This is a genomic window from Mesorhizobium sp. M0571 (assembly GCF_040320985.1).
GTDB lineage: Bacteria > Pseudomonadota > Alphaproteobacteria > Rhizobiales > Rhizobiaceae > Mesorhizobium.
This window is the reverse complement of the sequence record NZ_JAMYQT010000009.1, coordinates 172,479-213,741: the sequence shown is the minus strand read 5'-3', so window position 1 is coordinate 213,741 and position 41,263 is coordinate 172,479. Positions and strand designations below refer to the sequence as shown.

37 protein-coding genes and 1 pseudogene (1 of these 38 running past the window's edge) are annotated in these 41,263 nt (G+C 61.2%); 12 read left to right on the top strand and 26 right to left on the bottom strand.

Annotation, left to right across the window (positions count from 1 at the left end):
* From NKI85_RS13915 to NKI85_RS13800, 23 genes are all read right to left on the bottom strand, one after another.
* Window positions 1-2,478, bottom strand: a 2,478-nt coding sequence (locus tag NKI85_RS13915; protein WP_352776828.1) for an ATP-binding protein, incomplete at its 3' end; no start/stop codon positions are given.
* Window positions 2,479-2,579: 101 nt separating this feature from the next.
* On the bottom strand, window positions 2,580-6,095 hold the full coding sequence (locus NKI85_RS13910; protein ID WP_352776824.1) for a PAS domain-containing sensor histidine kinase: 3,516 nt from the start codon (window positions 6,093-6,095) through the stop codon (window positions 2,580-2,582).
* 683 nt (window positions 6,096-6,778) lie between these two features.
* On the bottom strand, window positions 6,779-8,431 hold the full coding sequence (locus NKI85_RS13905) for a fatty acid--CoA ligase (protein WP_352527386.1): 1,653 nt from the start codon (window positions 8,429-8,431) through the stop codon (window positions 6,779-6,781).
* 75 nt (window positions 8,432-8,506) lie between these two features.
* A complete protein-coding gene (locus tag NKI85_RS13900) occupies window positions 8,507-9,487 on the bottom strand; it encodes a 3-hydroxyacyl-CoA dehydrogenase NAD-binding domain-containing protein (RefSeq protein ID WP_352527385.1) in 981 nt (326 codons plus the stop codon).
* A 2-nt stretch (window positions 9,488-9,489) separates the two neighbouring features.
* Window positions 9,490-10,434, bottom strand: coding sequence for a 3-hydroxyacyl-CoA dehydrogenase (locus tag NKI85_RS13895; protein WP_352527384.1), 945 nt, complete (start codon window positions 10,432-10,434; stop codon window positions 9,490-9,492).
* Window positions 10,435-10,510: 76 nt separating this feature from the next.
* A complete protein-coding gene (locus NKI85_RS13890; protein ID WP_352527397.1) occupies window positions 10,511-11,296 on the bottom strand; it encodes an enoyl-CoA hydratase in 786 nt (261 codons plus the stop codon).
* 54 nt (window positions 11,297-11,350) lie between these two features.
* Window positions 11,351-12,577, bottom strand: a complete 1,227-nt coding sequence (locus tag NKI85_RS13885; RefSeq protein WP_352527383.1) for a CaiB/BaiF CoA transferase family protein — start codon at window positions 12,575-12,577, stop codon at window positions 11,351-11,353.
* A 40-nt stretch (window positions 12,578-12,617) separates the two neighbouring features.
* Window positions 12,618-13,493 carry an enoyl-CoA hydratase-related protein gene (locus tag NKI85_RS13880; protein WP_502900659.1) on the bottom strand — a complete coding sequence of 292 codons (876 nt, stop codon included), beginning with the start codon at window positions 13,491-13,493 and terminating at the stop codon, window positions 12,618-12,620.
* Window positions 13,490-14,710, bottom strand: coding sequence for an acyl-CoA dehydrogenase family protein (locus NKI85_RS13875; RefSeq protein WP_352527382.1), 1,221 nt, complete (start codon window positions 14,708-14,710; stop codon window positions 13,490-13,492). Before NKI85_RS13875 ends, NKI85_RS13880 begins: the two co-directional genes overlap by 4 nt.
* A 323-nt stretch (window positions 14,711-15,033) precedes the next feature.
* Window positions 15,034-15,474: a hypothetical protein gene (locus NKI85_RS13870; protein WP_352527381.1), complete on the bottom strand. Its 441-nt coding sequence runs from the start codon at window positions 15,472-15,474 to the stop codon at window positions 15,034-15,036.
* A 302-nt stretch (window positions 15,475-15,776) separates the two neighbouring features.
* Window positions 15,777-17,132 carry an NAD(P)/FAD-dependent oxidoreductase gene (locus NKI85_RS13865; protein ID WP_352527380.1) on the bottom strand — a complete coding sequence of 452 codons (1,356 nt, stop codon included), beginning with the start codon at window positions 17,130-17,132 and terminating at the stop codon, window positions 15,777-15,779.
* A gap of 573 nt (window positions 17,133-17,705) precedes the next feature.
* Window positions 17,706-17,978 carry a hypothetical protein gene (locus tag NKI85_RS13855; RefSeq protein ID WP_352527398.1) on the bottom strand — a complete coding sequence of 91 codons (273 nt, stop codon included), beginning with the start codon at window positions 17,976-17,978 and terminating at the stop codon, window positions 17,706-17,708.
* Window positions 17,979-18,012: 34 nt separating this feature from the next.
* Window positions 18,013-18,774 (bottom strand): sensor histidine kinase, encoded by a 762-nt coding sequence (locus NKI85_RS13850; protein WP_352527379.1) that lies wholly within the window; start codon window positions 18,772-18,774, stop codon window positions 18,013-18,015.
* A 235-nt stretch (window positions 18,775-19,009) separates the two neighbouring features.
* Complete coding sequence (locus NKI85_RS13845) at window positions 19,010-19,252, bottom strand: NAD(P)-binding domain-containing protein (RefSeq protein ID WP_352527378.1); 243 nt, start codon at window positions 19,250-19,252, stop codon at window positions 19,010-19,012.
* Between the two features lie 37 nt (window positions 19,253-19,289).
* Window positions 19,290-19,775, bottom strand: a complete 486-nt coding sequence (locus NKI85_RS13840; protein WP_352527377.1) for a hypothetical protein — start codon at window positions 19,773-19,775, stop codon at window positions 19,290-19,292.
* Window positions 19,772-20,362 (bottom strand): DUF2135 domain-containing protein, encoded by a 591-nt coding sequence (locus tag NKI85_RS13835; RefSeq protein WP_352527376.1) that lies wholly within the window; start codon window positions 20,360-20,362, stop codon window positions 19,772-19,774. Before NKI85_RS13835 ends, NKI85_RS13840 begins: the two co-directional genes overlap by 4 nt.
* Window positions 20,355-20,936 carry a MotA/TolQ/ExbB proton channel family protein gene (locus NKI85_RS13830; protein WP_352527375.1) on the bottom strand — a complete coding sequence of 194 codons (582 nt, stop codon included), beginning with the start codon at window positions 20,934-20,936 and terminating at the stop codon, window positions 20,355-20,357. The genes NKI85_RS13835 and NKI85_RS13830 overlap by 8 nt, the downstream gene beginning before the upstream one ends.
* A gap of 31 nt (window positions 20,937-20,967) precedes the next feature.
* On the bottom strand, window positions 20,968-21,327 hold the full coding sequence (locus NKI85_RS13825) for a hypothetical protein (protein WP_352527374.1): 360 nt from the start codon (window positions 21,325-21,327) through the stop codon (window positions 20,968-20,970).
* Window positions 21,328-21,506: 179 nt separating this feature from the next.
* Window positions 21,507-23,021 (bottom strand): mechanosensitive ion channel domain-containing protein, encoded by a 1,515-nt coding sequence (locus NKI85_RS13820; protein ID WP_352776823.1) that lies wholly within the window; start codon window positions 23,019-23,021, stop codon window positions 21,507-21,509.
* 310 nt (window positions 23,022-23,331) lie between these two features.
* On the bottom strand, window positions 23,332-24,309 hold the full coding sequence (locus NKI85_RS13815) for an HlyD family secretion protein (protein WP_352527372.1): 978 nt from the start codon (window positions 24,307-24,309) through the stop codon (window positions 23,332-23,334).
* Complete coding sequence (locus NKI85_RS13810; protein ID WP_352776822.1) at window positions 24,299-26,638, bottom strand: ABC transporter permease; 2,340 nt, start codon at window positions 26,636-26,638, stop codon at window positions 24,299-24,301. The genes NKI85_RS13815 and NKI85_RS13810 overlap by 11 nt, the downstream gene beginning before the upstream one ends.
* The gene (locus tag NKI85_RS13805; RefSeq protein WP_352527370.1) at window positions 26,638-27,609 is read right to left on the bottom strand and encodes an HlyD family secretion protein; all 972 of its coding nucleotides are present in this window, start codon (window positions 27,607-27,609) and stop codon (window positions 26,638-26,640) included. The genes NKI85_RS13810 and NKI85_RS13805 overlap by 1 nt, the downstream gene beginning before the upstream one ends.
* A 277-nt stretch (window positions 27,610-27,886) precedes the next feature.
* Window positions 27,887-29,128, bottom strand: coding sequence for a patatin-like phospholipase family protein (locus NKI85_RS13800; protein ID WP_352527369.1), 1,242 nt, complete (start codon window positions 29,126-29,128; stop codon window positions 27,887-27,889).
* Between the two features lie 584 nt (window positions 29,129-29,712).
* On the opposite strand from NKI85_RS13800, the gene NKI85_RS13795 reads away from it, so the two are divergent.
* From NKI85_RS13795 to NKI85_RS13770, 6 genes and pseudogenes are all read left to right on the top strand, one after another.
* The gene (locus NKI85_RS13795) at window positions 29,713-30,360 is read left to right on the top strand and encodes a hydrolase (protein ID WP_352527368.1); all 648 of its coding nucleotides are present in this window, start codon (window positions 29,713-29,715) and stop codon (window positions 30,358-30,360) included.
* A 72-nt stretch (window positions 30,361-30,432) separates the two neighbouring features.
* The gene (locus tag NKI85_RS13790) at window positions 30,433-30,720 is read left to right on the top strand and encodes a XapX domain-containing protein (protein WP_352527367.1); all 288 of its coding nucleotides are present in this window, start codon (window positions 30,433-30,435) and stop codon (window positions 30,718-30,720) included.
* A gap of 26 nt (window positions 30,721-30,746) precedes the next feature.
* The gene (locus NKI85_RS13785; protein ID WP_352527366.1) at window positions 30,747-32,636 is read left to right on the top strand and encodes an amidohydrolase; all 1,890 of its coding nucleotides are present in this window, start codon (window positions 30,747-30,749) and stop codon (window positions 32,634-32,636) included.
* A gap of 15 nt (window positions 32,637-32,651) precedes the next feature.
* Window positions 32,652-33,100, top strand: a pseudogene (locus tag NKI85_RS13780) (DoxX family protein).
* A 185-nt stretch (window positions 33,101-33,285) separates the two neighbouring features.
* A complete protein-coding gene (locus NKI85_RS13775) occupies window positions 33,286-33,960 on the top strand; it encodes a YoaK family protein (protein ID WP_352527365.1) in 675 nt (224 codons plus the stop codon).
* Between the two features lie 113 nt (window positions 33,961-34,073).
* Window positions 34,074-34,592, top strand: a complete 519-nt coding sequence (locus NKI85_RS13770; RefSeq protein WP_352527364.1) for a Dps family protein — start codon at window positions 34,074-34,076, stop codon at window positions 34,590-34,592.
* Window positions 34,593-35,367: 775 nt separating this feature from the next.
* Here NKI85_RS13770 and NKI85_RS13765 read toward each other — a convergent pair.
* Window positions 35,368-36,387, bottom strand: coding sequence for an alcohol dehydrogenase catalytic domain-containing protein (locus tag NKI85_RS13765; RefSeq protein WP_352527363.1), 1,020 nt, complete (start codon window positions 36,385-36,387; stop codon window positions 35,368-35,370).
* A 12-nt stretch (window positions 36,388-36,399) separates the two neighbouring features.
* Window positions 36,400-37,329 carry a choline ABC transporter substrate-binding protein gene (gene choX, locus NKI85_RS13760; RefSeq protein ID WP_352527362.1) on the bottom strand — a complete coding sequence of 310 codons (930 nt, stop codon included), beginning with the start codon at window positions 37,327-37,329 and terminating at the stop codon, window positions 36,400-36,402.
* Between the two features lie 82 nt (window positions 37,330-37,411).
* Between choX and betI the strand changes: the two genes are divergently transcribed.
* From betI to NKI85_RS13730, 6 genes are all read left to right on the top strand, one after another.
* A complete protein-coding gene (gene betI / locus NKI85_RS13755; RefSeq protein ID WP_352776821.1) occupies window positions 37,412-38,098 on the top strand; it encodes a transcriptional regulator BetI in 687 nt (228 codons plus the stop codon).
* Window positions 38,099-38,349: 251 nt separating this feature from the next.
* Window positions 38,350-39,150 carry a tyrosine-type recombinase/integrase gene (locus tag NKI85_RS13750; RefSeq protein WP_352527360.1) on the top strand — a complete coding sequence of 267 codons (801 nt, stop codon included), beginning with the start codon at window positions 38,350-38,352 and terminating at the stop codon, window positions 39,148-39,150.
* 195 nt (window positions 39,151-39,345) lie between these two features.
* Window positions 39,346-39,696, top strand: coding sequence for an MbcA/ParS/Xre antitoxin family protein (locus tag NKI85_RS13745; protein ID WP_352527359.1), 351 nt, complete (start codon window positions 39,346-39,348; stop codon window positions 39,694-39,696).
* Window positions 39,697-39,704: 8 nt separating this feature from the next.
* Complete coding sequence (locus NKI85_RS13740; RefSeq protein WP_352527358.1) at window positions 39,705-40,202, top strand: RES family NAD+ phosphorylase; 498 nt, start codon at window positions 39,705-39,707, stop codon at window positions 40,200-40,202.
* A gap of 63 nt (window positions 40,203-40,265) precedes the next feature.
* Complete coding sequence (locus tag NKI85_RS13735) at window positions 40,266-40,520, top strand: hypothetical protein (RefSeq protein ID WP_352527357.1); 255 nt, start codon at window positions 40,266-40,268, stop codon at window positions 40,518-40,520.
* Entirely contained in the window at window positions 40,496-40,729 is a 234-nt protein-coding gene (locus NKI85_RS13730; protein ID WP_352527356.1) for a hypothetical protein, read from the top strand. The genes NKI85_RS13735 and NKI85_RS13730 overlap by 25 nt, the downstream gene beginning before the upstream one ends.
* A gap of 361 nt (window positions 40,730-41,090) precedes the next feature.
* Here the strand turns inward: NKI85_RS13730 and NKI85_RS13725 are convergent, their stop codons facing one another.
* A protein-coding gene (locus NKI85_RS13725) for an aldo/keto reductase (RefSeq protein ID WP_352527355.1) crosses the window boundary here: on the bottom strand, window positions 41,091-41,263 show its 3' end. The gene runs 655 nt beyond the window's last position; the window shows 173 of its 828 coding nt (coding positions 656-828); its start codon lies beyond the right edge, outside the window; it ends in the stop codon at window positions 41,091-41,093.

Below are 41,263 nucleotides of genomic sequence, written 5' to 3'. Positions count from 1 at the left end.
CCACAATCGGTCATAGGACTGGCGGACGTCTTCCGCCGTCGCGTGCCGCGACCACTGGGCGTCAACCCGCTGGAGATAGTCCAGGCCGACGGCCACGGCGCTGCCGCTCTGGTCCAAGTTCGTGTAGAGGTTGATACGCACACAGGTGACGGCAGCAGAGTCAACAGTTGTCCGTGCGCGCGTTGACACCACCGAGAGACGTTCTTCCGCTGAGGCCAACTCCCCGGATAGATACTCGCACTCAGCCCAGTTGAGTTCGAGGTCGAACGTGAGCCGGTAGCACCGTTCCCATTCGTCCTCCGCCACCAGAGCGCGGCCGGCGGCAAAATACTGCAGCGCTGAGGCATAGGCGGTTGCCGCCTTGGCACGTTTGCCCGCCATGAGGTTGAGCTCGGCGACCTGCTCGCGCTCCTCCGGCGCGGTAATCAGCGCCGCGCCGCGGTCGAACTGGTTGACGATGTCGAAGATGCTGTCTTCCAGCTCTTCCGACGTGGTCTGCGCCGCGAGCAATCGGCCAATCCGAAGATGCGCCATAGCACGCTCGCCTTCGGCGATGAGCGCATAAGCAGCCTCCTGGATACGGTCGTGGAGAAATGTGTAGGTGCTGCCCGATCGGAGGATGAGCCCGGCGCAGACGGCCTCCCAGAGCGCTGCGTGCATCGCCTCCTCCGTTTCCTCGTAAACCAGAGTCAGAGTGGCGACGTCGGCGACATTACCAACGCAGGCGAGCTGTTTCATCGCTTCCTGGGCGGGGACGGAGAGCCGCCTCATCTTTTCGATGAGCAGATCTGCGACGTTGTCGGTGTAACTCCTGGCGCGGATGCGATCGATGTCCCATCGCCAGGCTGGAGCGACGGGATCGAAAACGAGAAGCCCGTCTTCGTTCAGCGCCGTAAGGAACTGGATCGCGAAGAACGGATTGCCGCTGGTTTTCTTGTGCACCAGTTGCGCCAGGGGCCGCGCGCGCTCCGGCTCGCAATGCAAAGCGTCGGTGACGAGTCGCCCAATATCGTCCAGTCCAAGAGGGGTCAGCACGATCTCCTCGACTCTTGCTCCCGCCTCGCGTATCCCGCCGAGCGTTCGTATGAGCGGATGCGCCGGGCCGACTTCGTTGTCCCTGTAAGCCCCCACCAGCAGCAGATGCCGTACTTCCGTATGGGTGACCAGATGCTGGAGGAGGTCGAGCGTCGCGGCATCCAGCCATTGCAAATCATCGAGGAACAGCGCCAGTGGGTGCTCCGCCCGCGCGAACAGGCTGAGGAAGCGCCGGAAAACCATCTGGAAGCGGTTCTCTGCATCCTGTGGAGGCAAGTCCGCGACCGGCGGTTGTTTCCCGATCACGAGCTCCAATTCGGGAACGAGATTGACGATGAGCTGGCCGTTGGGGCCGAGCGCCTCGCTCAGGGAGTCTCGCCAACGGCCAAGCTCAGCTTCGCTCTCGCCCAGAACGGGCCGCACGAGGCTCCGGAAGGCTTGCGCCAGGGTGGCATACGGAATGTCTCGTTTGTACTGGTCGAACTTGCCCGACGCAAACAGGCCCCGCGGCGGGACGAGCGCCTTCTGGAGTTCGTTCACCACCGAAGACTTGCCGATGCCGGCGTACCCGGACACGAGCACGAGCTCTGTTGCGCCATTCGCCACGACCCGGTCGAAGGCGCCAAGCAGCGTCCCGAGCTCATGCTCCCGGCCGTAAAGCGTCTCCGGCGTCATCAGTCGGTCCGACACGTCGCAAATGCCGAGCGGAAACGGCTCTATGCGACGATGCGACTGCCATTCCGCCTGGCACTTGCGCAGATCGACCGAGAGCCCCGCGGCGGTCTGGTAGCGGTCTTCGGCCGTCTTGGCGAGAAGCTTCATCACCATCACCGAGACCGGCCCCGGGATGCCCGCGACCCGCTCGTCGGGCGGTGGCGGTTGGCGGGCAATGTGGCAGTGGATCCATTCCATGGGATCGGAGGCTGTGAACGGCAATGTCCCGGTGAGCATCTCGTAAAACGTGACGCCGAGCGAATAGAGATCGCTGCGAGCGTCGATCGAGCGGTTCATCCGGCCGGTCTGCTCGGGCGCCATGTAGGCGAGTGTGCCGGCGATCACCTCCGGCGGCGCGGGGGCCTGGCGCTCGCGTGGCAGACGCGAGGCGATGCCAAAGCCCATGAGCCATACCTGGCCGGTGACGGGATTCACCAGCATATTCGCCGGCTTGACGTCTTTATGGATGAGGCCGTGCTGGTGAAGCTGACCAAGCGCTGTAGCCGCGCCGATGGCGAGGCGTAGAAACGCTGTAATCTCCCAGGGCCGCTCTAGGAGCCGCAACAGATGCTCGCCGCCGGGGTCCTCGCTGAAGAGCGTAAGCCGCCCCTGGTGAAGCTCCAGCCTCAAGGGTCGGGCCGCCCAGACAGGGTCGAGCTCATCCCTCAGCGCATAGGCGTGCTGCAGCCGCGCAAGGGTTTCTGGCGAGGGCTGCGCCGATGAGGGCATGGCTGCGAGGAGCGGCAAGGATTCGCCATCCCACAGGCCACGGGACAGGACGAACTCCCCGTCCTCCCAAACGGTCTCAGGTGCATGTCCGGACGGAGTCGTCACGTCGCGGGCCTCTTTGATGTCGCCATCACGGCGTCTTCGTGAGGCTCTCCAGTCTGGGCGGCCGAGCGACGAGAATTCGTGAGTGCCTTGCCCGCGCCGGGCAAGAAGAACCGAAGTGCGGCCCCACCCGATGCATTCATGTCTGCCCACAGCCGGCCCCCGTGGGCTTCGATGATCGACTGGGAGATCGACAGTCCCATCCCGACGCCATTTGACTTCGTGGTGTAGAAAGCCTCGAAAACTCGATCGAGATTATCCGGATCAATGCCCGGACCTGAATCGCGCACAGACACGAGAACGCCACCGGTCTGCGTTTGCTCGGTGCTGATCGACATCTCCCGTGGCTCGGCCTGGAGCGTACTCATGGCTTCGACCGCGTTCAGGATCAGGTTCAGCACGACTTGCTGCAGTTGAACACGATCCCCCTCGACGGGATACAGCCCCTCCGCTAGGCGGGTTCGGACCGAGACTCCATTCGTGGTGATCGCGCTTTGCGCCAACCCAATCACTTCGTCGATCGCCTCGTTCAGGTCGAGACGAGACTTTCGAGGAGGCGCTTTCTTGATGTGATCACGGATACGGTCGATGATGTCTCCGGCTCGGTCGGCATCGTCGACGATGCTGGCGAGCGCTTCTCGGATTTCGCCCAGATCCGGTGGATTTCTGTCCAGAAAGTGCATGGCCGCACGGGCGTTGTTGCGCGCCGCCGCAATCGGTTGCGTGATTTCGTGAGCCAGCGAGGCGGTCAGTTCTCCCATTACGCTCAGGCGGTTCATGTGTGCAAGATCCGACTCCAGCTGGCGCAGCCTCTCATGCTCCTCCTGCGCGCGCATGAGTGCTGTCACGTCGGTGCCGGTGCCGCGATAGCCACGGAATTTTCCCTCGGCGTCAAACACTGGCTTGCCAGTTGCCTTCACATGGATGGACGAGCCGTGGCGGCGAGCGGAGTGATATACGAAGTCACGGAATGATTTACGGGAATCGAGAGTTGTCTGGAGAAGCCGCCATTTCTCCGGCTCCGTTTCGAGATCGAGAGCGCCATCCCAGCACGCCGTGCCAATTCGATCAGCCGAGTCTGAACCAAATGCATTCTCGGTCAGCAGCGTGAACTTGTAGTCCGGGCCGATTTCCCAAAACCAATCGGAGGCACTTTCGGCGTAGTCACGGAATTTCGCTTGGCTCTCCTGCAATGCTTCCGAGGCGCGCTTGCGTTCTGTCACGTCGATCTGTGTGGTGACAATCTCGACAAGTTCCCCGCTCGCGGAGAACACAGTTTGGCCGATTACTTCGAGGTGTTTGACCGTTCCATCGGGCAGTACGATTCTGTACCCGATCGAGTAGCCTCTCTTCTCGCCCACCGCGCGCTGAACCTCTGCGTTCAGCCGGTCGCGGTCGCTTGGGTGGATTCGTTGGAACACGGCTTCGCGGCTCGGAACCCCCTGCGCCGGATCAAACCCCCAGATGCGGTAAGTCTCCTCCGACCCATAGAGAATCTTCGTCTCGTTGAAGGCCGACACACCGCTGTGACTCAGCCTCTGTGCTTCCGCCAGATAGGCTTCGCTGCGGCGTAGCCGCTCTTCAGCCTTCTTGGCTCCATCAATGTCGACAGACAGGCCATACCATTGGATGATGCGTCCCTGTCGATTGCGCAGGGGCTCACCACGAGCATGGTGCCAACGAAACTCGCCGTCCGCCCGACGCAGACGGTTCACAGCCTGGTATGAAGTTCCGGTCTGAATTGCGTGTTGGAAAGCGCTTGCAGTTTCTGGAAGGTCGTCAGGGTGCACGAAGGCCTCCCAACCACGCTGCTTGAACTCCTCAAATCGCATGCCGCTATAGTCCAACAGCCGCTGATTGAGTTGGGTCGGTTCGCCGGCGGGGTCCAATGACCAGAGGAGACCTGGTACTGTTTCGAAGATTTGACGGAGCTTGTATTCGCTTTCCCGAAGAGCCTTTTCAGCCCGCTTGCGCTCCGTGACATCGATCTGCGTGGCGACGAGCTCGAAAAGCTCCCCGCTTGCGGACAACACAGGTTCCCCGATTGATTCGATGTGTTTGACCGTGCCATCGGGCAGTAGGATTCGGTACTCGTGCGAGTAGCCTCTTTTCTCTGTGAATGCGAGCTGAACCCCTGCAAGTACCCGATCCCGGTCGTCTGGGTGAAGCCGTTCGGCCATCATTTCAAAGCTCGGAATACCCAGCGTCGGATCAAACCCCCAGATGCGGTAAGCCTCCTCCGAAAAATAGAGGACCTTCGATTTGTTGGCGGCCGTCGCACCGCTGTGACTGAGCCTCTGTGCTTCGGCCAGATGGGCTTCGCTGCGGCGCAGCCGGTCTTCGGCCTTCTTGGCTTCATCGATGTCGACAGACACGCCGTACCACTGGACAATGCGCCCCTGCTGGTCGCGCAGAGGCTCACCACGCGTGTGGTGCCAACGAAACTCGCCGTCCGCTCGACGCAGACGGTTCACAGCCTCGTACGACGTTCCGGTCTGAATTGCGTGCTGGAAAGCCTTTGCGGTTTCTGGGAAATCGTCGGGGTGCAGGAAGGTCTCCCAACCGCCATGCCTGAAGTCCTCAAGTCGCATGCCGCTGTAATCCAACAGGCGCTGATTGAGCTGGGTCGGTTCGCCGGCGGGATCCGCTGACCACAGCAGGCTTGGTACCGTTTCGAAGATCTGACGGAGCTTGTGTTCGCTTTCCCGCAGGGCCTCTTCGGCCCGCTTGCGTTCCGTCACATCCATGTTTGTGCAGAAAAACTCGACAATCCTTCCGTTCGAAGAAAACACAGGACGGCCGATTGATTCCAGGTGTTTGACCGTTCCATCGGGCAGTATGATTCTGTACGCGATCGAATAGCCTCTTTTCTCGGTGTACGCACGCTCAGCCGCAGCGAGCACCCGGTCCCGGTCGTCGAGGTGGACCCGTTCCAACACGGCTTCAAAGCTCGGAATGCCCAATGCCGGATCAAACCCATAGATGCGGTAAGTCTCTTCCGACCAATAGAGAAGCGTGGTCTCGCTATAGATCGTGGAACCGGTGCGGCTCAGGCTCTGCGCTTCGGCCAGATGGGCTTCGCTGCGACGTAGCCGGTCTTCTGCCTTCTTTGCTTCATCGATGTCGACCAGGACGCCGTACCAGCGCAGCACACGCCCATCGCTGGCCTTCAGAGGTGCTCCGCGTACATTGAACCAGCGATATTGGCCGTCGGCTCCGCGAAATCTGCAGACGACATCGTGAGGACTTTCCGTTTCGAGATTTTCGAGCCAGCTGCTCACCTTGAAGGCGACGTCCTCCGGATGGATTCTTTCCGCCCATCCCCAGCCAGTGATTTCGCCAAGCGGCGCGCCAAAATAGTCAAGCACACGCTTGTTGACGTATTCGATATTACCCTCGGGCTCAGCCCGCCACACCAACGTCGGGATCGTTTCCACCAATAAGCGAAGCTCTTGCTCGCCGCTGAAAAGTGCCTCCTCGCCTCCGTTACCGTCCTTTGACACACGTCGCTCCATGGCCGGCCTCCAGATCTGGACCTGCCTTTGTCGGAGACGCCATGTCGCAGAGGATCGCTGACGACCCGGCAAAGGTGGCGCGGGCATCTTACCCCCTGCGCCAGGGACAGACCATATCCTCTCGGGCGAAGCTTTCCGCCTCATCCTCCGAGACGGACGCTCTGCAAAGCTGGTATCTGCAAAATTATGCGAATGCCTCGGGAAGGCGAGTTCGGCTCCGCCTATCCATATGTTTGTGACATGAGGGGCTTGTCCGAAATGCAGCGAACCAGTTCATTCACTGCTGGCTTGCCCGCTGGGAGCTGCGAAAAATACCTCGCGTCACAATCTGCCGACAGTTCCGGGTCACTCGAGAACCCGACCGACAGAAATGTCACCGGCGAAATGACGTGGTATCAATGCGGCGGCCCCAGAGGAGACAGCGGGACACAAACCCTTCAGATTTCCCACGTCCTTTGCGAAGCACGGTCTGAAAGACGACCAATCCGCTGTCGGGATATTAGCGATAAGCTTAGCCGGGAAGGATACCGGTCGCTTGCATGGATGTGCTGCGATTTGGTTGTTTCTGCGCACTCCATCGCAAAAGAGGAGGGCGAGTCGCCCTCGCCTGTGGAGAGAAAAACGGATTGCCGAAGCTGCGGCGCCGCGCTGCCCTGCGGCATCCTGGCGCTGTTGTAAATGAACTAGCGTTCGCCGTATTTCTCTCTGAGCTTCTTTTTGTCGAATTTCCCGACGCTTGTCCTGGGGAGCGCATCGACAAACACGATCTTGTCCGGGATTCCGAATTTCGAAATCACACCGCCATCGATGAAGGCTTTCAGGTGCGCCTTTATTTGCATGTCGTTGAGATCGTCGCCTGTGTGGGCGTCCCTGATGACGAGCGCCAGCGGTCGCTCTCCCCATTTACCGTCCTTGACGCCGATGACAGCAGCTTCCGACACACCCTTGCACTGCGAAATGAGATCTTCGAGCTGCAGCGATGACACCCATTCACCGCCGGTCTTTATCACGTCCTTGATCCGGTCGATGATCCGAACGTACCCGCTTGGCTCGATGACGCCGATGTCGCCTGTGTGCAGATAGCCGCCATCCCACAACTGCTCGGACGCTTCGGCGTTGTCGACATATCCTTGCGTGAGCCACGGCGCACGCACGACGATTTCGCCAGCAGTTTTTCCGTCATGAGGCAATTCGCTGCGGTCCGTGCCGACCAAACGGATATCGACCAGTGGCGCGGGCATGCCGGCCTTGGTTCGGATATCGATCTCTTTCTCCGAATGGCCAGTCAGGTCCGCTGATTTCACCTGTGCCAGGCAAAGCAGTGGTGCACTCTCCGACATGCCGTAGCCGGCATAGACGTCGACGCCCAGCGCAAGCGCCTGTTTGGCAAGCCCCTTCGGCAGTTCGGAACCTCCGACCACCATCTTCAAGCCGGCGAGATCGGTGTTTGCCGCCGTGGCCGCGCCGAGCAGCATCTGCAGGATCGTCGGCACGCCATGCGTGAAGGTTACGCCTTCGGTTTTGATCAGCTTGAGGAGAAAAGCGGGATCGTAGCGTCCCGGATAGACCTGCTTGACGCCGGAAAGCGTCGCGGTCCACGGAAACCCCCAGGCGTGCACGTGGAACATCGGGGTGATCGGCATGTAGATGTCGTCGCGGCAAAGCCGGCCTTGTTTTGCGGCGCTACCCAGGAAAGCCATTTCGGCGAGTGAATGCAGAACCAGTTGGCGATGGCTGAAGTAGACGCCCTTCGGCGAACCCGTTGTCCCGCTCGTATAAAAGGTGGTGGCAAGGGTGTTCTCGTCGAAGTCCGGAAAGCTGTAGTCGGGCGAAGCGCCAAGCAGCAGGTCCTCATATTCGCCGGCAAACGAAAGCCCGCCGGTCTGGGGCGCCGCGCGATCCGACATCAGGATCAGCGTCTTCACCTTGGGCAGTTGCTGTTTGATACCTTCGAGAACCGGAACGAAGTCGTCGTTGACGAGAAGCACCGACGGGCCCGCGTGTTTGATCGTATAGGCGATTTGTTCCGGCGGCAGGCGGACGTTCACCGTCTGCAAGATAGCTCCCATCATTGGAACGGCAAAGTAGGCCTCCAGGAACCGGTTGCTGTCCCAGTCGAGCACACCGACCGTGTCGCCGGCGCGGACACCAAGCCTGTCGAGGCTGTATGCGAGCCGCCCGATGCGCTCGCGCAACTGGCGGTAGGTGAAGCGTCTCAGGTCACGATAGACGATCTCCTGATCGGGCGCCTGCAGCAGGGGGGTATGCCACAGCTGCTTGATGAGCAGCGGATACTGATAGGCGGACTTGGTGACTTCTATAAGTCTTCCGACCATGGCGGCGTCCTCGGGATATGTCACGCGTCAGCGCTCGATGGCGAGGACGCCGGCCAAATGGTTTAATGACGGTCTCTACGCGACGCGATCGGCCTTTCTCGACTGCGACGCTTCCTCAGCCGCCTTGTTGCGCAATTCCAGAAGACCAAGGAGAACCTCGTCTCGTTCTCCGGCCAAGTCGTCGATCGACCGCGAGCCCACCTCGGCGCGAACGCCGTCGATCAGCTTCTGCTGCAGCTCCGGTGTCAGCTCGGGCGAACCCAGGACCTTCCACCAGGCCGTCATCGGACCGGTGAACTGCTGCAGGAAATGCTCCATGCCACCTTGGCCGCCGCCGAGATGATTGAGCAGGACCTGGCCCATGATGCCCCACCGCAGTCCCGGTCCCCAGGAGACCGCGGTGTCGACGTCGGCGACACTGACGACGCCCTCGCCAACCAGATGATACACCTCGCGGGCAAGCGCAGCCTGCAGCCGGTTGGCGACATGCCCGGGCACTTCCTTGTGCAGCCGGACCGTTTTCTTGCCCAGAGCCGTATAGAATTCCGAAGCGCGCCGGATCGTCTCCTCGGACGTCTTCGCGCCGCCGACGATCTCGACCAGCGGAACCAGATGCGGCGGATTGAACGGATGCGCGATGACGCAGCGCTCCGGGTGGTGCGGGCAGCCGGACTGGATCTCGCTCATTGTCAGGCCCGATGAGCTCGAGGCGATGATCACATCGGACGGCAGCAGTTCGTCGAGCTGACCGTACAGCTTTTTCTTGAAGTCGATCCGCTCCGGTCCGTTCTCCTGGACGAGATCAGCTCCCTTGACGGCCTCCGACATGTCGGCGGTAAAGGCCAGCCGCATCGGCGAGGCGCCGGGAGCGAGCCCCAGCCTGTCGAGCGCGGGCCAGGCCGCGTCGACAAAGCGTCTCAATGAAGCTTCCGCATTGGGAGCGATGTCTGTCGCCACGACATCGAGGCCCTTTGCAAGAAATTGTGCCGCCCAGCTGGCGCCGATAACACCCGTACCTATGATGGTGACCTGAGAGATCTGCTTGCTGCCAGCCATGGTCATTTCTCCTTCGAGGGAATTTCGGCGTATGCGACGCCGGACAGATTGCCTTGGGCGAAGAGAAACGTACGCTTCTCGGAGCCATCGAGCTTTGCGGTATAGACCGAGCCACCGAGGTCGGTGACGAACATCCGATCGCCGGGAACATCGAGCGCGATACCGATGCCTTCCATCAGATCGCTGACGACGAGCTCCGGTGCGTATCCATTCCTGGCCGGCGCATCGATCGAGGCACGATTGACGGTATTGCCGGCCGGCGGATTGCCGCGATCCGTCCAGTAGAGGACGCGGCTTTCGAGATCGAGCTCGAGGTCGATCGGTTCAGGCAGCTCGTCGAACCACGTTTCGATGTCCGTTCGACTGGCGGCGTCCTCCCCCTTAGGCAGGTGTATACTCGCCCGGAAGATGCAGCCGAGGCCGGCATTGTCCGGACCCTTCTGCGTCCAGTAGATTTGCCCACGCACGGGATCGACCGTGATACCGACGCACCATTTGGTGGCGTCACGGCTATCGTCTTCGCCCTCGCCCGTCTGGACCAGGGTCTCGACATTTGTGCCGTTGAGATTTGCGCGCATCACCCGCATGCCCTCGCGGTCGCACCAGTAGAGCTTGCCGCTCCGCTTCTCCAAATGGAGCTGCTTGGGCGTGTGTGTGATGCCCTGGGGGACGATGACCCTGCGATTGCTGCCATCGAGGTCGGCACGCTCTATGGACCCGTCGTCAAGGTAGGGCACTCCCATATTCGTCCAGTAGATATGGCCGGCCTCGACATCGACCACGATGCCGTCGGGCAGATGGCAACCAGTGACGATCACCTTCCGGTCGGAGCCGTCCGGGCTCATCGAATGGATACGGTCGCCACTCAGCTCGAGAACGAACAGTCGGCCGACCGTGTCCCTGCTGCCCGATATTGATTTCGACTTCGTCGCGGAAGCGTCGTTCATGGCTCTTTCCTTTCATAGCTCAGGGCCGCGATGCCGAGCTGTGGCATCTCTGGATGTTTGTTCGCCGGGAATGGCTCTATGCGGCCGCTGGAGGTTTCCTGGTTTTGGTGAAGTCAGGAGGGCGCTTTTCCATAAAGGCCGTCAGCGCTTCCTTCGCCTCCTCGGAGCGGACATGCACGCTGAACGCATCGTTCTCGGCCTGCATCGCCGCCTTGGTCTGTTCACGAAAGGGACGCTTCAGAAGTCGCTTGGACGCTTGCAGCGCACCAGCCGGTTTCGCTGCCAGCTTGCGCGCCGTTTCGGTCGCCACCGGCAGTAGGTTCTCATCGAGCACGACCTGCGTGACCAATCCCAACTCCGTGGCGCGCCTGGCATCGAATGCCGATCCCAGCAGAATCAACTCGGCCGCGCGGATGTGCCCGATCGCAGCCGGAACGGCGTAGCTCGAGCCAAATTCAGGCACCACGGCAAGGTTGATGAAAGGCATCTGAAATCTGGTGCTTTCGCCTGCGTAGACGAAGTCGCAGTGCAACAGCACCGTCGTTCCGCTTCCAATCGCGGCGCCGCGCACAGCCGCAACGATCGGCTTGTCGAAATCGGCCAGTGCATTCATGAGTCGGGCCTGGCTGGATTCTCCAGGACCTGGAGGATTCTTCAGAAAGTCCTGGATATCGTTGCCGGCGCTGAAAGCATCCCCTGCGCCGTGCCAAAGCACGACGAGGACACTGTCGTCCTTGCCCGCCTCATTGAAGATATCGGCGAGCTTCGCGTACATGCTCGAAGTCAGCGCGTTCTTCTTTTCCGGCCGGTTGAGTTCAATGCGAAGTACGCCGTCGGACCATTCCGTAACTATGTCATCCATCGTCTTCAATTTCCGTGCAATGATCGTTTAGCTCGGTATGGTGCGAACCTCGCTCTACGCGGCGCGTCCCGGTGCCTTCGGCACGGTGCCGCTGGTGCGCAGAGCGGCTATATCGCTCGTGTCGAAGCCGAGCTGCTCGAGGATTTCCTCGCTGTGTTCGCCGAGCTCTGGCGCGCGTCGGGCCGGAGCCTTGGGGACGCCATGCACCTGCAGGGGGCTGCCAATCGTGAATTTGAGGTTCCCACCAGCGCCATCGAGCGGCATGACGATGTCATTCGCCCTGAGCTGCGGATCCTTGATCACGTCGGTGGGCGCCTGCACCACGCCAAAGGTGAGGTGGGCCTGTTCGAAGACTTCGCGCCAATGGGCCATCGGCTGCGCGGCAAAGATCTGATCCAGGATCGCCGTGAGTTGCCCTGAATTCGCTGCCTGTTTCGCTGGGTCCGCGAAACGGGCATCCGTCAAGAGATCCGGACGACCGATCGCATTGGCCAGAGCCGGCCATTTGTCGGGTGTCAGCACGATCAAGAACCATGTCTCGTCGGCCGCCCGATAGACATTCAAGGTCGCGTTCGGCGGATTGGCGCGATCATGCAACGGGAAGAACGTGGCGTCGGCAAGCGCGGCCTGTGCCATGACCGCAGAGGCCCAGACGCCAGCGGCGAGCAACGAAGTGGTGACGTACGAGCCCTTTCCGGTGCGTTCGCGCCGGTACAGTGCGGTGACAATTGCCGAATAAAGGATGACCGCCGTCGCATGGTCACCACTTCCGGTGACCGGGAATGTCGGCGGGGCACCCGCATCGCGCGTTAGCGACAGCAGGCCGCTTCGGGCCCAGTACGCCGTAAGGTCGAATCCCGGGAGCTGGGCGTCAGGCCCGTTGTCGCCATAGCCGGTAACGTCCGCATAGATCAGCCGCGGGTTCCACGCCGCGACATCGTCATAGCCGAGCTTGAGTTTTTCGCGAGCCGGATGCGGCGTGTTGACGATTAGAACGTCCGTCCATTCGACCAGCCGCCGCAAAACTTCCTGCGCTTGCGGCGACTTCAGATCGAGCGCCAGTCCGCGCTTGTTGCGATTGTTGAGATGCCATGGATAGTTGTCTTTTGATTGCGGCTGCGGCGGAACCCTGTATCCAATCCGCCACGTGTCGCCGGTTGGCGGCTCGACCTTGATGACGTCGGCGCCGAAGTCGGACAGGATCACCGCAGCGGCTGGCCCCGCGATGAAGCTGGCCAGGTCCACCACCTTCAGTCCGGCGAAAATGTTGTCGGTTGCCATATGGTTTGTCCTTTCTGAATTGCCGTGTGCGTCGGGGTCTTCAGCGCCCACGAAACTGTGGCGCGCGCTTCTCGAGGAAGGCGGCCGTGCCCTCCTTCTTGTCCTCGGTTGCGGCGCAGAGCCCGAAGTAGGAGGCCTCGAGCAGCAGGCCTTCGCCCTGGCTCGTCTCCATCCCCTTGTTTGCCGCCTCGAGCGCGAACCTGATGGCAATCGGAGCGTTGGAGGCGATCTTGTGCAGGACGGCCTCGGCGCGTGTGATCAACTCGGCGGCCGGAACAATCTCGTTGACCAGCCCGATTCGATACGCCTCTTGCGCCGTGATCATCTCGCCCGAGAGGATGAGCTGAAGGGCGCGGCCCTTGCCGACGAGCCGCGGCAGTCGCTGCGTTCCGCCACCACCGGGCACCAGGCCCAGTGCGACTTCCGGCTGGCCGAACCGCGCCGTTTCCACCGCGATCCTGATGGTACAGGCCATCGCCGTCTCACAGCCGCCACCGAGCGCAAATCCGTTCACAGCCGCGATCACCGGCTTGCCAAGATTCTCGACGAGGTCCAGTACCCCTTGCCCGAAGCGACTGGACTGTTCAGCCTCGAACGCTGACAACTGCGCGAGCTCGCTGATGTCGGCGCCGGCGATGAAAGCCTTATCGCCGGCACCCGTCAGAATGACGCCGCGTATCGTGACATCGTCGCGAGCGTCCTCGAAGGCCTTTCTCAAATCCGACCATGTCGGCGTGTTGAGCGCGTTGAGGACCTTTGGGCGATTGACGGTGACGTAGGCAATGCTGCCCTTCTTCGCATAGAGCACGTTTGCGAGCGCCAGGCCCGCCGTTTCCACGGCCATGATGAATCTCCTGTTCAGGAAAGGGGGGGCGAGCCAGGGTGGGGGGAGCGACCCTGGCTCGCCGCTGCTCACACGAATGCGCCGAGGCCGGTAATGGCTTTACCGACGATCAGATTCTGCATCTGGTAGGTGCCTTCGTATGAGTAGAGCGCTTCGGCGTCGTTGAAGAAGCGCGCGACATTGTAGTCGGCAACGATGCCGTTGCCGCCGAGCAGTTCACGCCCCCATGCAACCGTCTCGCGTGACTTTGCCGTGCAGAACGCCTTGGCCAGCGAGGCGTGATGGTCGGCAAGCTTGCCTTCGTCATCCATCTGCGCCAGGCGGACCATCAGGCACTGGCACGCGGTCAGGTTGGCGAGCATCTTGGCGAGGATATCCTGCACCATTTGGAATGAAGCGATCGGCTTGCCGAACTGCAGACGCTCCTGCGTATATTTCAGTGTTGCTTCGAACGCGCCCATCTGGATGCCGGTCGATGCCCAGCCGACCATGTAGCGCGTCATCCGCAACACGCGCGCGGTATCACGGAACGAGTTGCCGCCCTGCAGGCGGTTGGCTTCCGACACGCGGACGTCTTTCAGCGTAATCACGCCGTTCTGAACGACCTTGAGCGCGATCTTGTGCTCGATCTTCTCGACGCTGAATCCCGGCGTCGTCTTGTTCTCGACGATGAAGCCTTTCACCTGATTGTCGGCAAGGTCACGCGCCCAGATGATCGAAACGTCGCACCACGTCGCGTTGCCGATCCAGCGCTTCTGCCCATTGAGCACCCAGGTGTCGCCCTCGCGCTTGGCGGTCGTGGTCAGCCCTCCGCTCGTGCCCGAACCGACCAATGGCTCGGTAAGGCCGAAGCAGCCGATCTTTTCCCAGCGCGCCATCGGCGGCAGCCACTTCTGCTTCTGCTCCTCAGAGCCGTCGAGATAGATCGAGCCCATGGCGAGACCGCTGTGCACGCCGAAGAAGGTGCAGAACGAAGCGTCGACGCGTGCCAACTCCATAGCGACGAAGCCGAACAGCTTCTGGCTGCCGCCGGCACAGCCATAGCCCTCGTATCCGAGCCCGCCGAGTCCCAGCTCCTTGAACGAAGGCAGCAGCTCGAAGGGAAACGCATCATCAGACCAGTATTTGTTGATAATCGGCTGGACCTTGCTCTCCATGTAGGCTCGCACCTTCTTGACCACCGCCAATTCGTCGGGGGTCAGGACATCGACAAGCTGGTAGAAGTCGCTGTTTGGCGCCGGCAAAGGCTTGGCCTGCTTGTCTTCCTTGGTTGCGATTGCCACTGCCATTCTCGCTCTCCTGCTCGATTGTCCGATCTCTCGGAATAAAGTGTGAGTAGGACTATGGCTTCAGCCGGCGGCTTCTTCTTGGAGAACTCTGCGGCGGGTAGGACGCCTGTGCCCGATTTGGCGCGCCTCCAGCGTTGATTTGTACGTGGGCGCGACGTGAACTGCCGTCCACGAACGGGATCAAAAATCAGGTTGACCCAGTGACTTTGCAACGCCCAGGAGCACGGTTTGGCAGTGAGGATGAAGACGGCTGGCCCTGACGGACGGAGCTTGCTTGCCGGCAAGGCCATGTTTTCAGGCTCGAAACGTGAGCTTGGTTCGCGCTATCCATTCGGCGGTTGGTTCTGAAAGAACTGACGGCTCTGTCGCTCGGCGTCGGCGAACGCCTTCTCGCCCTCCGTACGAAGGTGTTTCGGCTTGTATCTGCACACTATCTCGCACGCGCAGCCGGGGCCTTCGCGGTCACAGAATTCGAGGTGCTCAGGTCTGTCACCCGCCCCCTCCCCCAACTGCATGAGCGACGCGATCTGCTGGAGCCGCCTGGATGTCATGCAGGCATAGCCGTGGACCGTCCTGAGCACCGCCGCGGCCTGCATCACATTGAGCGCCGTCTGGCCGCATTCTCGTGCGCTTCTCAGATTTTCCTGCGCGGTGTGTTCGAGGATGTCGTGCAGTTGATCAATCAGGCCATTCGTCAGATGGTTGGCGGCTTCTGTGAGCGTCGCTCGATCAGAACGATCGTCGGTCGTGGGTTTCTTGGTCATTGCCGCGCTCCTACCAGCTGCCGCGCACTTCAATCGGTTGCAGCAGGAGCTTATCGGGACCGGTCGTCGCTGGATTTGATCGACGTGCGCCGGCTTGTTTGTCTCGGCGGCAAGTCAGACTGCCAAATGGCAAAGGAATAGCGCCCAGCAATTCGCTTGATTTCGACAAACATACGGTAGCGCGACTCCCTCGCAAACCCCCGCAAGCGCAGAGGCAAAGAAGTCGCCGTTGGCCAGGCGAACTCACGTCCGACAGCGGCGTGGCTGACTTGAGAGATCGTCGCTTTCGCGCGCCAGACGGATCACGGCGCCGTGGTTTGCTTGGTCGTGACCGCGGCATTTGTGGGTCGCGGCGTTTCGGAGATCAGCCGCGAGCTGCGCTGGCCGGTCAGATACGACCACAGCCATTGCGATTGAACCCGCCAGCGGTTTTGAAGCTGGGGTAGAGCCAACAGGTGAACGAAAGCCCATATAAACCAGGTCAGGAAGCCAGCCGTTTTCAGATGACCGGCCTCCAGGATGGCGAAGTTCTTGCCGACGACCGCCATGTTGCCCTTGTCTCGGTATCGAAACGCCCGCTTTGGTTCGCGCCCTTTGATTTGATCGGAGATGACTCGTCCCACATAGCGCCCTTGCTGGATGGCTGCCTGCGCGACGCCGGGTACGGGTCGCCCGTCCTGCTGTATGGACGCGGCGTCGCCGACCACGAATATGTTCGGCTGGCCCGGCAAATTGAGGAAAGGTTCGACCAGCGCCCTGCCCGCTCGGTCCGTTTTGGCGCCGAGCAGCTGGATGATCGGCGATGCGGCCATGCCTGCCGTCCACAAAACGGTCGCGCTTGGAATTCTTTCGCCGCCCGCGATCACACCCTGGGCGTCGACACGATCCACCTTGACGCCGGTCGCAACCTTCACGCCGAGCTTGGCGAGGTGTCTGGCGACCTTTTTCGACAGTGACGGAGCAAAGCTCGGAAGAACCCGATCTCCTCCCTCGATCAAGGTGATCGTGCTGGTTGCCGGATCGATCTGCCTGAAATTCCGACGCAGTGTGATCCTCACCATTTGTGCAATCGATGCCGCAAGTTCGACACCGGTCGGTCCGGCCCCGACGAGCACAAAGTTCATCTGGCGGGCGCGCTCGGTCTCATCGTCGGTCGCCTCTGCCATTTCGAACGCGCTGAGGATCTTGGTTCGAATTATCTCGGCGTCAGCGAGATTCTTGATCCCCGGTGCAAAGGCTGCGAATTCGTCGTGGCCGAAATAGCTCGGACGCGTGCCCGTGGCGACCACTAGCACATCGAACCGTACCTTGCGGATGCCGATCCCGGGAAAGAGGGCATCGATCGTGCGATGAGTCGAATCGACATCTACTACATCGGCGAGCATCACATTCAAATTGGCTTGCTTCGCTTCCAACTGCCGGATCGGCGCCGCGATCTCGGACGGTGCAAGCACCGCGGTCGCCACCTGATAGAGCAGTGGCTGGAAGATATGATGATTGCGGCGGTCGATCAGAACAACGTCCGCATCGGATCTCTTGAGGGCCCGCGCCGCTGCCACTCCGGCAAAACCGGCGCCTAGGATTACGACTCGCGGGCGCATGGTGCGTGAGCCACCACCGTCGGCGGCATTTTCGGAGGGACCAGTCTCAGCCAACATCGCTCATCACCTCATGATTAGCCGGGGGATCTTGCAGCTGGCCGATCTGACGACCATGCAAATCGAATAGCTCGTGGACTGCCCTGTTTCTTGTAAAGACTTGCTGCGACCCGAAGCGGCCTGCCACATTCGGCCGCGCCCGATCCAAGAAGTCGTTCGCCCGGCAGGCAGCCCCTGGCATACGAAATGCTCGCGGCGCCAAACGAGGCATCACCTTAGCGTGCTTGCGTAGCCTATTCGGCGAGGAGGGCCGAGGGTGACCCGGCCCTCCCAGGTTCGTTCAAAGATTACCTGCCCCAAGGACCGCGGCCGTATTCGTCCTTGGTTGCCGGAGGCTTCTGGCCGCCAGCAGTGCCGATCTCGTTGGAGAAGGTATATGTCGGGTCGGACATTGTCGCAGGTCTTTGCACATCTTGCGACCCATAGTGATCGCTTGCAGCAAAGACAGCTCCGTCTGAAAGGAGGAGGGTTGCGACAGCAAGAGTGGTGATTACTCCAATGCTGGTTTTGTGTTTGGAATGATTGGGTCACGATCGAGCGGAACGCACTTGCGGCCTTCCGACGGTGGCGGGCTCAACGGATCCTCGGATCAAAGTGAATGTCCGCAGGGTAGCGCCCGATGGTCCAAGCGCAGCGCTGTCCAGGCGAGTAGCAGCGCGCCGCCAGGAGAGACTGCCGCTGCTCTTCGCGCAGCGTTGGCAGCACTTGGCCCGAACGAACCATGACGGCACGGCGAGCAGTAGCCGGCCCGGCGCCCCGCATGTAGTACAGCTCTGGTCGGTAGCGCGGCCAGAAGAAATCACGAGTGCTCGAAGCAACTTTGGTGATTAGAATGCGGACATCCATCGCACGTCTCCTTTAGGCCGGCTGATCGACAAGGCTAATCGGCGAATGACGCTGACATCACCGGCAGCCACAGATCGATGGTGGTGCCGCGATGAGGCGCACTGGCGACCGACAGCCCGCCACCTTGGCGTTCCATGAGTTGCTTGACGGTCGCCAGGCCGAGGCCTGTTCCGTCTGTTTTGGTCGAGAAATGGGGTTCCCCCGCCATTTTCAGGGTCGCCTCATCCATGCCGATGCCACAGTCTGAGATTGTCAGACGGATCATCGAGCCGCTTCCCCACGCCCGACTGCTGGACGGGCAATCCTGCGCAACAGCGATCGTCACACGTCCGCCGGCCGGCATCGCGTCACGGGCGTTCAAAACGAGATTGAGCAACGCCCGCTCGATCAGCTGCTGGTCGATGCAAGCCTTGGGGAGACCCTCAGCGATGTCGAGGTCAAGACGAAAATGCGTCGACAACAAACTTGCAAACGGTGCCTCGAGCCGTTCCAGAAGCCGACCGACATCGACCGCAGCAAGATTGAGTGGTCGGGGGCTCGCAAAATCGAGCAGTTGCCGCGCCAACGTCTTGGCGCGAAAAGCACAATAAATCGCTCCGTCAATCCTTTTCAGTTGCCGTGCAGTTACGACCCCGCGACTTTGCATCTCCTCCAGGACGGACACGATCGGCGTCAGCAATATGTTGAAATCGTGAACAATGGAAGCAAGCAACACGCGCGGGTCAGGAACTGGCGGCAGGGCAATATTGTCATCAGTGACGCGCTGCCCGGTCGTCATATCGAGATTGTCGGCCATGGCTTCTCTCCATCGAGAGCTTCGGGAAGTCTGGTTTCCGAGAGTTGCATTTGATCACGCCTCAAGATTCAGGGCTTGTACGAAGCATCTGGTCTTTTGACGTTTCTCGCAGGATCTTTCTGGCCGTTCGGTTCGGCCTACCTCAGCATCCCATGGCCAGCTCGCACCCGCCGTTGGAGTGCCAACAGGCGCCCGAGGCCGACCGATCTCGAGCTTGGCCCGACGCCGTTGACCGTCAGATCTTGATAAAATTGGTGGCCGCAAGTGAACGAACGGTAGCCCGGCCAGTGGTCCGCCCTTTCGAGCCCGCCAAGGTCCTTTCGATGATCTTGCGAATCTTGGCCTCCGCGTCGACATCATCGCACGAGTCGAACAGGACCCGCTGGCTACTCGATACCGGCGGCTCCGGCAGGACCTGAACGTCAATATGATTGAATGCCTTGGCGACGCACGCGCCCGGAACGAACTCGCGGAACATTAGCTCGAATGCTTGCCGCCGAGATCGTGTCAATGACTCACTTGGAAACGAGTGGGCTAACGACGCTCGTATAGTCCTTTGCCGGCAGGGCCGGTTGCGGCCGAGCGTAGAACATCGGCTCGCGGGTATCGAGACCCGCGTCGGCGGTCTGCATCTTCATCTCAACCCCAGTGCCGTCGGCCTCCGCCTTGCCCATCGCATCCTGAAGTTGTTGCGCGGCTTGCTGGCTCCATGGCAGCACATAGAAGCGCGGCTCAGTCGAGCCGGGCGTCGTGAGCCATACGTAGATGGCTTCGTTCTCAACCGGGACGGCGCCCACCACTTGAGCTTTTGCCGTGTCGCGCCACTCGAGCGTCAACGGCTTCGGACGGCCAAGAAGCTCGCTCGCGCCGACATAGACGACGGCGATCAGCGTCAGGAAGATGCCGACCGAGAGGGCGCGGCGGGCAATGCCTGCATGCGGCAGGATGACGAAGATGAACGCGCCGAGCAGCAGGGCGAAGATGACGGGAGCGATCATCATTGGGTGGCCGCCACGCGTAAGGCTTTGAAGATGCTGTTGATGCTGCCTGGCACCAGTTGGCCGGTCCAATCGAGCCGGAATCTCAGGGCGGTAAGCTCCTGGTTCGGCTTGCGTAGCTGGACCGTCGTTGTGGCCAGCGGCGCGGACGACTTGGTGGAATCGGACTTTACGCTGACGATTACCTTCACCGGGATTGGATATGCAACGTTGACGCCGCGATACATGTGAACATTGACGACGTATTCGCCCGCGGGAGCTCCTCGCGAATAGGCGACTTCATGGTTGGAGTCGGTCATGTCCTGCGCCATGCCGAGGTCGTCGCGCAGCAGATCGAACACCTTGCCGCTCTTGTTGGAGTAGCCGACCGGCACATCGGCGGGCGCCTGGACCCACAGATCTACATCGGCGTCGAGCTTGTCGGGCCATTGTGTCTCGACGGTGACGTTTCCGGGCGCCGTGACGCCATCGGTCTCGCTCGCCTTGGCCGGCGGGTTCATCACCGTCATCATGAGTGTGGTCATGAGGACGAAGCCGCCGAGCATCAACAGAGCGGTGTCGAGCCATACGGTGAGAGTTTCCTCATCCATCGAAGTTACCGAGCAGTCGAAGATTGATTTTGAGCCACAGGTTCGTGGCTATGCCGAGCAGCGTCGCATAGAGCGCGACATACATGCCGTCGATCACCGACCCGATCATCGAACGGATTGCGTTGGGGTCGGCCGAGCCGCCAGCGCGCGCCGCGGAGAAGGCGACGATGAGCCCAACCACGGTTCCAAGCAGCCCGATCCGCACCACATGCGTCGCCAGCCAATCGACATCGCGCCAGCGCCGAAAGAAGACGCACAGAATGCCCAGGGCGCCGATGGCTACGATCAACCAGCACAGAAACCCGTTGTTGCCAGCGAACGGCTTGCCGGCAACGCCGACGACCCACAGGCCGGCCATTGCGGCGGCGCCAATTGCCTGAAGAACGATGAACCGCGACAGGAATGCCAGCGGGATGCCGTGCGCGTCGTCAGGGCGCGTGGCCCGCACCCTGCGGGCAACGGCGTGCGATCCGAGGTCAGATGCCTGCTCTGACCAAAGCTGCTGAGCAATCGGGACGATACCGGACCGCGACTTATGTCGCGGTGCGCTTTCGCGGGAATAGACGTCAACCATCTTGGCGTTCCTTCTTTTGTGATCCACGCGATCAGGCGCCGCGCTCGCCCTTGGCGCCGACCCGCTTCAATTCTTCCCAGCCTTCGCCGGCCGCGACTAGGCAGCTTGGGCCGTTCGGCTGGCTGACCATGATCGTCCAGGTCTCGCCGTCGTCGCTGGTCAGCACTTCGACGACTGAGCCGTTTTTAGCCAGACCGAGGGCAACGGGTGCTTCTTTGAATCGTGTGGAAAGTTGCTTCAGAATTTCCGGCCGCGAGGCGCACAGAGGCGATCCAGCCTCCGCCGCCGCGGGTATGGAGAACATGGCGACTAGTACGAGTGCCGCCCCAATCACTTTGATGCGCGCCAAATCAGAACGTGACTTAACCAGTTTGAAACCTTGATTGGACATTGGGACCTCCGAGTTTGTGCGAAGGCAGGCCTTTCGGCCGTCTCGTTTTCCGTGAGTAGCATTTGATCACGGCAAACTATTCAAAGCTTGTAGGAAGCGTCTGCGCTTTGGACACTTCTCGCAGGATTGCTGCTGTTTGAGGTTAGACGCGCCATCTACCAAGGATTGGTTGGTCGAAGTCAGAGATTGAACAGGTGCCTGATACGCGCCCGCAGCGGCGGCATCGTCGTCGTGGCATTCGCCCCGTCGCCTCGGCCGAGCCGAAGCATCTCTGATGCGTTCCGCTTCGAGAGAAGCAAGGCCAGCTCGTCGGCGATTGCGGGGCGATCCCGCATCAGCGGCGCCAGGCCCTTTTGTGTGATCTCATAAACGACCACGAAAGTGAGAGCCTTGATGCCGCCGAACTCGCCGGCTTCCGTCAGAAGACCGCCTTCGCCGAAGCAGTCACCCGGCGCAAGACGCTCCAGTTCCATCTCGCGCGCGCCCTCGCGCCGATTTACGGCTACGACGCCGCTGCGCACGATCATCAGCGACTTCAGCACCTCCCCCTGCTTTGCGAGGGCTTCTCCCTTTCGGAAGGTCCGGCGTGTCATCGTCGAAGCGAGCGCTTCCTTCTCATCCTCGGTCAGCGGGGCAAACAGGGGGATCGCGTCCAGAAGTCGCCGTGGCGTGGTATGGAAACCGAACGGCATCTCAACCCCATTCGATTCCGAGAATGCGGAGCCAACAGCTTCCATGGGCGCAGCAAGAGTGAGCCCGGCCGCCTTGGCATGACGGAAAATCAGGTCGAAGACCTCGCTCTTTGCCTTGCCGGCGAGGGCCCTGTCCGCAACCCTGAAAGCAAGCTCCAGTTCCGCTGCACCTCCGTCCAGCGACAGTATTTGCACACTCGGCTCCGGTCGTGTCAGGATCGAATTGCTGCTCAAGAGAACCGAGTGCATCACATCGGCCATCGTGGACGGCGCTGTGGTTGGCCGGAACCGGACCGTCAGTGTTACCCCGTGGCTCCGCTCGGGACTGCTGAGGTTGGTCAACCTTGCCTTCGCGAGGTCGCTGTTGGGGACAACCACCAGGTCGTTTGCACCGGTCAGAAGATGGGTGGCCCGCCAATTCATCTCCACAACCTTGCCTTCGAAGCCATTGCTCAGCACAAGCCAGTCGCCGATTCCGTAAGGCTTGGCGAGATTGAGCGCTACGCCCGAGAAGACGTCCCCCAGAGTGTTCTGCAAGGCAAGGCCGAGGACAATAGCGACGGCGCCAGATGTGGCTATCAGTGTTCCGACCGGGGCGTTGAATACGTAAGCGATGATCGAGAGGACCGCTGTCACGTAGATGATGCCTACGACAAGATCCTGAAGAAGCCGTCCCTCACGGGGCTGGTGATCGAGAATGAGAAATACGCGGACCACGCCGATCAGCGACCATGCGGCATTGATCCACCAGATCACCTTGACGATGCCAGTGAATACGCGCTGCACCCTAGAGATGTCGGCCGGATCAACCTCATACGGGATGATCCCGTGGTATAGCAGCAGCGCAGTGAGCGCCAAAAAGAACGCCAGTTGGCCGACCAAGCGGAGGGTCGGTCGGTTGCGGAGCAGAATGCGCGTAACCAATGCGCCCAGCGTGGTGAGCACGCCAGTCTGGACGATGGGATCCGCGATGATTTCGGATAGGGGTGCGTAGGTAACCATGGGATTGGGAGCACGTATTGTTCGACGACAAGAGGACCTAGTGTGAGAGCGCCGCTGTGCGGACCTACACTGAGGTCGGCGGCGGCTGAAACTGCCGACCGAATCGAGTTGGAGGTGACATTGCGGTTGCGAAGAACTGCTTGTTGAAGAAGACGAGCCTGGCGGACACCTTTGATCCGTTCCGATCTACCACCCCTACGGGAAGGTCGCAGACGATTGCCCTTCTGAATATGGCGCTCAAAGCCGACGGCCGCTTTCCGGGTCTTCTTGTCGCGCCCACGACCGACCTCATCCGACGACCCTTCAAGTCTTACGGTTGGGTGGTGAGCCAAACGGTCATGCCGGGCTCCAGCCTTCCAGCACTGCCGTTTGGATCAAGGCGCAGTCGGAAGGAATTGAGATCATGGCTCCCGACGGCGCGGGCCGCGCGCCAGGTTGCGAATTCCCCCAGAGGGCGCAGTTCCGTCACGCGAGCCTCGATCTGGCGCCCGCCCTGCACCGTCAGCGCTACGGTTTTGCCTAGCGCCATTTGGTGCAGATCGTCCTCACGCAGCGTGAAAGCGAACCACACCTGACCTTCCGCTTCCAACGTCATCACCGGCTTTCCCGGACCAATAATCTCGCCGGGCTCGCCAACGCGAATGCCTATTGTGCCGTCCGTCGGCGCGGTCAGTCTGGTCTTGTCCAATTGGGCCTGGAGCTCCGCGACTGTCGCCTCGGCCAACACCACTTGGGCATCGGCCACAGCACGCTCCTCGGCGGTGGGACCAGCACTTGCCTCGGCGACTTGCGCCCGCTTGAGATCAAGGTCAGCTTTCGCCTTTGCAAGCGACGCCGTGCTGTCGTCGAGCGTTTGTTTGCTGGCGAAGTCCTTGCCCGCAAGTGCCGATGCGCGGTCATAGCGCTGCTGGGCGAGCAGAAGATTGGCTTGCGCCGTCTGGACGGCCTGGGTGGCGATTGCCACCTCTTCCGCCCGCACGCCCGAATACACCCGATCCCGCTCTGCCTTGGCGCTCGACGCAGCGGCTTTGGCTTCACCAACGGCTGCTGTCAGTTCGGGGTTGTCAAGCACGGCAAGAAGATCGCCTTTGTGGACACGCTGGCCTGGAATGACGACTATCGTCGCCAGTCGCCCCGTCGTCTCGGGTGCGATGCGAATCTCGGTCTGCCGGACCATGCCGGCGATCGGTGGCTTTGCCTGCTCTGCCGACGCTTGCCTGGCACTGCATAGTATCGTGCCTGCCGCGGCCAATGCGATTGCAAAACCATATCGCGGTCTAGCGAGCATCGGGCACCCTCCAACCCGCGGCGATTCTGGATGAGGCGATAGTAAGGACAGCGTAAACGCCTGTCAGCACCCACAGCCCCATCCAGTCTTTCCAGACGTCCGTCAGAGTCGCTCCCATCTGGTTGACCCGCACCAGGCCATCGATGCCGAAGGTACTTGGAAGGATAAGGCTGGCCGTCCGAAGCATCGGCGGAATCGCTTCCAGCGGCCATGCGACGCCAACCAGGAAGAAGCTCGGAAGACTGATCGCGACGAACAGGAGAACCGCCGTTTCGCCCCGCTTGAACCAGTTGCCAACGAACTGGCCGAGCAGGCTGACCGAGAGGATGAAGGGGATGGCCAGCACGACCAGGTCGAGCACGCGGTCGCTTGCCGAGAAGCCGTAGACCCTGGGGAGCACGATGAGGAACAGCGCGAGGCCCGGCAATGCAAGCAGCAGGTGCGCGAGGCTTTGACCAGTCACTGCTGACACGGTGCCACGACGGCGGCGAGCGCTGCGGCCGCCCTGCTCATAGGCCATCCCGGCCACCGAGGCCGAGCCCATCAGTCGCGTCTGCTGCAGGATCAACAGAAAGGCGGCTGGAACGATGTAGCTGCCATAACCGCCGGTGGGATTGAAAAGCGGCTGGTTCAAAATCTCTACAGGCGAGCTTTGCACGAGAGCCGCGCGGTAGAGGCTGCCATTCGAGCGGGCGCTGCGCGCCGCAAGATCTGCTGTGACCGCGCCCACGCCTTCCTGAATACCCTGCAGCGTCCGATTGTAGAGGAGGAAATAGGCTGAATCGACATAGGCAGGCAGTCTGGCCTGATCGCCCTTCAGGATGTCGCGTTCAGTTCCTGCCGGAATACCCAGGATACCGAACACCTCCCGGCGTGCGAGCGCGGCCTGCGCTTCGGCCAACGTCGTCGGCCGAAGCAGCACCTTCACCGCTTCGTCGGCATTGACTGCCTGGATGATCGTACGGCTGACGTCGGAGGAATCGTCATCCACGATGGCAATAGGGACGTCCTTGATAAGTTGGCCGAGATAGGGTTGCGGGTAGAACACGCCGTAAACGATCGGCGCCATGACGATCAGACCGAAGGCCATGCGGTCGCGGATGATCCAGCGATGTTCGTCGATGAATGCTCGAACAATGCCGATCCTTCCCGGCCTGTCTTGTTGGGGGGCTTCGATTGGCTTTGGCCGCGGATGCCGAGCAACAGATCGCAGCCTCAGCCAGGCCAGGCTGAAGTAGATGACCGCCAATCCGCCCAGCATCATGAAAGGCTCGGCGGAATCCCCTGCCGGTACGCCACGGGCCGCCTGGTCGAACAGGATCTGGATGTACCAGCGCAGCGGCAGCATTGCCCCCCAGGCACGGGAGAAGATGTTCATGGCCAAGACGGGAAAACCGACGCCGGCGAAGCCAAACGCTGGCGAACAGATGATGCCGGTCAGGCTGAGACCGAGGGCAAGGTTCCTGACGAGAAGCTGCAGCAGCGCACCCAACGACAAATAAGCAATGATCAGCAGGCAAGCACCGGCGGCCACCAGCACAGGGTCGCCGCGAAAGGGTATCTCGAAAATGCCGTGAATGATCCCGAGCCCGACAGCCATCATGACGAGAAAGATGCCGAAATAGGGCGCCAGCTTGCCGACGAGCGCGATGAGCATGCTATCCCCGGCCGTCGCCAGCCATTCGCGCATATTGCGTGACTGGAACTCGGAGCCGACGGCATAGCCGGCGGAAATTGCGATCACGATATGGAGCACGGTCGGCAGGATCGCTCGCAAAAGGAACTGCACATAGTTCAGCGCGGGATTGGTGAGGACGTATTGTTCGACGACAAGCGGACCAAGCGTGAAGGTGGCGGTGCGTGGTTCTGCCGGCAGGTCGGCAATGGCTGTCGATAGCGCCGCCTGCAGCGAACTCGAGGCAACGTTGCCAGGCGTGAAGAACTGTTTGTTGAAGAAGACCACGACCTGCGGCCGGCGCCCCCCTGCGATGTCGCGTTCGAGATTCTCGGGGATATAGACCGTGGCAATGGCCTCGCCGGAGCGAACGGCATGCATGGCGCCATTGAGATCGGAGGAACGTCTCGCCACGGTGACGCCCGGTGCCGAGCTGATCGCCTGCACGAAGGTCTCGGACGTCTTCGACCTGTCCTGATCGACCACGTCGACCCTCAGATCCCGGATGACCGCATTGCTGAATGTGGCGGCAAGGATCGCAAAAGCAATCAGCGGGATGACGATGACGAGCAGCAGGGCAACCTTGTCGTGGCGGATCCAGGCCACCTCGCGGACAGCGACATCGACAATGCCGGAACGACGCACACTCGGCATCAGTGCGCCCCCTTCCAATCCGCGTAGGCGCTCATGCCGGGCCTGAGGTCGCGGAGCTTGTCGACTGGATAGGCCCGCACCTCGAAGGTCCTGAGGTCGAAGTCGCCAGTCGCGCGCGTTGCGCGCCATCCGGCATATTCGCCGCGTGTGGCGATGGTCCGCACCTCGACGGTTACAGGCATGTCACCGAGAGCAGGGATCCTGACCGTGAACCGGTCCCCCACCTTCAGATCCTTGATCAGGTCCTCGCGAAGATCGAAGCCCACCCAGACATCGCTGAGGTCCACCAGCGAGAGCAACGGCACTCCGGGTGACACATATTCGCCGAGCTCCGCGCCGACCTGATAGACCTGCCCCGCAATAGGCGCTTTGACGGTCATCTCATTGACCTGCGCCTGCAAGGTCGCGATCGCGGCCTCGGCCTTGGCGACGGCAGCTTGGGCCACACCGCGCTCCTCGGCAGTGTGGCCAGCGACAGCTTCCTGATAGGCGAGCTTTGATTGCTCCAGGGTTCGCTTTGCCACGTCCAGCGACGCGGTCGCCTCGTCGAGCTTTGCGACCGATTCGAAGCCGCCCTCGGTGACCTGCTTGACCCGGTCGTAGGTCTGCTGGGCAAGCGTTAGATTGGCCTGCGCTGACGCGACCTCAGCCTTGCGTTCCGCAACCTCCTCGGCGCGCGTGCCTACCTGGATGCGAGTGAAGTCCGCCTGAGCGACGACCCTTGCTGCCTGCGCTTCGCTGAGCTTCGTCAACAGCTCCGGATTATCGATCGCCACCAGCAGTTGCCCGGCCGTGATATTGTCGCCACGCGAAACCGGCCGCTGTCCGATCCTGCCATCGATACGAGCCGCGATATCGATGCGCGTGGCATCGGCTTCACCTTGCACCAGCAGCGGCTGCGGCTGAACGAGATACCACAATGATAAACCGACGATCGCCAGCGTTGTGAGCGCAACGATGATCGCCGCCATTTTCGAGGTTCTGGGCGGCTCAGCGGCGGCGAGTTGGACTGACGCGCCAAGATCCGGTTGCTGCAATTCAGGTTGAGGGCTTCCAAGGCTTCGGTCCGGAGTTCCAAGACCGTCAAGACGCGCCACCGGCGCCCCGGTCCCGGGCGACAATGACTCGTCACTCGAATCCGATGTCTTGCTTATCGGGTCACGCGACATGTCCGACACCTGGGTCTCCAATCATCTGGTCTGGACAATGCCTGATGGCGATTGTCATCGGGTCGTTTCAACAGCAGGCTCATCTGGAAAATCCTGGCGGTGTCTTTTTCCACGGGACGCCGTCGCGGCCCATTTCGTAGCCTTTTGCGTACAGCGCCCGCATGAACTTGTTGTCGAACGGGCTCTTCGCTTCGACAGTGAAGTCTGCGGGGATGTCTATGGAGCTGAAGTCAATCCCATCCCGTTCGGCGATTGCGTAGAGCCGATAGAGGTCGCCGATGCCTTGCGTCTTGATGAGCGACGAGACAGCCTTCTCGGCGATATTCGGCAGGCCGGCTTTGACCGAGCTGTACTCCGGTGTGGTTCGACCGTTGCGGATCACGTACAGCCGCCCCTTGACCCTGGTGTGGAAGGTCTTGTCGAGTTCGCCGAGCGTTAGTCCGGCCGGCATCAGGAAGACCTCGTTGGCGGTGCCACCGTCGACATGCATCTCGTGATAGGTCCTGCCGGCTGCGGTCACCTCCAGGTTGACGGGTGGAAAGATGCCGGGAACGGACGTTGAGGCGAGGATGACCTCGTTGAACAGCTTCCTGCGATCCGGCCGCCCACTCGCTGCAATGGCTCCCATGTCCCAGATGACGGCCCGGTCGGCATCGAGGTTGGTCGTGCCGATAAACAGGCGGCGTCCCTTGGCGTACTCGCTGGCGATCGCCGCAAGCATGTTGTCGGTGATGTGTTCGTCGAGCATCTTGGCGAGCGGCGCATTGCTGGTGAATGAGCCGCTGGAGAGCGCTCCGAGCAAACTGTGCTTTGTATAGATATTGGCGTCGCTGACCTCGGTGAAGCCATCCTTGAGCTCGCCATCATAGGCTGGCCCCAGGAAAGCAAAGGGCGCTATGAGCGCACCTGCGCTGATCCCGGTAACGATGTCGAACTTTGGTCTGGTTCCAGCTTTAGCCCAGCCGGCAAGAATCCCCGCTCCGAAGGCGCCGCTGCTGCCACCGCCCGACAAAGTAAGAGCGTTGAGCTCTCTCATCTTTATGGACGGATCGGCCTTCGACGCTTTCAGTCTCTCGTCGCGCAGCCTGACAAGTCGGCCGGCCGGATAGCTGGCATAGGAATCGCCCCAGACCCGGATGTTGTTTTGATAGCCGGGCGGCTCGGCCGCCGACGCAAATTGCTGTGGGACGCTGTCCCGCGGAAAGGCTGCAATGCATGCAGTGAGCTGGCTTGCGAACAGGCCAAGCGCAATTGCTCGCGCGAGCGCCCCTGCTCTCCTGGAGAGCCGTATCGAGTTGCACACACGAAGAAGGATGTGCACGGCGGCAGAACAGGCTGCACGAGCAAGGCAGGGACGGAATGACCGAGACAATCTGCTTTGCGGTGACCATGGGGTCCGGACTGTCGTCATGAATCTTCCTCTCTCAAGCAGCTTGCGAGATGGCGAGAGGGACTTGCGGCGAGTTCAACCTTCCCGACGCTGGGCGCTGCTTACGAGAGCATGCTTTGATCACGGGCCGGCGCTCGGTGCTTGTACAAAGCACTGGGCATTTTGACGTCTCATGCATGATCGACATGTGAATTAACGCCCATGCGATTGAACCAGCCAACCGCGGCGAGCGGCCTTGACGTCATCGGGGGGGGCAGGCGCAGCTCGCTGCCGTTTGAGCGACGCGCTGCTTCGATGCCTCGAAGCAGCCTCTGCTGAACCGTCGGCAATCCTGCGAGAAACGTCAAAAGCGCGGAGGCTTCCTACAAGCCTTGAATTTGGAGCCGTGATCAAATGTGCCTTACGGAAAACGAAGCTTCCCGACGCTCTCGAGGGAGAGGCGCAAGCGCAGAATGCTCTGCCGGTCAGGCTTTGCACCGAACGTCAATCCATTTCAGACAAGGACGACCATGCCGATGAATGCCACTCCGACACCCGGTTCAGAGCTGATTTCGCCGAAAGACCACACGCTGATCATGATCGATTTCCAGTCGCAGATGTCCTTTGCCACCAAGTCGATCGATGCCGTCCTGCTGCGCAACAACGCCGCGCTGGTCGCCCATTCCGCCGCCGGTTTCGGAGTTTCGACGATCCTAACCACTGTTGCCGAGAAGACCTTCTCGGGACCGATGTTCGACGAGATTACAGCTACTTTTCCCGGCCAGGCGCTGCTCGACCGTACCTCTATGAATACCTGGGAGGACGCCGCCGTCATCAAGCAAGTCAATGCGATTGGCAAAAATCGTCTCGTCATGTGCGGCCTCTGGACTAGCGTCTGTATCGTCGGCCCATCGCTGTCCGCGCTCGATCAGGGCTTCGAAGTCTACGTGATTGCAGACGCTTGCGGCGATGTCTCCGACGAAGCGCATGAGCGCGCCATGCAACGGATGATCCAGGCCGGCGTGCGGCCTATGACATCGCTCCAATACCTGCTGGAGCTGCAGCGCGACTGGGCACGCGGCGAGACCTATGGCCTGACGACCGGCATCGCCAAGACGTTTGGTGGCGCTTACGGCCTCGGCGTCATCTATGCCAAGACCATGCTCGGCGCCCACGAAGGCTGAACCGTCCGGAGTGGTGCCGGCGATTTCCCCGGCGGCACTCCGACAATCCCTTCCGTTCTCCTGGAGCGCCCCATGAAAGCCTATGTCATCTCGCTTGCCGCCGGCCTTCTGGTGGGCATCATTTATGGACTGTTGAACGTCCGCTCTCCGGCCCCACCCATCATCGCACTTGTCGGTCTTCTTGGCATTCTCATCGGCGAACAGCTTCCGCCGCTGATCAAGAACATGTGGCGCAGCGAGCCCGCGGCTCTTTCATGGCTGCATCAGGTGCGCCCCCATGTATTCGGGCATTTGCCGCAAGGCGGCTTGCCATCCGAGTCGCCGGGAAGCCAACGTGCGGACACGAGCGCGCAGGGCTGATTTCCAAACTTGCGAGACAATGAATCATGGACAAAAATACCACGGCAGACCTGATCCTGCATCATGGGCTGATCACTACGCTTGACCGTTCCAATCCGGCCGCGAGCGCCGTCGCCATCGAGCACGGCAAGGTTCTGGCCGTCGGCCGCGACCATGATATCATGGCATTGGGCGGCACCAGGACCAGGATTGTCGACCTCAAGGGCAAGCGCGTGCTGCCCGGGCTGATCGACAACCATACTCACGTCGTGCGTGGCGGCCTGAACTTCAACATGGAACTGCGCTGGGACGGCGTCCGATCGCTTGCCGACGCCATGGCGATGCTGAAGCGGCAGGTGGAAATCACCCCGCCGCCGCAATGGGTGCGGGTGATCGGCGGCTTCACCGAGCTCCAGTTCGCCGAGAAACGCCTGCCGACCATCAAGGAACTCAACGCTATCGCCCCCGACACGCCGGTCTTCATTCTCCATCTTTACGACCGCGCTCTTCTCAATGCCGCAGCCCTTCGCGCCGTCGGCTACACCAAGGAAACGCCGAACCCACCCGGCGGCGAGATCGCCCGCGATGCGGCCGGCAATCCGACCGGCTTGCTGCTCGCCAAGCCGAACGCCGGCATCCTCTATGCGACGCTTGCCAGGGGCCCCAAGCTGCCCTTCGACTACCAGGTCAATTCCACGCGCCATTTCATGCGCGAACTGAACCGGCTCGGCGTGACCGGCGTCATCGACGCCGGCGGCGGCTTCCAGAATTATCCAGACGATTACGCGGTTATCCAGAAGCTCGCCGATGACGGCCTCATGACGGTGCGTCTCGCCTACAATCTGTTCACGCAGAAGCCGAAGGAGGAGAAGGACGACTTCCTCAAATGGACCTCCTCGGTCAAATACAAACAGGGGACGGACTATTTCCGCCACAACGGCGCGGGCGAGATGCTCGTCTTCTCGGCCGCCGATTTCGAGGACTTCCGCGAGCCGCGTCCGGACATGCGGCCGGAAATGGAAGGCGACCTGGAGGAAGTCGTCCGGATCCTTGCGCAAAACCGCTGGCCCTGGCGGCTGCACGCCACCTATGACGAGACCATCAGCCGGGCGCTCGACGTCTTCGAGAAGGTCAACCAGGATATTCCGCTCGACGGCCTGAACTGGTTCTTCGACCACGCCGAGACGATTTCCGAGGAATCGATCGACCGGGTCGCGGCGCTGGGCGGCGGTATCGCCGTTCAGCATCGCATGGCCTACCAGGGCGAATATTTCGTCGAACGCTACGGCCAGGGCGCCGCCGAGGCGACACCACCGATCGCAAAGATGCTGGAGAGGGGTGTCCGCGTTTCGGCCGGCACCGACGCCACCCGCGTCGCCTCCTACAACCCATGGGTCTCGCTCTCCTGGATGGTCACGGGGCGCACGGTCGGTGGCATGCGGATCTATCCGCGCCGCAACTGCCTCGACCGCGAGACGGCTCTTCGCATGTGGACCGAGAATGTCACCTGGTTCTCGAACGACGAGGGCAAGAGAGGCCGGATCGAAAAAGGGCATCTCGCCGACCTCATTGTCCCCGACAAGGATTTCTTCGCCTGTGCCGAGGAAGAGATTTCGTTTCTTACTTCGGAACTCACTATTGTTGGAGGCAAGGTGGTCTATGGCGTTGGTGATTTCGCCGATCTCGACGAGAGCGCCGTTCCGCCCGCGATGCCGGACTGGTCACCGGTCCGCGTCTTCGGCGGCTATGGCGCCTGGGGCGAGGCGGACGGTATCGGGCGCCATTCGCTGCGAAGAACCGCGATCACCTCGTGCGGCTGTTCATCCGCATGCGGCGTGCACGGTCACAATCATGCCGGCGCCAGGCTTTCGAAGCTGCCGGTGTCCGACCTCAAGGGTTTTTTCGGCGCGCTCGGCTGCAGTTGCTGGGCCGTCTGATCCAGGGAGCCATTCATGAACACGAATACTATCGCGATTGAACAGGGACTCGCCGGCAGACTGCTCACCGCACCTACCCTGCGCATATTCGCGCTGCTCGCCTTGTGTGCGGCCTATATCCAGGGCCGCTCGTCAAGCTCCTCGATTTCGGCGGCGCTATCGCCGAGATGGAGCATTTCGGACTTCTGCCAGCACCGTTCTTCGCCGCCGTCGTTATCGTCTTCGAACTCGCGATGTCGGCGCTGATTCTGACTGGATACTGGCGTTGGATCGGAGCGCTGGCGCTTGCCGCCTTCACCCTCGCCGCGACACGGATCGCCCTGCGTTACTGGGAACTGCCGCCCGGCCTCGCGCAGTCCATGGCCATGAATGCGTTCTTCGAGCATGTCGGGCTTGCTGGAGCCTTTGTCCTTGTTGCCGGAAACGACCTTGCCAGTCGCCGGATGTCAGGACCAGCCGAATGAACGAGCCGACCCGCGGCGGGCCGCTTCCCTATAATCCCATTCTTTCGGAAGGGATTCTATTACGGACGTCCATCAAGGATAGCGCGCTTCAGATGATAAGGATCGTGAGGGGTGATCGTTGTCCTTGCACACGCCCTGAGTTCGGTGTGAATCGCTTAGGGAACATAAGGTAAGCGGAGATCATCATGACCAGACCGTCGCTCGGCGTGCTCCTCAGTTTCAACGGCGGTTATGTCGACACGATGGGCTTCCTGGCCTTTGCCGGCCTCTTTACTGCCCATGTCACGGGGAACTTCGTGACCTTGGGGGCAGCGCTCGTCTTCGGAACGACAGGGATTATCGCGAAGCTGCTCGCATTGCCGGTCTTCTGCATCGTCATCCTGCTGACGAGCGTGCTGTCCTTGCGCCTCAAGCTCGCCGGACGAAGAGCCATCGTCACGCTCCTCTCCCTGAAATTTATGCTCTTCACGATCGCCGCCATCGCCGCCTTCGTTCACGGCCCTGTCTCGAATGGCGACTCGCCTGCCGCCATCACCATCGGGATGATCCTCGTAACGGCCATGGCGATCCAGAACGGGCTGCATCGAGCCTATCTTTCCAAGCTGCCGCCGACGACGCTGATGACCGGCACGACGACGCAGATCATGATCGATCTCGCCGACCTCATGACGGCAACCGACCACTCGCGCGAGGTCAAGCAGCGGCTGAAGCGCATGGCAACCAGCCTTCTCAGCTTTGCGATTGGATGCGCTGCCGCAGCACTCGCCTTCGTCGCCTCTCCGACCTGGTGCTTCGTCGTGCCTCCAGTGCTGGTCGGCCTCAGCTTGCTGACCCCTTCCGGCCAACCTTCCCAGGCGTGAGCCCGACAATCTCAAGGAAGCACGCCGTGCAAAACAAAGGATCGAGCGGTTTTCGCATCAATCCCCCGAACGGCGGACCGGTCGTCCGCCCTTGCAACACCAGGAACTGCCTCATGAACACGACCGTAAAGTCACACACAGCTTATGATCTGAAGACACCGACCGGCCTCTGTACGAACGCGACGAAAGACATCGGCGCCGCCGCGACGGTGCTACTCGCCGACATCTTTGCTCTCTATCTGAAGAGGAAGAATTTCCACTGGCATATGTCGGGTCCGCATTTCCGCGACTACCACCGTCTGCTCGACGATCAAAGCGCGGAGATCGTTGCGATGACCGATCCGCTGGCAGAGCGGGTCCGCGCTCTCGGCGCCGGCACCATCAAGTCGATCGGAGACATTTCCCGCCGGCAGCGGCTCCAGGACAACGACGCGGATTTCGTTCACCCGCACGAAATGCTCGCCGAACTGCGTCAGGACAATGCAACACTCGTCGCGAGCATGCGCCCGATGCACGATCTCTGCGACGAATATGGCGACGTGGCCACCGGCAGCCTGCTGGAGAACTGGATCGACGAGAGCGAGAAGCGCGTCTGGTTTCTATTCGAGACGCTGCGCGGCACCAACGGATGACAGTCGGAACTCAATGGATGTCAGATTTTCACCGACCGAAGCTCGCCGCAATGGTAACGTCGGCGGGCGCAACACGAGATGCCGCCCAACATCAACGCCGACGACACACCTGTGAAGCCCGGCAGATCGGTGTCGCGAGCACCGAAGACGCCGGCTGGAGGCATGTGTCGTCTTCGGGCAGGATGAACCAGTGGCAACCTCCCGCGCCGACCGCCAAATCCGTTGATGGCCGCCGAAGCAGCGTTCATGCCAATCAAGAAGGCTGCGGCTCCGGTTCATGGGACCTCGGCTGGTCCAATTGGCCGCCGTGTCGCCACCGACGGCCTGCCGTACAAGCTTTAAATGCACCACGATAGCCCATGCGGCGGCGCGCAGGGCGGCCTCGGGAGCCGATATGGACGGAGGTTCGCCAGTTATGAATTGGCTGACGAACCAAAATATACCGGTAAGCATTGATAAATAACGATAATGGTAGGCCCGGAGGACATGTTCAAACCTTTGATTTTATTGCTTTTTTCGTGGGCCAAAATCAGAAGCTTTCCCGTATCGTTCCGTATGATCTCGCCGCTGATTTAGCTCGAACTCGCGATTCTGCAGACGCTAGCAGGTACAATGCCCATGCCCATGCTCATACATGGCCGCGTTTCCTTATGGCTGCTTGCGCCATAAACGTCATTCGCTGACTCACGGGTTGCCCACCAGATCAGCGCAGCGCCGCCACCGCATTGCTCGTCATACATCTGGCTGTCAGCCAGCAGATCAAGTTGTTGGATCGTCAGGTGTCGGCACCAAAGACAATCGCCAGCCGCCCTTCGGCGTTTCCCGCCTTCAACCGGTCCAGTGCGCTGGTCACCCCGGCGAGCGTGACGCGCTCTACCTGTGCCTCGAACGGCTTTGCCTCATGCAGTTGAATCAGTTCGTGCATCTGCGCGCGCGTGCCGACGCTGGTACCCGTTATCCAGACACCACTCGCGGTGAGCCACTCCTGGCTGAGGGGCACCGGTTGCGAGACCATCGCCGCTGCGATGATCCTGCCACGGGGACGGATTGCCGCGACCATGGCATCCCAGGTTGCTGGCGTCGGCGCAAAATTGATGCACACATGGGCACGCAGGTGCGCCGGCCAGTTGACGGCGAGGCCAGGTGAGGCACGAAGTGTGTGCTCGGCGCCAAGCGAAGCTGCAAGCTGGAGCTTGGCCTCATCCGTATCAACGGCGACGACCACTGCGCCGAGCCGCCGGGCGATCTGGATCGCATACAGGCCCAAGCCGCCGCAGCCGAATACGGCACAGATCTCGCCGGCAACGACCCCCGCCCGCCTCACCGCGCCAAAGGCGGTCAGGCCCGCGCACATTAATGGCGCCAATATGGCCGCAGCACCTTCGTCCGGCACGCGCGCTGCGAAACGTGCATCGGCCACGACGTATTCGGCAAAAGTGCCCGCGACATCGAAGCCATGGGCCCGCTGGTGCTGGCAGAAAGCTTCCATTTCGGAGTGGCATTCATCGCAGCGGCCACAGGTATCGTGAAGCCAGGCGATGCCGGCACGCTCGCCAAGGCGCCAGTCCGTGACGCCAGTGCCCACCTGCACGACCCTGCCCACGCCCTCATGGCCGAGTATCGCCGTCAGTTGCCCCGATACTGGCCGCAGATGCCCTTGCCACACATGCACGTCGGTATGGCATATGCCACTCGCCTCCAGACGAACCAGCAATTGTCCGGGACCCGGTTCCGGCCGCGGCACACTCATGATGCGCAGCGGCTGACCCGCGCGTTCCAGCACGGCTGCAAGCATGCTGTGGCTCATCTAAAGGCCGAGTGCGCTTTTCACGACCGGCAAGCCTGGCTGACCGTCAAGGGTCGAGACCCCATCCAGCCATTTCGCGAGCTTGTCGGGGTTGCGCTTGATCATCTCGCGGGCGGCTTCGTCGGCGGATTTTTCCTCTCCAAGGATCATCCGCATGCCATAGTTTTCGTAAGTGAGATCGAAGGCCAGATTGGCGAACAGCTTGGCCGCGTTGGGGCATTCTGCCGAAAAGCCCTTGCGGCCGATGGTGCGCACAGTGGCACCGCCGAAATTCGGCCCGAACTCGACGTCTCCGCCCGACAGGTAGGTTATCTTGTAATCGAGATTCATCGGATGCGGTTCCCAGCCGAGGAATACGACCCAGCTCTTATCTGCCACGGAGTTTGAGACCTGCGTCAGCATTGCTGCCTCGCTGGACTCCACAATCTGCCAATCGCCAAGCCCGTGTCGGTTGGCCGCCACCATGTCGAGCAGCGGCTTGTTCGATCCCGCCTCGATGCCATAGATCTTGCGGCCGAACTTGTCGGCGTGGGCTGCGAGATCATCGAAGCTTTTGACCCCCTGGTCCGCAACATATTGCGGAACCACGAGCGTATATTTGGCGCCCTCCAGGTTCACGCCCAGCACTTCGACCGATCCTTCATCGAAGTATGATTTGTATTCCTCGTCCTGGACCGGCCGCCAGTTGCCCAGAAACACATCCATGTCGTTTTCCCTCAAGGCCGAATAGGCGACGCCGAGGCCGAGCAAGGTCTGCGAGGCATCGTAGCCCAGGGCATCGAGGATCACCTCGGCGGTGGTGTTGGTCAGGGCGATGTCGGTCCAGCCAAGATCCGCCATGCGGACCTTCTGACACTGCGCCTCATCGGCGGCCATGGCGGGCGAAGCGATCAACCCCGAAAACAAGGCAAAGACGACTGTCGTGCGCATTTGTGGTTCCCCTTTTTCTCGTTGAGACGGACTGCCAGCTGACGCTATGGCGTTTGCGCTGTATGTCAATATAGAATCTTGTATGAGCGTACAAAAATCTAATTTGCTAGAAAGGGAAATGGCGACTCAGAGCAAGCGAACCAGAATCGAGGACATCCGGCGGATCGAGCTGATCGCGGCCGCGCGCCGTGTGTTCCTCGAACATGGGCTGCAAGGCATGACCTCTGCCCGCATATGCCGCGAAGCCGGCATGTCGCCCGGCATTCTCGCTTATTATTTCAAGGGCAAGGACGAAGTCCTGTTCGGCATGGTGCGCTACAACAACCGCCTGCTGATGGAAGATGTCATCGCGCGGCTGCGCACGGCACGGACCGGTTGGGCACGGTTGGAAGCGATCGTTGAAGGAAACTTTCCCGCCACGGCTTTTACCCGCCCCATCGCCAACGCCTGGCTGTCAGTCTGCGCCGAGGCAGGCGTAAACCCGCAATATGCCCGGCTGCAGAGGCTGTTTTACCAGCGATTGCGCTCAAATCTGGCTTCGGTGTTTGAAGGGATGTTCGATGCGACACGCCTTCGCGAGGCGAGCCTCATCATCGCTGCCCTGATCGATGGACTTTGGCTGCGTAAGGCGGCCGCCGACGATGTCGGTCGCGACGAAGCCATAACCCTGGTGTTTAACGGGATCCGATCTCTGTTGAGCAATGGGGAGGAACAGCAGTTGCGTCGCCCATCGAAACGTGAACCCCAGAGGGCAACTCCGGCCGCGTGATCTCGTCGATTGAAAGCGATCGCTCCCCGCTTGTTTGAGCATAGCTCTCCCCACGGCTGACCAGCAGGCAGGCCCAAATTGCCGCTAGCCTAATCTAGCGTAATCCCCCTGCGCTATCGTCGACGGCTGTGGTCGGTCGGTCCAAAGCTGCCAGCTCGGTGTGAGTTTGCGTACGATCAGCCATTCGGCTCATCGGAGGGAATGTCGTTCGGAGCAATCTCGGAGCGTGGCGGACGCGCGCGGCTACGCGAATGGACATTGAGCTGTTTAAGACAGGCGTCGTAACCGGAAAGACCGTCAGAGACGAAAAGCTCGGGCCACGGCGTCGGTCGATCGTGAAAGGCGGCAAGGGTGCGCTGACTCGCACACTAGGGCTTCTTGGTGCGATCTTTGCCTGGGGCATCGATAATGGGCATGTCGAGCAGAATCCGGTACGGGGGGTTCGTCGTTTTGCGGATGCGCAGAAGAAGGCACTCCTAACCGGCGATCAGTATCCCGCGCTGGCAGAAGCCCTTCATACAGTTGAGCAGAAACGCGATCGCCACGGCGCACCCAGGCACAGCCAGATTGGAATCGCTGCCATTCGCTTCATTGCGCTGAGCGGTGTCCGGCGTGGCGAATGTCAACAGTTGCGCTGGGACGAGGTAGATGCTCTGGGAACTTGCCTCGCCCTTGGCGAGACCAAGACCGGACCATCCTTGCGGCCGCTCAGCCAGGCTGCATTTGCGATGATCGATAGTTTGGAGCCGATTTCGGACTACGTGTTTGCTGCCGGGCCTGAGCAGGCCGGTTACCAGGGGCCACCTGGCCTCTGGGAGATGGTTCAGAAAACGGCACGCCTTTCGGCTGAGACCGCCGCGGCCACGTGCCGTGACGAAAAGCCTCCCGAGGGCGGCCCGCTCGATGCCGTGACTTTGCATGGTTTGCGCCATAGCTTCGGGGGCGTTGCGGAACAGCTCGGGGCGACGATTACGACGATTGCCGCGATGCTGGGGCACCGGCTCAGCGGGGTGACCGGTGGCTATATCCTGAACGCGTGGATAGCTTGCTGATCGATGCGGCGAACGGAGTGGCGACCATATCGCTGCGCTGATGCGTGGCGAGGCAGCATCCGCACGGGTGATACAGTTTCGTCCCAGAGGCAGGAGCGCAAGCTCAAAGGCGGAAGCGAGCGTGCCAACCATTGAATGCCGCCAGATTTGACGCCATATTGCGTCATAATATGAGCCGACCACAGGAAGCAGCTGATGGGCCTGATTCAATATTCCGACAACGGATTTTTCGCGCCGCGCAAGATCGCGGAGGCTCTCCGAACGACCAGCGAGGAAGTTGCGAAGACTGCCGGCCTCGGCAAGGACGCCGTCCAGCGCAAAGACCGCGTTCGGTCGGACAAAACCCAGCGTCGGCTGCGCGAAATGGTGGAGATCGTAAATAAGGTCGAGCCGCGCCTCGGCTCGGCGCTCATGGCCTATGCATGGTATCGGTCCGAACCGTTGCCCGGCTTCTCCGGGCAGACGGCCATGCAACTGGTCCGTAGCGGTCGGGCTGACGAGGTGCTCGACTATATCGACGCTGTCGATGCCGGCATCCACGCCTGACCCGGTGGATGCAGTATCGAGGCAAGCTCTATCGGGCGCTAAACCCCATTTACGCGCGCGCGGCGCGTTCGGGTCGCGGTGCTGAGCTTTACGGCGGTCGGTTCAATCCGAAGGGCACTCCCGCACTCTATACATCCCTCTCCGTGCTGACTGCGCTGCGGGAAGCAAATCAGGTCGGCAATTTGCAGCCGACCACGCTAGTCTCCTACGATGCAGACATCGAGCAGATCTTCGACAGCCGGGACGAACAGGCGCTTCTGGCCGAGAGTGTTGATGCCGGCGCGCTTGCTGATAGCTCCTGGCGCGACCAGATGAAGGCGACCGGTGAGGCAGTGACGCAGGCATTTGCCCGAAGACTGATCGGCCTTGGCTATCACGGATTGCTCGTCAGGAGCTTTGTGCTGGGCGCGACCGCGGACGATGTCAATCTCGTGCTCTGGACGTGGGGAGATGCCCCGCCCTCTCGCCTGACCCTTATCGACGATGAGGGTCGGCTGTCGCGGTGAGCTGGTACGGCGGCCCGGAAGATCGGTCTCCTCGGCGGCATCACCTATGCAGTGGAGCTCGGGATGATCCTCGAGCAGAACCCTGTGCATGGCGTTCGCAAACCGAAGGACAGGGTCAACGCCCGCCGTCTCAGCGAGCAGAAGTATCGCACGCTCGGCGATATTCTGCGGCAGGCGGTCGAGGACGGACAATATGAGGCCACCGCAGAAATGATCGGGGTGATCGCCCTAACGGGCTGCTGGCGCAGCGAGGTCATCAGTCTGCGTTGCGGCGAAGTCGATATCGAGGGCAGTTGCGGCATTCCTTCGCCTCGGTAGCGTCAGAGCTCGGTTATACCGAGCCGACCATCGCAGCGATGTTGGGTCATGCAGCGGGCACGATCACCAGCCGGTACATTCATCATCTCGACAGCGTCCTGATCTCAGCGGCCGACAATGTCGCCGCCACGATCCAAGCGATGATGGTCGCGCAGCCGGGCAAAGACGAGCCGACACGAGATAACCGCATCTCGGCCACAGGCCCGTAGCGATTCCGGATATTCGTTTGATTCTGCCTGGCGCGACCGGAATGCCCAAGTCGTTTATGCATTGTTTCGACACGGGCTGGTTCGGGACTTCGATCGCTCACGAGCGGCTATTGTCAGGTCCGCAAATTCAGACTGTGACACGAGCCCCGTTCGGGCGTCCGCGGACGGTATCGCGAGGATAACTTGGCCGACTTAGCTTAACTCTGGCGTGCTGTCGTAGCCGACGGAGGCCACGTCTTTGAGGCCTGGTCCGTCGATGGGAATCGCGAAACGGCGCGAGACACTGGGCGACCGGAACATGGATGCCGACATTCACGCCTTGTGCAATTCCACCCTGCCAAAGCGCCTGCGCCGGTGAACTTCACTCGAGGGCGTCCCACTCCGGAGCGAAGGGGGGCCGGACGAAGCGCTGGTCTTTCGGCAGAGCGGCGATCTGCGCGCGATCCTCGTCGTCGAGCCGGATGCCGAATGCGTCGAGATTGGCCTTCTCGCTTTCGGGGCGCGCGGCTTTCGGGATCACGATGACGTCCTCCT

What these genes read in the sequence shown, in the direction of transcription:
- NKI85_RS13910 (WP_352776824.1), bottom strand. Translation starts at nt 6,095, where the DNA reads ATGGAGCGACGTGTGTCAAAGGACGGTAACGGAGGCGAGGAGGCACTT.
- NKI85_RS13905 (WP_352527386.1), bottom strand. Translation starts at nt 8,431, where the DNA reads ATGGTCGGAAGACTTATAGAAGTCACCAAGTCCGCCTATCAGTATCCG.
- NKI85_RS13900 (WP_352527385.1), bottom strand. Translation starts at nt 9,487, where the DNA reads ATGGCTGGCAGCAAGCAGATCTCTCAGGTCACCATCATAGGTACGGGT.
- NKI85_RS13895 (WP_352527384.1), bottom strand. Translation starts at nt 10,434, where the DNA reads ATGAACGACGCTTCCGCGACGAAGTCGAAATCAATATCGGGCAGCAGG.
- NKI85_RS13890 (WP_352527397.1), bottom strand. Translation starts at nt 11,296, where the DNA reads ATGGATGACATAGTTACGGAATGGTCCGACGGCGTACTTCGCATTGAA.
- NKI85_RS13885 (WP_352527383.1), bottom strand. Translation starts at nt 12,577, where the DNA reads ATGGCAACCGACAACATTTTCGCCGGACTGAAGGTGGTGGACCTGGCC.
- NKI85_RS13875 (WP_352527382.1), bottom strand. Translation starts at nt 14,710, where the DNA reads ATGGCAGTGGCAATCGCAACCAAGGAAGACAAGCAGGCCAAGCCTTTG.
- NKI85_RS13870 (WP_352527381.1), bottom strand. Translation starts at nt 15,474, where the DNA reads ATGACCAAGAAACCCACGACCGACGATCGTTCTGATCGAGCGACGCTC.
- NKI85_RS13865 (WP_352527380.1), bottom strand. Translation starts at nt 17,132, where the DNA reads ATGTTGGCTGAGACTGGTCCCTCCGAAAATGCCGCCGACGGTGGTGGC.
- NKI85_RS13855 (WP_352527398.1), bottom strand. Translation starts at nt 17,978, where the DNA reads ATGGATGTCCGCATTCTAATCACCAAAGTTGCTTCGAGCACTCGTGAT.
- NKI85_RS13850 (WP_352527379.1), bottom strand. Translation starts at nt 18,774, where the DNA reads ATGGCCGACAATCTCGATATGACGACCGGGCAGCGCGTCACTGATGAC.
- NKI85_RS13845 (WP_352527378.1), bottom strand. Translation starts at nt 19,252, where the DNA reads ATGTTCCGCGAGTTCGTTCCGGGCGCGTGCGTCGCCAAGGCATTCAAT.
- NKI85_RS13840 (WP_352527377.1), bottom strand. Translation starts at nt 19,775, where the DNA reads ATGATGATCGCTCCCGTCATCTTCGCCCTGCTGCTCGGCGCGTTCATC.
- NKI85_RS13835 (WP_352527376.1), bottom strand. Translation starts at nt 20,362, where the DNA reads ATGGATGAGGAAACTCTCACCGTATGGCTCGACACCGCTCTGTTGATG.
- NKI85_RS13830 (WP_352527375.1), bottom strand. Translation starts at nt 20,936, where the DNA reads ATGGTTGACGTCTATTCCCGCGAAAGCGCACCGCGACATAAGTCGCGG.
- NKI85_RS13825 (WP_352527374.1), bottom strand. Translation starts at nt 21,327, where the DNA reads ATGTCCAATCAAGGTTTCAAACTGGTTAAGTCACGTTCTGATTTGGCG.
- NKI85_RS13820 (WP_352776823.1), bottom strand. Translation starts at nt 23,021, where the DNA reads ATGGTTACCTACGCACCCCTATCCGAAATCATCGCGGATCCCATCGTC.
- NKI85_RS13815 (WP_352527372.1), bottom strand. Translation starts at nt 24,309, where the DNA reads ATGCTCGCTAGACCGCGATATGGTTTTGCAATCGCATTGGCCGCGGCA.
- NKI85_RS13810 (WP_352776822.1), bottom strand. Translation starts at nt 26,638, where the DNA reads ATGCCGAGTGTGCGTCGTTCCGGCATTGTCGATGTCGCTGTCCGCGAG.
- NKI85_RS13805 (WP_352527370.1), bottom strand. Translation starts at nt 27,609, where the DNA reads ATGGCGGCGATCATCGTTGCGCTCACAACGCTGGCGATCGTCGGTTTA.
- NKI85_RS13795 (WP_352527368.1), top strand. Translation starts at nt 29,713, where the DNA reads ATGAATGCCACTCCGACACCCGGTTCAGAGCTGATTTCGCCGAAAGAC.
- NKI85_RS13790 (WP_352527367.1), top strand. Translation starts at nt 30,433, where the DNA reads ATGAAAGCCTATGTCATCTCGCTTGCCGCCGGCCTTCTGGTGGGCATC.
- NKI85_RS13785 (WP_352527366.1), top strand. Translation starts at nt 30,747, where the DNA reads ATGGACAAAAATACCACGGCAGACCTGATCCTGCATCATGGGCTGATC.
- NKI85_RS13775 (WP_352527365.1), top strand. Translation starts at nt 33,286, where the DNA reads ATGACCAGACCGTCGCTCGGCGTGCTCCTCAGTTTCAACGGCGGTTAT.
- NKI85_RS13770 (WP_352527364.1), top strand. Translation starts at nt 34,074, where the DNA reads ATGAACACGACCGTAAAGTCACACACAGCTTATGATCTGAAGACACCG.
- NKI85_RS13765 (WP_352527363.1), bottom strand. Translation starts at nt 36,387, where the DNA reads ATGCTTGCAGCCGTGCTGGAACGCGCGGGTCAGCCGCTGCGCATCATG.
- choX (WP_352527362.1), bottom strand. Translation starts at nt 37,329, where the DNA reads ATGCGCACGACAGTCGTCTTTGCCTTGTTTTCGGGGTTGATCGCTTCG.
- betI (WP_352776821.1), top strand. Translation starts at nt 37,412, where the DNA reads ATGAGCGTACAAAAATCTAATTTGCTAGAAAGGGAAATGGCGACTCAG.
- NKI85_RS13750 (WP_352527360.1), top strand. Translation starts at nt 38,350, where the DNA reads ATGGACATTGAGCTGTTTAAGACAGGCGTCGTAACCGGAAAGACCGTC.
- NKI85_RS13745 (WP_352527359.1), top strand. Translation starts at nt 39,346, where the DNA reads ATGGGCCTGATTCAATATTCCGACAACGGATTTTTCGCGCCGCGCAAG.
- NKI85_RS13740 (WP_352527358.1), top strand. Translation starts at nt 39,705, where the DNA reads ATGCAGTATCGAGGCAAGCTCTATCGGGCGCTAAACCCCATTTACGCG.
- NKI85_RS13735 (WP_352527357.1), top strand. Translation starts at nt 40,266, where the DNA reads ATGATCCTCGAGCAGAACCCTGTGCATGGCGTTCGCAAACCGAAGGAC.